The sequence below is a fragment of the Staphylococcus sp. HMSC069D12 genome, assembly GCF_001810405.1.
Taxonomy (GTDB): domain Bacteria; phylum Bacillota; class Bacilli; order Staphylococcales; family Staphylococcaceae; genus Staphylococcus; species Staphylococcus haemolyticus.
On record NZ_KV801105.1, the window covers coordinates 115,343 to 170,511 of the forward strand.

A 55,169-nucleotide genomic window follows, 5' to 3' on the forward strand; every position below is an offset into this window, starting at 1 on the left:
GAAAATATTGGTAATTTAGTAATTGAAATATTTTCAATTTAAAATGATTATAATTATTGATAGAGGAGTGTCGCTCCCATGGAAGAACGATTAAATCGAGTTAAACAACAATTACAACAGTCTTCATATAAATTAACACCACAAAGAGAAGCCACAGTACGAGTTCTAATTGAAAATGAAAAGGATCACCTAAGCGCGGAAGATGTTTATTTAAAAGTGAAAGACAAAGCACCTGAAATTGGACTAGCCACTGTTTATAGAACATTAGAACTTTTAGCTGAAATAAAAGTAGTTGACAAAATTAATTTTGGTGATGGTGTTGCACGCTTTGATTTAAGAAAAGAGGGCGCTAAACACTTCCATCATCATTTAGTGTGTATGGAATGTGGTAAAGTTGATGAAATTCATGAAGACTTATTACCTCAAGTTGAAGAAAGAGTAGAAACAGAATATAACTTTAAAATTCTTGATCACAGATTAACTTTTCACGGCGTTTGCGCTGAATGCCAAGCTAAAGGAAAATAGATTAACTTATAGGCTAGGACAATTTTAAATCATTGTCTTAGTCTTTCTTAATACTATTACATAAAAATGATTTTGAGTTTATTCAAATAGAGGTGTTGTCATGGAAACAATTATCGAGGAATATTTAAAATTTATACAAATTGAAAAAGGTTTAAGTGAAAATACGATTGGCGCTTATCGCAGAGATTTGAAAAAATATCAATTATATATGCAAGAACAAAAAATTGCTCATATTGATTTTATAGATAGACAAACAATACAAGAATGCCTTGGTTCTCTAATAGATCAAGGCGCGTCCGCGAAATCCAATGCAAGATTTATTTCAACAATACGTAGTTTTCATCAATTTGCTTTACGCGAAAAATATGCTGCTAAAGATCCCACCGTTTTAATAGAAACGCCTAAGTACGAAAAAAAACTTCCAGATGTTTTAGAAGTTGAAGAAGTAATTCAGTTACTAGAAACACCGGATTTAACTAAAAATAATGGGTATCGCGATCGTACAATTTTAGAGTTATTATACGCAACAGGCATGCGTGTTACTGAATTAATACAAATCGAGATAGATGATGTCAACCTAATTATGGGATTTGTTAAAGTTTTCGGTAAAGGGAACAAAGAGAGAATCATTCCTTTAGGTGACACTGTCATTGAATACTTAGATACTTATATCAATACTGTTAGACCTCAATTACTTAAAAAAACGGTAACGAATGTACTGTTTTTGAACTTGCATGGTCGACCTTTGACACGTCAAGGTATATGGAAACTAATTAAACAATATGGTTTAAGAGCGGATATTACTAAAACTTTGACCCCACACACATTAAGACACTCGTTTGCTACTCATTTATTAGAAAATGGCGCAGATTTACGAGCAGTTCAAGAGATGTTAGGTCATTCTGATATTTCTACTACTCAGTTATATACACATGTTTCTAAAACTCAAATCAGACAGATGTATAACCAATTTCATCCGAGAGCCTAGACCACAAATAAATACTCCTTAAATTGGGAGTGGATTAAGAATACTTTAATAAAAGTTTCCAAAAATATATTTTATAATTAATGTAAGTCGAGCTACACTACATTTTATTTTAAATCTTTTCCACTCCTGATATTTTGTTTTTCAATCATCGCTTGATGTCTTGCACTGATTACATCACTTCTATCTCGTTTTTTATGATGATTAACTATATATTCATCTTGAGTTAAAAGTGTTGTAAATTTGTAATCTGGATAAGTATTAATAATCTGTTTTTCAAAAATATTATTTACCGGTATGTATACAGGTTTAAAAGATTTTGAATCTTCAATGGATTTAATTTGACTTAAAATTAATGTTTTATAATCTTGCTCATTAAGTTGCAACAACGTTTTATCATTTGCTTTTTCAAAAGTGCTCAATGACTTTTTCAAAGTTACAAGTGCACCTTTTGTATTACCTCTTCTATAATGGTACATAGCAGTTGAAAATAAAATTAAACTCACTATGCCATCCTTTTTAGAAAAATTTATATTTGATTTCCATGCTTCTTCCAAAATATCATGACATAAGAAATAATGTTGGTGTTTGTGAAAATAATAATAAAAATCGATTAAGGCTTTGTCCAATCCATCTCATCCTTAATTTAATGTTTGTATTATTCATGCTATAATATTTTAAGAAATTATGCACGATAGAGATTCAATATGAGGACGATTAATATGTATGAAGTAAAATTAGATGCCTTTAATGGCCCATTAGATTTGCTACTCCACTTAATTCAAAAATATGAAATTGATATTTATGATATACCAATGAAATCATTAACAGAGCAATATATGCAATACGTCCACGCTATGAAGCAACTAGAAATAAATATAGCTAGTGAATATTTAGTTATGGCTTCAGAGCTATTAATGATAAAAAGTAAATTATTACTCCCTCAACATGATGTAGACGATAACCTTGAAGAAGATCCACGTGAAGATTTGGTAGGGCGATTAATTGAATATCAAAATTATAAAGAATACACACAATTGTTAACTGAGAAAAAAGAAGAGCGAGAGCACTATTTTACTAAACACCCAACTGACCTATCCCATCTTGAGAAAAGCGTAACATGGGATGAAAGCCAAACCTTAGATTTAACAGATTTAATTGTTGCTTATCAACGCGTTAAAAGCAGATTAGCTCTTAATAAGCCTAAGACAGTTGAAATAATTAAAGAAAGTTTCACTATTCAACAAGCTACTGAAAAGGTAACTACACAATTAAAGCATCATACATCTTTTAATTTCTTCAGTTTATTTACTTTTAGCGAGCCAATAGAACAGGTGGTTACTCACTTTTTAGCTATATTAGAGATGTCTAAATCAGGAGTAATCAACATAGAACAAGTTAGAAGTTTTGATGATATACGTATCATTAGAGGAGTGAATTTTAATATTGGATAAACACGGAATCATAGAAGCATTACTATACACAGCTGGGGATGAAGGGCTTGACGAAAAGCAATTATTAGAAATTCTCGATATTAATCAAGCTAAATTATCTGAATTAATTTCATCATACACCTCTAGTGGTTTAATAATTCAAAAATTTGGTTCAACATATATTTTAACTTCAAAAAAAGAAGCTTCCCCTTATATCGAACAATTAATTGAACAAAAATCTAATATGAAATTATCTCAAGCTGCAATGGAAACATTATCAATTATTGCATATAATCAGCCATTGAGTCGTAGTGACATAGAATTAATTAGAGGAATTAATTCTGATGGTGCAGTTAGAACATTAATTGCACGAGGATTAATTGAAGCTAAAGATGTAGAAAATTCTCGTAGTCATGCTTTACAAACAACGAATTTGTTTTTAAATGTATTTGGAATAGAAAAAATTGAAGATTTACCAACAACTGAAGAAGATGAAGAAGAAATGGAAGATTTCTTTAGTAATTTAGTAAATCAAAAAGGAGATACAAAATGAGTAAAGAATTAGAAAGGCTTCAAAAACGAATTGCTAATAGTGGATACACATCACGAAGAAAAGCTGAAACTTTAATTACCGAAGGCAAAGTTAAAGTTAACGGTCAAACCGTAACTGAATTAGGTACTAAAGTAAAAAGTTCTGATACAGTTGAGGTTGAAGGAATTAAAATTGAACAAGAAGACAAAATGTATATTTTGTTCTTTAAACCAACTCAAGTTATAACAAGTGTGTCTGACGATAGAGGACGAACTGTGGTTACTGACTACTTTAAAGATTTAGAGACAAGAATTTATCCTGTTGGTAGATTAGATTATGATACATCAGGATTATTGTTACTTACTAATGATGGCGAATTTACAAACTTAATGACCCATCCAAGATATCATATTCAAAAAAAATATGTGGCTAAATTAAAAGGTTACCTCATGAGAGAAGAAGTTAAAGCTTTAGAAAATGGAATTGAACTTGAAGATGGTTTTACCCAACCAGCTCAAGTCAAAGTAAAAAAGCAAGATAAAGATAAAAATATTACACTTGTAGAAATCACTATTAGTGAAGGACGAAATCGACAAGTTCGTCGTATGTTCGAGCATTTTGGACATCAAGTTGATAAATTAACAAGAATTGAGTTCGGCAACTTGAACCTTAAAGGATTAAATGCAGGTGAGGGCAGAGTACTGACACCTCATGAAGTTAAAGTACTAAGACATATGGCAGAAAATGGAAAATAAATGAAGTATATTTTACAATAGCAAGAGAAATTAAATGATATTAATTTCTCTTGCTATTTTTTTCACAAAGTTAATTTTAAAGTAAAGCTTTCAATCATGCTGTATGCTATAATAATGAGTGAATTGAGCATGTGTAGGAGGTATAAACAAAATGACAAATGAAATATTAATTGTAGACGATGAGGATAGAATCAGAAGATTATTAAAACTATACCTAGAGAGAGAATCGTTTACGATTCATGAAGCAAGTAATGGCAAAGAAGCTTATAATCTTGCTATAGAAAATGACTATGCGTGCATACTTTTAGACTTGATGTTACCAGAAATGGAAGGTATTGAAGTAGCATCTAAGTTACGTGAACATAAAGACACACCTATTATTATGCTTACAGCTAAAGGCGAAGAAACAAATAGGGTAGAAGGATTTGAGTCTGGCGCAGATGATTATATCGTCAAACCATTCTCACCAAGAGAGGTTGTTTTAAGAGTAAAAGCATTATTACGTAGAACGCAATCTTCTAAACCTGAACAAAGTGAACCTCATGCAAGAGATGTTATTGAATTTAACCATTTAATTATTGATAATGATGCGCATCGTGTATTAGCAGATAACCAACAAGTTAATTTAACTCCAAAAGAGTACGAATTACTTATTTATTTAGCTAAGACGCCTAATAAAGTGTTTGATCGTGAACAACTTTTAAAAGAAGTATGGCATTATGAATTTTATGGTGATTTAAGAACAGTAGACACTCATGTTAAACGCCTGCGTGAGAAACTTAATCGTGTATCAGAAGATGCTGCACATATGATTCAAACTGTTTGGGGTGTTGGTTACAAATTCGAGGTAAAATCTAATGACGAATCGACTAAATAGTGTGGTAATAAAACTGTGGTTAACTATACTTTTCATAGTAACGACAGTTTTAATTTTATTAAGTGCGGCATTAATTACTTTTATACAATACTACTACACACAACAAACTGAAAATGCTATAAGAGAAGATGCGTCTAGAATCAGCCACTTAGTTGAACAAGCTGATAATAAAACTTTAGCTATAGAACACAGCCAACAATTAATAGATGGATCAGGTGGCGTTATTATAATGGCTAATAAATCTTCAAGTTTTAAAAATTCAAATAGCAATACTAAAGACAAAATGCTTGAAGAGATACACAAGAATTCGCAATTCCAACGCGTCTTCTCTCAAGGAAAGTCTACCACTCAAAATATAACAATAAGTAATAACGGTAATTCCCATTCCTATATTTTGTTAGGCTATCCTATGAAAGCACAAGAAAATGCAAATTCAAAATATAGTGCAGTATTCATTTATCAAGATTTAAAGTCTATTGAAGATACTAATAATGCAATTACCATTATCATTTTAATCACCGCCATTATATTTATCGCTATTTCAACAATATTTGCATTCTTTTTGTCAAATAGAATTACTAAACCTTTACGACAACTTAGAACTCAAGCTATTAATATTTCTAAAGGTGATTATTCAAAACAGACAAGTGTTTCAACTAAAGATGAGATAGGCGAATTATCACATACGTTTAATAATATGAGTTCTGAAATACAAGAGAATATAGAGGCACTTTCAACTCAAAAAAATATAAGAGATAGTTTGATTAATTCTATGATTGAAGGTGTATTGGGTTTAAATGATAAGAGGGAAGTTATTCTTTCAAATAAAATGGCTGACGATATTATTAAATCAATAGACAAAACTGTATATAAAGACATTGAAAAGCAAATTGAAACTACATTTGTTTCAAAAGACACCGAATTCCAAGAATATGAGATTAATAATAAATATTACGTCATAATCATGAGTTATGTAGAGAGAATTCAACAAGATGGCCGTAGTGGAATTGTAGTCATTGTAAGAGATATGACTAATGAACATAATTTAGATCAGATGAAGAAAGATTTCATTGCCAATGTTTCACATGAATTACGTACACCTATTTCGTTATTACAAGGTTACACTGAATCAATTGTAGATGGTATTGTCACTGAACCAGAAGAAATTCGAGATTCTTTATCAATTGTATTAGATGAAACTAAACGTTTAAATCGATTAGTAAATGAATTATTAAATGTAGCTCGCATGGATGCAGAGGGTTTAACTGTTAATAAAGAAAAACAACCCATTAAACCTTTACTATCTAAAATGCAAATGAAATATAAACAACAGGCTGATGATTTAGAATTAAATATGTCATTAGAACCAAACATCGGTGATGAATTGTGGGAATACGATGCCGATCGCATAGACCAAGTTCTAACAAATTTAATTGACAATGCCACACGTTATACTCAACCAGGTGATTCAATATCAATTACAACAACTACGGATGATTCCTATCAAACATTGTACATTAAAGATACTGGTAGTGGCATATCCCCAGAGCATCTTGAACTCGTATTCGACAGATTTTATAAAGTAGAGACTTCAAGAACTAGAGGTAAACAGGGAACTGGTTTAGGACTATTTATCTGTAAAATGATAATCGAAGAACATGGTGGTACTATTAAAGTTGAAAGTGAAGTAAACAAAGGTACAACATTCATAATTAAGTTACCAAAGCCTAAAAATAAATATACCTATTAATATATTTATTTTATCTAAGAGCAAACACCTTCTACTTAAGAATGGTGTATTGCTCTTTTTAAAATAAGTCTAAGCATCATTATTGCGCAATGCTTTCACATAAGGTAATATAAAAATTAAATTAATCAATTATATAATTCATCTTCGGGGTAGGGTGCAATTCCCAACCGGCAGTAAATTAAGCCTGCGACCCGCTTCTTTGAAGTGGCTGATTCAGTGGAAATCTGAAGCCGACAGTATAGTCTGGATGGGAGAAGATGGAGGTTTTTTTGTTGTGCAAAATTATCTCCTATTCTATGTAAGATGAATGGAAGGAGAAAATTAAATATGCAACAAAACAAACATCTTATCACTATTAGCATGTTAAGTGCCATAGCGTTTATTTTAACATTTATTAAATTTCCGCTACCTTTTTTACCACCATACTTAACATTAGACTTTAGTGATGTTCCAACTTTATTAGCAACATTTCTTTTAGGTCCCATTGCTGGTATTTTAGTAGCACTTATCAAAAATATACTTAATTTTTTATTCAATATGGGAGATCCTGTTGGTCCATTTGCCAATTTTTTAGCAGGTGTTAGTTTCCTGTTATCCGCTTATTATGTAACTAAGCGTCAAGGCCGTCATAGTGATACACCACGTTCATTGGTTGTGGGGCTAGCAATAGGTACTATAGTGATGACTATCGTACTTAGTATACTGAATTACTTTGTTTTACTTCCATTATATGGAATGATTTTTAATTTAGGTGATGTCTTTAACAATCTAAAAATTATCATTTTATCAGGAGTTATACCTTTCAATATTATAAAAGGTATCGTGATTTCAATTATATTTACGCTTTTATACAGAAGATTAAAACGCGTATTATCATAGAAAACCTCCTAATGTTGAACTAATTATTCAACATTAGGAGGTTTCATTATTAATTCACTCACAATATGTGACTATTCAAATTTAAGAGCATCACCATCAAATGGTTCTTCTTCAATCTTAATTGAATCAGTCGGACAACCTTCAAGCGCATCTTCCATATCTTCATATAATTCTTCTGGTACTTCTGCAGTACCTTGATTATCATCAAGGATTACGAAAGCAATACCTTCGTCGTCATAATCGTAAATGTCAGGTGCAGCAGCACCACATGCTCCACAAGCAATACATGTATCCATATCAACGATTGTATACTTTGCCAAATTCTTCGCCTCCTTTGATAAAAATGCTACACTAGTATAACAAATGTTAAATAACACTTCGATTAATTTATTTACTATTCTATTAGTTATATAAAGTGAGGATTCATTAATGCACTCAATTATTACCTATGCATCAAATCATTCATTCGATTATAAAACCAATAAAAGTATTTATAATATTTTGAATGGAAAAAAATCACATCAAACATTTTTTGATGCATGTTCCCAACAACTTTTATCATTATATCATAGTTTACCTAAATTAAAATATCCGTCTTTTGAGCGATTTTTAGATACCTATAATAATCAAAATACTGACATTACAATACATCCAAGATATACATACGATAGTATGATTCAAACTTTTAGTTGCATTCAATTACTAATACAAACTATAACTCATTTTAAAAACAACCACTTAAACTTTATACCAATTACACAACAAATAACTGTTCAAAGTAGAGTGAAACAAATCTATTCAAAAATACTGGAACAAAATTTAGTTGATGATTTTGAAAAAGAAATCGAACAGCTCTTTCATTTTATTGATGAAAAATGTATTAACAACTGTTTAATCCATTATTATCTACAAGGTTATGAAGAACCTATGTATACGCGACAGCAAGTTTCTTTAATAGAAGATATACCTGTAACTAAGTTATTTGAACTTGAACTCAATAATTTAGTGCAAATGATGTTTGCATTAGAAAACGATAAACAATTTCCTATATTAACTCAAACAATCATATTACCGACTTTGTTAAATAAAACGACAATTACGTATCATCAATTACTCAAAGGTCTTTCTATGGATGAGGCTGCAGTGACCCAAAATGTTAAAATTAACACAATCGAAGATCACGTTCTTGAATTATTTATAAAAGGATATTTTTCAGAATACCAAACCTTTGTTAATGGCCCACAAACAAGTGAATTTATAGCATTTTATTATCAAAACAGAGGACATAGATTAAAATTATATAAAGAAGAATTTGATCAATTATCTTATTTTCAAATTAAATTGTTAATAGTCGGTATTGAGAGAGGTGAATTGAGTGCTTGAAGAAAAATTGAGAGAATGGTTCGGATTCTCATCATTTAATCCTGGTCAAAAAGAAATAATCGAAAGTGTAGTTAGTAAGAAAGATACCCTAGGTATTCTTCCTACGGGGAGTGGTAAAAGCTTATGTTACCAAATGCCAACCTATATGAAAGGAAAGCCAACATTAATAATATCTCCGTTAATCTCTCTTATGGATGACCAAGTGATGCAATTGAAAGCTCAAGGTGAGAAATTTGTTACTTCTATTCATTCAGGCATGGATGAAAATGAAAAACAACAAAATATAAATTCATTACACAAAAGTCGCTTTGTTTTTTTAAGTCCAGAATTTATTTTACAAACACAAAACTTTAAATTAATTAGGAAAATTGACTTCGGATTAATTGTACTTGATGAGGCACATTGTTTATCTGAATGGGGTTATGATTTCCGACCTCATTATGCATTAATAGGTAAGATAACATCTCATTATAAAAATGCATCAATACTGGCTTTAACAGCTACAGCACCACCTCATTTAGAAAATGACTTGAATCTTATCTTATCTAGAAAATTAAACGTAATTAAGACTTCTATGAATCGGGAGAATATATCTTTTTCTCATCTTAACTTTGAAAATGATGGTGCTAAAATTAAGTGGCTATTAAACTTTTTAGAACAATCCGGTCCAACTATTATTTATGTTTCATCTAAAAAGGTCTGTTTAGAATTAGCCAATATGATATACGACCATGGTTATTTAACCGGTATTTATCATGGTGATTTATCTTATCAAGAACGACATACTGTACAAAATCAATTTATGGAGAACTTTATACCCGTTATCGTGGCTACTAGTGCTTTTGGCATGGGCGTTAATAAAAAAGACATTAGAACAGTCATCCATTTTCATTTATCAACAAGTCCTTCAAATTACTTACAAGAAATTGGTAGAGCCGGGAGAGATAATTTACAAAGCCAAGCGATTAGTCTATATCAGCCAGACGATAGCTATATATTAGAGACATTATTGTTTAGTGATGCGATAACTACTGAAGACATCGATGCTTTTGATATAGGTGCTTTTTTACCTCCTCAAAAGCAAGAAATACTAACCATATTGAGTCAAAGATATTCATCCAACGTACTCAAAAAAATTTTTGACAATTCATTAATTCGAAAAAAATTAGGTTATCAAAGAATGATCGGTTATACATCCCTAGATCAATGTAGACGTCGTTATTTATTAGAATTTTTTGGTGATAATCCAACTCAACCTCAGCAATGTTGTGATACAGATTCTAATTTGATGCCTATAAAAGTTAACAATAGAAAAAAAGTTAAAAGAAAATTAAGTTATACTGAAAAGTTAAAATATTTATTTAAAGTATAGTTGCTTTTCTTTACTAAATTTATTTTAAGAGGATATAATTATAATACTTAAAGTTTTTCAAGAAATATTTAAATACTATACATATTTCACGCTTTGTGGGGTATATGGTATGTGATATTTAAATAATTATTTAAGAGAGGATGATGACCGTGTCTAAAAATAATTTTAGAGATGATTTCGAAAAAAATCGTCAGTCTATTAATTCTGATGATCAATTCGAAGATAATACAAACGAGTTTGATGAAAATTCAAATGAGTCCAATGACTTTGATAATCAATCAGACCAACAATTCCCACCTAGAAACGCACAAAGACGTCAAAGAAGACGTAACCAAGCTACTAATAAAAACAGAAAATTTGATAATCAAAGTTCTGATTCAAACGCTAATGGTTCACTTGATGATCGACACGATGAAGACTCTTTCAATGAGTTACAACACAATCAGCAAGAAGAGCATCTAGATAACGAGCCAATACATAAGGATGACAAACGTTCTTTTGATAGAGACTTTAATGATGATGCTTCACGTAGAAATAATCGTCATGAAGCATCAAATAGAAAACATGATAAAGACTATGATAATGATAGTTTGAATGATGATCGTAATCATGAAGAAAATATCGATGAGCGTCAAGATAATCGAAATCACAAAGATCAACAAAACAAAAAGTCTCGACATGGCAAAGACGCTGAAATAGCTGGAGGTTCCGCAGTCGCTGGAGCTGCTGGTGCTAAAGCTGCAAAAGACAAACGTAAAAAAGATGCACATCATGACTCAAAATATAACGAACATAAAGATGATCGTGGTTTAAATAACGATAATCAATATGATCAAAACAGAAAACATGATAAAGACCTTCAAGACGACCATCTTGACGCCAAAGATAACCATTCTAAAGAAGAACCCAAAAAAGGTAATAAAGGTAAAAAAGCAGCAGTTGGTGCCGGTGCAGCTGGTGCGGCTGGTGCGGCTGGCGCAGCTGGAGTAGCAGCTGCAAAACATAAAAAAGACCATAAAAATAATAATCATAACCATAAAGATAATCATAGCCATAACAGAGATCATCAAGACGATCATAGAAATCATAAACATGACGATGGTAATGATGGATTCCAAGCTCACAATGGTAAAAAGAAACGTGGTCTAGCAGGTATTTTACTTCCACTTATCGCTTTATTACTTATTCTAGCTGCACTTGCTATCTTTATTGGAATGTATTTAAACAACGATAAAAAAGATAGCAACCAAGCAGATAACAAAACAGAACAAACTGCTAACAAAGATAACAACAAAGATAATAAAGACAAAGCTAGTAATGATAGCGACAAAGACAAAGCTAGCAGTGACAAAGATAAAGACAAAGCAACTAATGATGACGACTCAAATGACAAAGCTACAACAGACAATGAATCATCTAGTAATTCAAGTGATGATAATAGTAGCACTTCAGATAATAGTACTTCATCAAATTCATCTGATAACGTTTCATCATCAGATAATAATGGTAGTAACTCAAATAGTGACAATAACAATGGTAACTCTCAAGCTACATCAAACAGTAGCAGTCAAAGTAACAGCAATAATAATCAATCAAATAGTTCTAATTCAGGACAACAAACTCACGTAGTATCAGGTAATGAAAACTTATACCGTATCGCTATTCAATACTACGGAGAAGGTACTGTTGAAAATGTAAATAAACTTAAACAAGCTAATGGCTTATCAAGTAATAATATTTCTAACGGTCAAAAATTAATAATCCCACAATAACTTAATCATCATTCTAAAGAGACTGAAACAAAATTGTTTCAGTCTTTTTTTGTTTCAATGCACATATAATTTTAATTTTATATAAATATTGTGAGTGCTATTCTATTTAGAAATAGCGAAACAACTGCTATAATATATGGGTGATTAAAGGAGGCCAATGACATGCAAAGCATAGAAAGTATTATTATCGGCGGAGGCCCATGCGGTTTAAGTGCTGCTATTGAACAAAAAAGAAAGGGTATTGATACATTAGTCATCGAAAAAGGGAATGTTGTAGATGCTATATATAAATATCCAACACACCAAACATTTTTCTCATCTAGTGATAAATTAAGTATCGGTGATATTCCTTTTATAGTCGAAGAAAGTAAACCCCGACGCAATCAAGCACTAGTATATTATAGAGAAGTTGTTAAACATCATCAGTTAAATGTTCATGCATTTGAAGAAGTACTCACTGTTAAAAAAATTGACAATAAGTTCACTATAACAACTACTAAAGATGTTTATGAGTGTAAATTTTTAACTGTTGCAACCGGTTATTATGGTCAACATAATAAGTTAGAGGTTAAAGGGGCAGAACTTCCTAAAGTACAACATTATTTTAAAGAAGCACACCCGTTTTTTAATTTAGATGTTACTGTCATAGGTGGTAAAAATTCTGCTGTTGACGCTGCATTAGAATTAGAAAAAGCAGGTGCAAATGTAACTGTACTATACAGAGGTGATCGATATTCAGCTGCCATTAAACCATGGATATTGCCAAATTTTGAATCATTAGTTAATCATGAAAAAATCACTATGGAGTTCAATGCGAACGTTACTGAAATAACAGAGAATAGCGTGATTTATGAAAAGAACGGTAAAGTTACAGAGATACCTAATGATCATGTATTTGCAATGATAGGGTATCACCCTGATTACGATTTCTTAGAATCTATTGGAATTGAAATTAATACAAATGAATATGGAACTGCTCCAGTTCATAATAAAGAAACTTTTGAGACAAATGTTGAGAATTGCTATATTGCTGGCGTAATTGCTGCAGGTAATGATAATAATGCAATCTTTATTGAAAATGGTAAATATCATGGCGGGATTATTACTCAGAGTATTTTAAGTAAAAAGCAAACACCACTTGAAAGTTAAGGACAGAAGTATAAAACAGCAGTATAGTTAATAAGAGCTGAGAACGACGCAACATTAGTGTCTTCTCAGCTCTTATCATCCTTATGAAGATAAATTAATATGATACCAAAAGATTATTAAGTAGTAACTTCTCAAGCAAATCAAATTAAATCACATTATTTTTCTAAAATCTTGTAATTAATTTTGCTTTTCAAAATAATTTTTTAGTTCTACAATATTGAGTTGATTACTTAGGCCAATTAGTAACTTAAGTCTTGCTTTAGGACCATTTAATCCATTTGAAAATATTAAACCTTTATTCGCTAATTGAAAGCCACCACCTTCATAGGCATAAACTGGACTTACAATCCCATTAAAAGATCTAGAAACTAACACAATAGGTATATTATTATTTAAACAAGATTGGACACCTTTCAAGCAACTTGGAGGTAAATTTCCTTGGCCTAATGCTTCAATGACGATACCATCTACGTTTTGTTGCGCATAAAAATTAAATATGTCACTTTCCATACCCATATAAGCTTTTATCAATGGTACTTTCAACTGATAATTTATTATTTTAAATGACTGTTGTTTATAAGGTTGATTATAGAATTGAACATTATCTTTAGTTAATATTCCTAATGGTCCTTGATTTGGACTTTGGAAGGTATTGATGTTAGAAGTATGCGTCTTCGTTACATTTCTAGCAGTATGTATTTCATCATTGAATACGACCATAACGCCTTTGTCATTTGCATCACTAGAAGAGGCTACACGAATTGATGAAATGAAATTATATAATCCATCGGAACCAATTTCATTAGAAGATCTCATTGCACCAGTTATAACAACAGGACATCTAATGTCTAATAATAAATCTAAAAGGTATGCAGTCTCTTCAAGAGTATCAGTACCATGTGTAATTACAAAACCATCATATTTATCTGTCTCATTAGCTTCAATAATTATATTTCTCAACTTCTCGACATTTTGAATTGTTATATGAGGAGACGGAAGGTTAAATGGATGAATTTCATCAACATCAGCGTATTGGCCAATAATGTCTCTATGAAGAGATATTGGATTCACATCATTTGTTACTACCTGACTAAATTGGTTTTGGGACATACTAATTGTGCCACCAGTATGTATAACTAATAATCTTTTCATTTCGTTCCTCCTATTTTTAATTTACATATTTATGATAAAATAATACAAATAAAACAACAAGGAAGGATAAATAAAATGGACTTAATTAATATTGCCTTGGATGGTCCTGCAGCTGCAGGTAAAAGTACTATTGCACGACAAGTAGCTAGTAAATTGTCTATGATTTACGTTGATACAGGTGCAATGTACCGTGCGATTACTTATAAATATCTTCAAAATGATAAACCAGAGGATTTTAAAACACTCGTTAATCAAACAACGTTAGAATTAACCTATGACAAAAGTAAAGGACAACGAATTTTATTAGATAATCAAGACGTCACTGATTTTTTAAGAGAAAATGATGTAACTCAAAATGTATCTTATGTTGCTTCTAAAGAACCTGTTAGAACATTTGCAGTTGAAAAGCAGAAAGATCTAGCAGCTAAAAAAGGAATTGTTATGGATGGCCGAGATATTGGCACAGTAGTATTACCAGATGCAGAATTAAAAGTGTTCATGATCGCTTCAGTTGAAGAAAGAGCTGAAAGACGTCAAAAAGAAAATGAACAAAGAGGTATCCCATCAACACTATCGCAATTAAAAAAAGAAATAGAAGAAAGAGATCATTACGATATGAATCGGGACATTTCACCTTTAAAAAAAGCTGATGACGCCGTCACAGTGGATACAACTGGTAAAACGATTGAAGAAGTAACTGAAGAAATAATGACTTTGGTTAACAATATTTAGATAAATAATGACAGCTATTTAGAGTGATTCGTACTTAACTATGTTTAAAGTGCGAATTATTTTAAATAGCTATTTTTATTCTATATAATTAAAAGTGTTAACTATTAAGCACTTTTTAATCGTATAACATATATTTAGTTCGTATAAAAATTTTAAATTTTCAAAAGTTATAAATCAGTTGAATTTTCATTTTATAATTTTAATAATTGATATTTTTTAAGAACTTATGAAACTAAAGGGGAATTTCTTGACAATCATACTGGTTTATAAGATGTTATATGTATGTAGTGTATAAGGAGGCAAACAAGATGACTGAAGAATTCAATGAATCAATGATTAATGATATTAAAGAAGGTGACAAAGTCACTGGTGAGGTTCAACAAGTTGAAGACAAACAAGTCGTAGTTCATATTAATGGTGGCAAATTCAATGGAATCATTCCAATTAGCCAGCTTTCAACTCATCATATTGAGAACCCAAGTGAGGTAGTTAAACAAGGTGATGAAATTGAAGCATATGTTACTAAAATCGAAGTTGATGAAGAAAATGACTCAGGTGCATATATTCTTTCAAAACGTCAACTTGAAACTGAAAAATCATATGAGTATTTACAAGAAAAAATTGATAATGACGAAATAATTGAGGCTAAAGTTACAGAAGTAGTTAAAGGTGGCCTGGTCGTAGATGTAGGTCAACGCGGTTTTGTACCTGCTTCACTAATTTCAACTGATTTCATTGAAGATTTCTCTGTATTCGATGGACAAACTATTCGCATTAAAGTAGAAGAATTAGATCCTGAAAATAATAGAGTCATTTTAAGCCGTAAAGCAGTAGAGCAAGCTGAAAATGATGTAAAAAAAGCTACTTTATTAGAATCACTTAATGCTGGTGATGTTATTAAAGGTAAAGTCGCTCGTCTAACTAACTTTGGTGCTTTTGTTGATATTGGTGGCGTAGATGGTTTAGTCCATGTTTCTGAATTATCTCATGAACATGTTGATTCTCCAGAAGATGTGGTTTCTGTAGGTCAAGAGGTAGATGTAAAAGTTAAGTCTGTAGAAAAAGATGCTGAACGTATTTCACTTTCTATCAAAGATACTTTACCTACACCATTTGAAAGCATTAAAGGACAATTTCATGAAGATGATGATATTGAAGGTAAAGTTGTGCGTTTAGCTAACTTCGGTGCTTTCGTTGAAATTGCTCCAGGTGTTCAAGGTTTAGTGCATATTTCAGAAATTGCTCATGAACATATTGGCACACCAGGTGAAAAACTTGAGCCAGGACAACAAGTTAATGTTAAAGTTTTAGGTATAGATGAAGAAAATGAACGTATCTCACTTTCAATTAAAGCTACATTACCTAAAGAGGACGTTGTTGAGAGCGATGATGCTACAACTCAATCTTATTTAAGTAATGATTCAAATGAAGACAATCCAACATTAGGTGATGTCTTTGGCGATAAATTTAAAGACTTAAAATTTTAATTTCAAGTTATCATACAAACTCATTCCCAATTAAAGTTTAAGACTTTAATTGGGAATTTTCATTTTCTCACAATTTAATGGATTATAATGATAATTAAATTATGAAATGTAGCGAGATTTATTGTTTTAAAAACCATATTTTTGCTTAACTTACATACTTTGTTTGAAATAAGTAGGTCATATGATAAAATTATAGAGATTTTAGAAAGAGAGGAAGTTAGCTTATGACGAAACCTATTGTAGCTATTGTAGGTAGGCCTAATGTAGGGAAATCTACAATATTTAATAGAGTAGTAGGTGAACGTGTTTCAATTGTCGAAGACACACCTGGTGTTACACGTGATAGAATTTATTCATCAGGCGAATGGTTAACACATGAATTTAATATTATTGATACTGGTGGAATAGAAATTGGAGATGCTCCATTTCAAACCCAAATAAGAGCACAAGCTGAAATCGCAATTGATGAAGCAGATGTCATTATCTTTATGGTGAACGTTCGAGAAGGTTTAACCCAAAGTGATGAAATGGTTGCACAGATGCTATATAAATCTAAAAAGCCTGTTGTATTGGCCGTTAATAAAGTAGATAACCTTGAAATGAGAAATGACATTTTTGACTTTTACCCATTAGGTTTTGGAGATCCATATCCAATATCAGGATCACACGGCTTAGGTTTAGGGGATTTATTAGATGAGGTAGTTAAGCACTTTAATGAAGAAACTGAAGATCCATATGATGAAGATACTATAAGACTCTCAATAATTGGTCGTCCTAATGTAGGGAAATCTAGTTTAGTAAATGCAATTCTTGGTGAAGAACGCGTTATTGTATCAAATGTTGCAGGAACTACTAGAGATGCTGTTGATACTGAATACAGTTTTGATGGACAAGATTATGTTTTAATAGATACAGCAGGTATGCGTAAAAAAGGGAAAGTGTATGAATCAACTGAAAAATATTCAGTACTACGTGCACTTAAAGCAATTGAACGATCTAATGTAGTCTTGATTGTAATCGATGCTGAGGAAGGTATAATCGAGCAAGATAAACGTGTTGCAGGATATGCTCACGAAGAAGGTAAAGCAGTTGTCATTGTAGTGAATAAATGGGACACAGTTGACAAAGATAGTAACACAATGAAGAAATTTGCTGATGATGTCAGAAATCAGTTCCAATTTTTAGATTATGCTCAAATTGCTTTTGTTTCTGCTAAGGAAGGCACTCGTTTACGCACGTTATTCCCATATATTAATGAAGCAAGCGAAAACCATAAAAAACGTGTTCAAAGTTCTACTTTAAATGAAGTTGTCACTGACGCTATATCTATGAATCCTACGCCAACAGATAAAGGCCGTCGTTTAAATGTATTCTATACTACACAAGTAGCTATCGAGCCTCCAACATTTGTTGTATTCGTTAATGATGTCGAACTAATGCATTTTTCTTACAAACGTTACCTTGAAAATCAAATCCGTCATGCATTTGGTTTTGAAGGAACACCTATTCACATCATTCCAAGAAGAAGAAACTAAGAAGGAGATAAAACTATGACTAAAATTACTGTTTTTGGTATGGGAAGTTTTGGTACTGCATTAGCTAATGTATTAGCTGAAAATGGCCATACTGTTTTAATGTGGGGAAAAAATGAAGATAGTGTGAAAGAATTAAATGATCACCATCAAAATAAACGCTATCTAAAAGATGTCGTTTTAAACAGTAGTATTAAAGCAACTAGTGATATTAAAGAAGCCGTGAATTTTACTGATATATATTTAATGGCTCTACCAACTAAAGCAATGCGCGAAGTTACAAGTGAAATTGATAGTTTAATTAATACTAAGAAAACTTTTATACATGTTGCAAAAGGAATAGAAAATGATACATTCAAACGTGTTTCAGAAATGATTGAAGATTCAATTTCAGAAGAACACAATGGTGGTATCGGTGTTTTATCAGGTCCTAGTCACGCAGAAGAAGTAGTGATTAAACAACCAACTACAGTCGCCGCATCATCAAAAGATGAAAAAGTTAGCAAACTGATTCAAGATTTATTTATGAATGATTATCTACGTGTATACACTAATAATGATTTAGTCGGTGTTGAACTAGGAGGAGCATTAAAAAATATCATTGCAGTTGCAAGTGGTATTGTAGCCGGCATGGGCTATGGTGATAATGCTAAAGCTGCTTTAATGACACGAGGTTTAGCTGAAATAAGCAGATTAGGTGAAAAATTAGGTGCTGATCCAATGACATTTTTAGGTCTTGGTGGTATTGGAGATTTAATTGTTACTTGTACATCAACGCATTCACGTAATTACACTTTAGGATTTAAATTAGGACAAGGCCAAACGATGGATGAAGCTTTAAATGAAATGAATATGGTAGTAGAAGGTATTTATACTACTAATTCTGTATACCATTTAGCTAAACAACAAAATGTTGATATGCCTATAACTAATGCACTTTACAATGTTTTATTCGAAGATAATCCGGTTAAAGACAGTGTTAAAGATTTAATGGGAAGAGATAAAAAATCTGAATAAAGTGTAATATTACTCATTATCAAAAAATTTTCGTAGATTTGTACATAAAATACTGATATTTCAGTGTTTTAAGTGCATAAATTATTGCGGTAACATTAATTGTTGTGTTAAAGTCATAGCATAATGATATAAAGATATCATTATCATTCATCTGGAGGTGAACTCGTAATGAATAAAACTGATTTAATTAATGCAGTTGCAGAACAAGCTGATTTAACTAAAAAAGAAGCTGGTTCAGCTGTAGATGCTGTTTTCGAATCAATACAACAATCACTTTCTAAAGGTGAAAAAGTTCAATTAATTGGTTTCGGAAACTTTGAGGTTCGTGAACGTGCTGCACGTAAAGGACGTAACCCTCAAACAGGTAAAGAAATTGAAATTCCTGCAAGTAAAGTTCCAGCATTTAAAGCTGGTAAAGCATTAAAAGATGCTGTTAAATAATTTACTTAAAAGCCCTTTAAAGGGCTTTTTTTATACATAAATCATTATAGAGAATTAATGCATATAATTTATTACTATATTATATATGTTGTTATTCCGTAATAGCTTTTCAATTCAATAAATAAAGTAATTGTAACGTTAAGTCCCTATATTTTATTTTTATTCATATAATGTTAAGATGTATAGTGATAATAACGTGAGGTGTGAACATGGAAAGAACTATAAGCAAATTAAATAGACAAATTAATCAAAAGCTTAAGGGAATTCATGACTATGAAGCTATTAACATAAACTCTAGATTGGGTGAATTATTAGATTGTTATGATATTCCTGAGAATGCTAAACTTGCTTGCCTCACTATCGATACTTCAATGAAACACCTTGATGAAATTACTCAAAATCAAAAGTCAAAAAAATCTATTTTGATTGGTGATTTGCTAAGTGCTCATTTTTATACGTTGTTAGCTGAAATAAATGATCCAACTTTTCAATTAGCAATGAGTAAAGCAATCGTTAAATCTAATGAATTAAAATCATCTATACATCATCAAGTAATAGAAACTGAAGATATCTATGATGCAATTATTGAAATAGAAACAATCTTCCCATATATAACTTTGTCTCATTTCAGTAAAGAACAAGTAGCCCCTTTAAATTTGTATCAAAAATTAATTCCTGAGGTTGATGATTACTATCCATCTTACCTTAAAATGTATCAAGCCGCTGATGTACATCAGTTTTTAAAAGATATCAATCAAAGTTATATAGAGAAAAGTAGAGGTAATATTAATGACTGAAAATAATGCAAAAAAAGAACAAGTTCATACAGTCTTTCAAAATATTTCAAGTAAATATGATCGTTTAAATAACATAATTAGTTTCGAACAACACAAAGTATGGCGCAAACATGTAATGAAAGATATGCACGTTAAAGTTGGTAGTAAAGCACTTGATGTTTGTTGTGGTACTGCTGATTGGACAATAGCCTTAAGTAAAGCAGTTGGTGCTTATGGTGAGGTGACGGGTTTAGACTTTAGTGAAAACATGTTAGAAGTTGGTAAAGAAAAAACTAAACATATGAACAATATTCATTTAGTACATGGCGATGCAATGAATTTACCGTTTGAAGATAATTCATTTGATTATGTAACTATTGGTTTCGGTCTACGTAACGTACCTGATTATTTAGTTGCATTAAAAGAAATGAACAGAGTCTTAAAGCCAGGTGGAATGATTGTTTGTCTTGAAACAAGTCAACCAACAATGCCTGTGTTTAAACAAATTTATAAATTGTACTTTAAATTTGTAATGCCAGTATTTGGTAAATTATTTGCCAAATCAAAAGAAGAATATGAATGGTTACAACAATCTACGTTCGATTTTCCAGATAAGGATAAGTTAAAACAATTGTTTGAACAAGCTGGCTTTAATAAAATTAAAATTCGTAGCTTTACAGGTGGCGTTGCTGCAATGCATCTAGGCTATAAACAAAAAAGTTCGACTAAATAAAAGGTGATTAACGTGGCAAAGTTAAACATGAATAGCGAGATAAAAAATGTAGAAAAACGCCTTCAAAAAGCTATTGAAAGCAATGATCCAATATTACGTGAAACCTCATCACATTTGCTTTCTTCAGGAGGTAAAAGAGTTAGACCTGCATTTGTTATATTAAGTAGTCAATTCGGTCCACAAAAGAAAACAGAAGACACGTATCGCGTCGCAGTTGCATTAGAGTTAATTCATATGGCAACGCTCGTTCATGATGATGTTATAGATAAGAGTGACAAACGACGTGGACGATTAACCATAGTAAAAAAATGGGATGTTACTACTGCAATACTAACTGGAAACTTTCTACTAGCATTAGGACTGGAACATTTATCTGAAATTCGTGACAATCGAATTCATCACATAATTTCAAATTCAATTGTAAATGTAGGACTTGGTGAGTTATTCCAATTTCAAGATCAATTTAATAGCGAACAAAGTATTACTAACTATCTGAGACGTATCAATAGAAAAACAGCTTTATTAATTCAGCTAGCAACTGAAGTAGGAGCAATTACTTCAGAAGCTAATGATGAAACCATTCGAAAACTTAAAATGATAGGTCATTATATCGGTATGAGTTTCCAAATAGTAGATGATATTTTGGATTTCACGAGCACTGAAAAGAAACTTGGCAAACCAGTTGGTAGCGATTTAATGAATGGACATATAACGTTACCAGTATTACTTGAAATGAAAAAAGATACGTCATTTAAGAAAAAAATTTCTACTCTAAATCATCAATCTGAATCTCAAGAGTTTAAACCTCTAATTGAACAGATTAGAAATTCTTATAGTATAAAAGAATCAAAAGCAATTAGTGATAAATATTTAGCTAAGGCGCTTAAGTTAATTGATGAACTTGATGAACCCAATGCTCAAAGTCTTTTTATTAAATTAATAAAGAAAATGGGATCACGTAGTGTTTAGAACGAAAAAATATTGAAAGCGCTTTAACAACCTGTTACTATTGAATAGTAGCAGGTTGTTTGTTACACAATATTACTATACATAAATAAACATTTATATTTTAAGTCTTAAATTAATCAGACTTAATTCACAGGGGGGATCAATTACGATGGAAAGAACTTTCTTAATGATTAAACCAGATGCAGTACAACGTAATTTAGTGGGAGAAATTATTTCACGTATTGAAAGAAAAGGGTTAAAACTTGTCGGTGCTAAATTAATGACAGTTCCTCAATCTCTAGCTGAAGAACACTATTCCGAACATACTGACAAGCCATTCTATGATAAATTAATTTCATTTATTACTTCAGCACCTGTTTTTGCAATGGTTGTCGAAGGTGAAGACGCTGTAGATGTATCAAGACATATTATAGGTAAAACAAATCCTTCTGAAGCTACGCCAGGTTCTATAAGAGGAGATTTAGGTTTAACAGTAGGAAGAAACGTAATTCATGGTTCTGATTCAGTTGAATCAGCACAAAGAGAGATTAATTTATGGTTCAAAGAAGAGGAATTAAGTAGCTACGAAGCACCTAGAGATACTTGGTTATATGAATAGTAAATTGAAATATTTTATTAAGCGTTTACAATTCAAATTGGCTTTAGTTGATTGAAATAAGTAATTTCTTAAATTAAGCATATATTCAACATTTTAAAGGTAGGACAATGAATTCTGTCCTACCTTCTTTTTTTAATTTGAATATTAAATCACTAATCTATCATTTGATAATTATTAAAATATTCTAATAAATTAAAAAATACTGTAGCACACTAGTTATGTTATAAGGTTGAATGTGATATGATAACACATATCACAATTTAACGTAGTAAAGGGAAAGGAGCGTATTCTCATGAGATATTTAACATCTGGAGAATCACATGGTCCTCAATTAACAGTAATTATTGAAGGTGTGCCTGCTAATTTAGAAATTAAAGCGGAAGATATAAATAAAGAAATGTTTAAACGTCAAGGTGGCTACGGTAGAGGACGTCGTATGCAAATTGAAAAAGATGCAGTAGAGATTGTATCAGGAGTCAGAAATGGATATACACTTGGTAGTCCAATTACGATTGTTGTCACAAATGATGATTTCACTCATTGGAGAAATATTATGGGTATTGAGCCTATTTCTGATGAAGAAAGAGATAATATGAAACGTACGATTACAAAACCCCGTCCTGGACACGCAGATTTAATCGGTGGTATGAAATATAATCATAGAGATTTAAGAAATGTTTTAGAACGTTCATCGGCTCGAGAGACAGCAGCACGTGTTGCAGTAGGTGCAGTATCTAAAATTCTTCTAGAACAATTAGACATTCACATGTATAGTCGTGTTGTTGAAATTGGTGGTATTAAAGATGAAGGTTTATATGATACTGAAACATTCAAACAAAATATTGATAAGAATGACGTACGTGTAATTGATGAAACTATCGCTCAAAAAATGAGAGATAAAATTGATGCTGCTAAAAAAGATGGCGATTCCATTGGTGGTGTTGTTCAAGTTATGGTTGAAAATATGCCTGTTGCAGTCGGTAGTTATGTGCAATATGATCGTAAATTAGATGGTCGTATAGCACAAGGTGTTGTAAGTATTAACGCATTTAAAGGAGTAAGCTTCGGTGAAGGATTCAAAGCTGCTGAAAAACCAGGTAGCGAAATTCAAGACGAAATTTTATATGATAATGAAAGTGGATTCTATAGAGGCTCCAATCATTTAGGTGGCTTTGAAGGTGGTATGACAAATGGTATGCCAATTATTGTTAATGGTGTTATGAAGCCAATTCCTACTTTATATAAACCACTTAATTCCGTTGATATTAATACTAAAGAAGACTTCAAAGCCACGATTGAACGATCTGACAGTTGTGCAGTACCTGCAGCAAGTGTTGTTTGTGAACATGTTGTTGCTTTTGAGGTTGCTAAAGCCATTACAGAAGAGTTTCAATCCAATCATATCGATCAGCTAAAAGCCCAAATTGATGAACGAAGACGCCTTAATATTGAATTCTAATAAATTGTTAGGTAAGGAACGAGGTATTTCATATGCAATTACAAACAACCTATCCAAATAATAATTATCCAATTATAGTTGAACATAATGCTTTCGAGGAGTTATCTGAATATATACAAGACTATGATAAAGTGTTTCTTATCATTGATGAGTACGTCGATTTTAACTTTAAAACTAAGTTTACACCGTTACTTGAATCAACACATATATATAAGATAATAGTTCCAGCTGGTGAGAAGATGAAGACGTTTGAACATTATCAACAAACGCTAGAACACCTTCTTGAATACAATTTAACACGTAATACTTGTTTAGTTGCGATAGGTGGCGGTGCTACTGGAGATTTCACTGGATTTCTTGCTTCATCTTTATTAAGAGGTGTTGATTTCATACAAGTACCTACAACAATACTTGCCCATGACTCTAGCGTGGGAGGTAAAGTAGGGATTAATTCCATTCACGGTAAAAATTTAATTGGCGCATTTTATAGACCAAAAGCTGTGATATATGATTTAAATTTCTTAGCAACATTGCCTTATGACGAAATACTAAGTGGGTATGCTGAAGTTTATAAGCATGCACTATTAACAGGTCAAGTTGCAGTAGATGATATTGAAAAACACTTCTCCACAAAAGAAAAACTAGAATCTTTGAATGATATAGATCAGTTTATCTTCAAAGGAATTAAAGCTAAACTAAACGTCATCATTAAAGATGAAAAAGAGCACAATATGCGAAAGTATTTAAATTTAGGACATACATTCGGTCATGCCGTTGAGTACAAGACTAAAATACCACATGGTCATGCTATTATGATTGGAATCATTTACCAATTTATAGTTGCTAATACTTTACTTGATACACAATTCGACATCTCATATTATGCTAACTATTTAAAGAAACTTCATTATCCAGTTCAAATTGTTCAGCAATTAAACTTTGATGATATGTATCACTATATGCTAACTGATAAGAAAAATAATGGTGAAGGTATTCAAATGGTATTACTTGAAGAACTTGGTAAACCACGAGTATGTCATGTTGAAAAAACTATATTAATAAAAGCATTTAACGATTTACAACTAGTATTAAAGTAGGTGGATTACAGTATGTCAAATGAGCAAATAATAGATATAAAAGGGCCTTTAATTGGAGAAATTGAAGTACCCGGAGACAAGTCAATGACCCATCGAGCGATTATGTTGGCGTCTTTAGCAACTGGTCAATCGACTATATATAAGCCTCTTTTGGGTGAAGATTGTTTACGCACAATAGAAATATTTAAATTATTAGGTGTTAACTTACAGCTTGCTGATGAAAAGATTATAGTTGATTCACCTGGTTATAATAAATTTAAAACACCACATCAAACACTATATACTGGAAATTCTGGTACTACAACCCGATTATTAGCTGGTTTACTAAGTGGACTCAATCTAAATTGCGTTTTGTCCGGTGATGCTTCAATAGGTAAGCGACCTATGGATAGAATAATGAAGCCACTCAGATTAATGGGGGCAAATATTACTGGCATTGATGATAATTTTACACCATTAATTATTAAACCCGCTTCAATTAATGGTATTACCTATAAAATGGAAGTAGCCAGTGCACAAGTCAAAAGTGCATTATTATTTGCAAGTCTATTTTCTAATGACAGTTCTAAAATTACTGAGTTAGATGTAAGTCGAAATCATACTGAAACAATGTTTGAACATTTTAATATTCCGATTAGCATTTCTGGTAAAGAAATTACTACTCAACCAAATGCTATCGAACATATAAAAGCTAAAGATTTTTATGTGCCTGGTGATATCTCTTCAGCAGCATTCTTTATAGTGGCAGCACTTATTACTCCTGGTAGTGATATTACAATTCATAATGTTGGCATCAATCCAACTCGTTCAGGTATTATAGATATCGTTAAACAAATGGAAGGAAATATTGAATGTTTAAATATCACAGATACATCAGAACCTACTGCATCAATCCGTGTTAAATACACACCAAACTTAAAACCTGTTCTTATTGAAGGTGATATAGTTCCAAAAGCTATTGACGAGTTACCAATTATTGCACTATTGTGTACACAAGCAAGTGGTACTAGTATTATTAAAGATGCAGAAGAATTAAAAGTGAAAGAAACTAATCGAATTGATACGACTGCAGACATGCTCGGTTTATTAGGGTTTGAATTGCAACCCACTGATGACGGACTTATTATTCATCCTTCAGAATTTAAAAAGTCAGCAACCGTAGATAGTTTAACAGATCACCGAATAGGGATGATGTTAGCTATTGCATCATTATTAAGTGATGAACCACTGAATATCCGTCAGTTTGATGCAGTAAATGTATCGTTCCCAGGTTTCCTTCCTAAATTAATGCTTTTAGAAAATGAGGGATAAAACAGTATGGAAGATATCTATAAATTAATAGACGATATCAATCTTCAAAAATTAGATAATTTAGATTCTCGTGTAAATGATGCTTTAACTTCTAATAATGACGATGCATTATTTATTCTTGGTGAAACCCTATATAATTTTGGTTTAACACCTCAAGGTCTAGAGGTATTTAGAACTTTATATCATAAATATCCAGATGAAAGTGAATTACTTATATATTTTATTGAAGGTCTAATGTCAGAGAATCAAACTGATGAAGCATTAGAATATTTAAGTCAAGTTGCAATATCAACAGAAAAATTAATGTTAGAGGCTGATTTATATCAGCAAATTAATATGACAGAAGTTGCCATTGATAAATTAATTGAAGCTAGGGAATTAGAGCCAAATGATCCAATCATCCATTTCGCATTAGCTGAGATGCTATATTTTGATGGTCAATATTTGCGCGCTACACGTGAATATGAAGTCGTATTAGATACGGGTGAATACGAAGTAAATGGTATTAATTTATTTGCTCGTATGGCAGATTGTGCATTACAAAGTGGAAACTATAGTGATGCGATTAATCTATATGATGAAATTAATGAAGATGAAATGACTTCTGAAGATTTCTTCAAAAAAGCAATCGCGTATGAAAAAAATGATATCACTCATGAAGCCATTAAAATTACTAAGAACCTTCTATCGAAAGATCCCGATTTTATTCAAGGATATTTCTATTTACAATCACTTTATGAAAATGAAAAAAATTATCCTGATGCCATTGAGACCGGCAAAGAGGGGTTACGTTTAAATCAATTTTATAAAGAATTGATGGTTTCAACAGGAAGTTTAGAAATTGAACATGGTGATGCAAATGAAGGTGTTGAATTACTAAAACAAGCACTTGAAGTGGACAATGCTTATCATGAACCTTTATTAATTTTGAGTGATTTGTTCCGAAATGAAGAAGATTATGAAGCAATCATCGCATTGCTATCATATGTGGATGAAGATGATTTGGACCCTGTATTCATGTGGCATTTAGCTCATGCATTTGGCCAAGAAGAACGTGATAAAGAAGCACAACATTTCTTTGAACTAGCTTATCCTACAATGAAAACTCAAAGCGCTTTCTTAAATGACTATTACTATTATTTAATCGAAATCGGTTATAAAGAAAAAGCGAAAACAATATTACAACAATTAATAGAAATGGATCCTAGTAATGAGACATGGCAAGAAGAAGCCAATCGTCTTGATTATTAATGTAGGTGATTCTTTTGACTCAAACACTTACACAAATGAAACAAAGTTATATTGAATATGCTTTGTTTCATTATCATTTTAAATCACGAATTAGCGTGTGGATTTTAAATTATATTAAATCTCATACCGAGTTACTAGAACATGTACATTTTGTAAACCAAAGAATATTTGACCATAAAACGTTAGAACTTGCTTTAACAAATACAGATGCACCAGCAATTAGATTAGTTAAAAATAATCACTTACTCATTAATACAAATGAGATATTCGAATACGTAACAACTCATCATAACGACTTCGATATTCTTATTCATTTTTCAGACCAACACTCGATAGATTTTAGATTCAATGATTTAATTATTCATCAATTAATGTACTCTCCTCAGTACATGGCTTATCTAAACACAATTTATAATTTACCTCTCGATTCTACAAAAGTGCATTCGCTAGTAGAACACTTACGACATAATATAGATTTAAGCTTACAACTTAATGATCGAGAACAATTTTACCAATTAACACAGATTTTAGAAGTCCTTGAAAACCGATAAAGCCACAAAGGAATTTAATCACATGCTTACATTAAAACAGATGTGGGAGTTAACCTTATATCGCCACTCTTGCTTAATCTTTTTACTTATTTTCAACATACTCGGTACCTTATATGGATTTATTTGGTATGGTGATCAATTAGTTAAAACACCTTGGTATTTCTTGCCATTTATACCAGATAGCCCAATCGCTTCACTTTTTTTGTGTATTGTTATTATTTGTCTCATTTTTAATAAGCATATCCCATTTGTAGAGGCGCTTGCATTCGTAACTTTAGTTAAATATGGACTTTGGGCAATAATAATGAATATTCTCATGATTAATCTAGATCAAAACTTAACCATAATGAATGTTTTTTTGATTATAAGTCATGGTATTATGGCGATTCAAGCTATTTATTTCTATCCTCGTTTAAAAATTAGGATTAGTGGGCTATTAGTGGCAATGATCTGGGTACTTAACAATGACTATATGGATTATGTTTTAAATAAGTACCCGTCGTACTATGATTTTATTGAACAGCACAAAGAGATGGTAGGCTATATTGCTTTCTGGCTAAGTGTTTTTGCACTAAGTTTATATTATAATTTAAAAAAATCTTATCGGTTAAATTATTTGATTAAATACAAGATAGTCAGTAGAATATGATTAAAGGAGAGTGGAATTATTGTCTATAATGTCTTATATAATATATATTGTCATTATTATGCTCATTCCTATGTGGGCACAACACAAAGTAAAATCTAACTATGAAAAATATGCACAAGTAAGATCAACAAGTGGTAAAACTGGTCGCGAGGTAGCAGAAGAAATACTTCATGCAAATGGTATTTATGATGTTGACGTAGTAAAGGGTGAAGGTTTCTTAACAGACCACTATGATCCTAAAAAGAAAGTTGTTTGTTTATCTCCTGCAAACTTCGATAGACCTTCAGTAGCTGGTACAGCTATTGCTGCACACGAAGTTGGACATGCGATTCAACATCAACAAGGGTATGCATTTTTAAGATTTAGAAGTGCATTAGTACCACTAGCTAATTTAGGTAGTTCATTAAGTTACATGATTATCATGTTAGGTATCATCTTAACAGCTATGGGTAGTGCATTTGGCTCAACAGCTTTATGGATTGGTGCTGGGTTAATGTCACTTGCAGTCTTATTCTCAATCGTAACTTTACCTGTTGAATTTGACGCAAGTTCAAGAGCAATGAAACAAATAACTGCATTAAACATTGTAAATGAAAAAGAATATAAACATGCTAAAAAGGTTCTTTCAGCCGCTGCAATGACTTATGTTGCTGCTACTGCGACAGCTGTTGCAGAACTAGTTAGAATTATTCTAATCGCTAAAGCAAGTGATAATTAATGAAATTAGGGTTATAGGTATAAAAAACAATGATGTAAAAACTACTATAAATTTTTAGTAGTTATTTAAAACTTTGAATGTTCAAATACCAAAATTTTTAACTTTAGATATCCTTATAAGAGAGTAGAACAATGAATTCAAGATGAATTCTGTTCTGCTCCTTTTTTATTTTTTAAATATAGCAGTATGATTTAAAATATAGTCTGTTCTTTTCATATTCATAAAATGCATGATTTTTTAATATGATATATACTTAATAAGAGTCAATAATAAAGGAGAAAGTGATCGTAATGAAATCTATGAAAGAAATGCAAAATGAAGTTGATGCGTACATTGGACAATTCAAAGCTGGTTATTTTTCTCCACTGGCAAATTTAGCACGTTTAACAGAAGAAGTTGGAGAACTTGCTAGAGAGATAAACCACTATCATGGTGAAAAGAAAAAGAAAGAAACTGAAGAAGATAATACAATTAAAGCTGAATTAGGAGACAATTTATTTGTTTTACTTTGTATAGCTAATTCATTAGATATTGATATGACTGAAAGTTTTAATGAAACAATGGAAAAGTTCAACACTAGAGATAAAAATCGTTTTGAACGCAAATAAATATAAACAAGAGGAGGATAGTTTTTCATGAAAATAGGTATCACATGTTATCCATCTATGGGCGGTTCTGGTATTATTGCTACTGAGCTAGGAATAAAAATGGCAGAAAGAGGCCATGAAGTACATTTTATAACTTCCAATATTCCTTTTAGAATACGTAAACCTTTACCTAATATTACTTTTCATCAAGTTGAAGTAAATCAATATGCAGTCTTTCAATATCCTCCATATGATATTACTTTGAGTACTAAAATTTCAGAAGTTATAAAGGAATACGATTTAGATGTATTACACATGCACTATGCAGTACCTCATGCAGTTTGTGGAATTTTAGCACGTCAAATGTCTGGAAAAGATATTAAAATAATGACCACGTTACACGGTACTGATATCACAGTGCTAGGTTACGACCATTCACTCAAAGGCGCCATTAAATTTGGGATTGAGCAAAGTGATATTGTTACAAGTGTGAGTCACTCTTTAGCACATCAAACTAAATCAATCATTGAAACCGAGAAAGAAATTGTTCCTATTTATAATTTTGTGCGTGAAAATGAATTTCCAACGCGTCATGATGAAACGCTTAAAGAAGTATATGGTATTAAACCTGATGAAAAGGTACTTATACATGTATCTAATTTTAGAAAAGTGAAACGCATAGATACTATATTAGAGACATTTGCTAAAGTTCATAAAAACATACCAAGTAAATTAATCTTGTTAGGAGACGGTCCTGAATTATTAGACATGAGAAAGTTAGCGCGTCACTTAGGTATCGATAGTGATGTACTATTCTTAGGCAAGCAAGACCAAGTAAGTGAATTTTACCAAATGTCTGATTTAGTACTTCTATTAAGTGAAAAAGAAAGCTTTGGATTAACTTTGCTTGAGGCAATGAAAACAGGAGTAGTGCCGATAGGTTCTAATGCTGGTGGGATTAAAGAGGTTATTAAACATGATGAGACTGGTTTCATTGTGGATATAGGAGATAGCACTAGTGCAAGTGAATATGCGTTACAACTGCTTTCAAATAAAGAATTATATAATAAAATGCAAACTGCTATGTTAAAGGATATTGATGTACGATTTGGTTCAGAATTAATAACTGATCAATATGAACACTACTATAGAAAAATGTTAAATCAAAAAGAGGATTAGTATGGGAACAGAACTATTTAATCAAGCAAAACCCATTTTAGAAAAAATAGAACAACATGGATTTGAAGCATATTTCGTTGGTGGATCGGTGAGAGATTACTTAATGAACAGACCCATTCACGACATCGATATTACTACTAGTGCTACACCAGATGAAATAGAAAAAATATTTGACAAGACTATCTCAATCGGGAGAGAGCATGGCACTATAAATGTCGTGTATCAAGGAACAAATTATGAAGTAACAACCTTCAGAGCTGAAGCAGAGTATGTTGATCATCGTAGGCCTAGTGAAGTCTATTTCGTGCGTGATTTAAAAGAAGATTTACAACGTCGTGACTTTACAATTAATGCAATTGCCATGGATAAAAATTTTAATATTTATGACTATTTTGACGGTAATGCAGCATTGAATCAACATATTATTAAAACTGTTGGTGATGCTAAAGAACGGTTTAAAGAGGATGCATTACGCATTTTAAGAGGCTTACGCTTTCAATCCCAATTGAATTTTACTATAGAAGGTGATACTTTTGAGGCGATGAAACATCAAATCGCAGATGTAGAACATTTATCTATAGAACGCATTGTCGTGGAATTAAAAAAATTAATTAAAGGTCAAAATGTAAGCCAAAGCTACCTAAACCTAATAGGTTTGAATTTCTTTAATTATGTACCTTTCTTTAGCAGTCTTGATATGAAGCAAACTAAAGTTAATTCACCAATAAGCTTTGAATTATGGTTAGCAATATTAATGACTGTTGAACAAACAAATACTTCACTTTCTGACTTAAATATAAGCAACAATGAGAAAATTAAAATCAATCAATATCATAAAATAATGCTAGAGATGCCTCATGTTTCATCTAAAGATCAATTAAAATTATTCGTTTATGACTATGGTATGAATAATATTTTAGATATCATTGCTATTAATTCAATACTTGAAGACAATAACATTAAAGTAGCCTCTCCGTTAATATTTAATCTTCAATCAATAAAAAAAATTGATCAACATTTACCTATTAGAAGTCGTAGAGATCTAAATATTAATGGTGGAGATATACTTAGAATTACGTCTAAAAAAAGTGGCCCTTGGCTGAAAGAAGTTCTTAGACAAATAGAAAATGATGTGTTAACAAATAAAGTTCCAAATTTAAAAGATGAATTATTGAAGTGGGTGAAAGAGAATGTCAAAATATAGTCAAGATGTTATACGTATGCTATATATGCATCAATCTGAATATATTTCGGGACAATATATTGCTGATCAGCTAAATATTTCTAGAGCAGCTGTTAAAAAAGTCATTGATCAATTAAAAAAAGATGGTTGCAAAATCGAATCTATCAATCATAAAGGCCACCAACTAAATGAACTCCCAGATAGTTGGTATAATGGTATCGTATCTTATATTTTAAAAAATTCACAACTAGCTTCGGAGATAAAAGTATTTGAAAGTGTTGAATCAACTCAGATTATTGCTAAGCAAGAATTGGTAGATAATAATAAGTCTATGATTATATTAAGTGACGAACAAACAAAAGGAAGAGGTCGATTTAATCGTAATTGGGCTTCTTCAAAAGGAAAAGGTTTATGGATGTCTCTAGTATTGCGTCCAAATGTACCTTTTTCAATGATCCCAAAATTTAACTTGTTTATTGCTTTAGGAATTAGGGATGCAATACAATCTTTCACGAATGATAAAGTAGAAATTAAATGGCCGAACGATATCTATATTGCTGATAAAAAAGTATGTGGCTTTTTAACTGAAATGATAGCAAATTACGATTCAATTGACGCTATTATTTGTGGTATAGGTATTAATTTAAATCACAGTGACAGTGATTTCTCTGATGATATTAAACAGAGAGCAACAAGCATTCGTTTACATAGTAATAATAAAATTAATCGATACTCATTTTTAGAAAAGCTCATTTCATCAATCGAAAAACGATATTCACAATTTTTAACAAAGTTTTTTTCAGAAATTCGAAATGAGTATATTGAAGCCTCAAATATATGGCAACGACAATTGCGTTTCACTGAAAACGACAAACAATTTATAGGTGAAGCAATCGATATTGATGACGATGGTTTCTTAATAGTTAGAGACGAAAATAATGAAGTTAGACGCCTTATTAGTGCGGATATAGATATATAATGCGAATGACATGAAGATAAGGAGAGTTAGTTATGGGACACACAAGTTATGCAGTTGTAGATTTAGAGACAACTGGCAATCAACTTGATTATGATGAAATTATACAAATTGGTATTACTTTTGTAAGTAACAATAAAATATCTGGGACTTATCATTCTATGATTCGTACTGATTTGGAAATTCCTCCATTCATCCAAGCGTTGACTTCTATTGAAGATACCATGTTAGAGCAAGCCCCTTATTTTCATGAAATTGCACAAGAAATTTACAAACAATTGAAAGATAGTGTGTTCGTTGCTCATAATGTTGATTTTGACTTAAATTTTATAAAAAAAGCCTTTCAAAACTGTAATATAGATTTTGAACCTAAAAAGGTTCTGGATACGTTAGAAGTATTTAAAATTGCTTATCCTACTGATAAGAGTTATCAACTTAGTGAATTAGCAGAGGCACACGACATACCCTTAGACAACGCACATAGAGCTGATGAAGACGCTACTACTACTGCATTACTAATGATTAAAGCCTTTCAAAAATTCGAACAACTACCAATAGATACATTAAAACAACTCTATTATTTAAGTAAAAATTTAAAATATGACTTATTTAATGTCTTGTTTGAAATGGTACGTCAACATGAAAATTCATCTTTAGATAATCAATACGGTCAATTCGAACAAATAATTTATAAAAAGCAAATTGATTTAAAAGCACCTAAAACAACATTTAATGGATCACTTAAAGAATTGTATAGTGAAGTAGTTAAGTCACTTAATCTAACATATCGTCCACAACAACTATATTTATCTGAAATCATCCTAGAGCAACTCATGCACAATGATAAAGCGATGATTGAAGCACCTTTAGGTAGTGGAAAGTCATTGGCATATCTTTTGGCAGCTTTGATGTATAACATTGAAACTGGACGTCATGTCATGATTTCGACTAATACTAAACTGTTGCAAAATCAACTTTTGCTAAAAGATATTCCGAGTATCAATCAAGCACTAAACTTTAAAATTAATGCCACACTTATAAAAAGTAAATCTGAATACATTTCACTTGGATTAATTAGTCAGATTTTGAAAGATGAAACTACCAACTATGAAGTTAATATTTTAAAAATGCAATTATTGACCTGGATTATCGAAACGGAAACTGGAGATATTCAAGATTTAAATCTTAAAGGTGGCCAGAAAATGTATTTTGACCAAAAGATTGAAACTTATGTACCAGTTAGACATGATATACATTATTACAATTACATCAAACGAAATGCACATCATATTCAAATCGGAATCACTAATCATGCACATCTCATACACTCAGACCAAGAGAATTCAATTTATCAACTTTTCGATGATTGTATAATTGATGAGGCACATCGTTTACCTGACTATGCATTAAACCAAGTCACTAATGAACTCGATTATTCAGATTTAAAATATCAACTTGGTTTAATAGGAAAAAATGAAAATGAAAAATTATTAAAAGCGATTGATAAACTAGAACAACAACGAATTTTAGAACGTTTAGATATCGCACCGATAGATGTATTCGGTTTAAAAATGAATATATCAGAAATACATGATTTAAATGAACGTCTATTTAATCATATATTCGAAATCATTCAAAACTCTGACGTTTATGATGATGATATACATCGACACCATTATGTATTTGAATTTGATTCAACTCAGATACTTAAAGATTTGCATTTGATTGTTGATAAGATAAATAAGACATTAGAAATTTTTAATGGTATGACGCACAAAACAATTAAGACTTTACGCAAACAACTTATATATATTAATGATACTTATCGAAATATAGAGCAGAGTTTAAAAGATAAACATACTGCGTACTTATCCATTAGGAATCTAACTCAAAAGTCAACTATTAAATTGATTGTTAAAGATTATGCAGTTCGTGATATTTTAACGACTCGCGTTTTAGATAAATTTAATTCATTAACATTTATTTCTGGAACATTGACGTTTAATCATAAATTTGATGCCTTTAAAAATTGGTTTAAAGAAGATGTGCATTTTAACACGTATCAAGTTCCATCGACACTATCTAATCACACGAATACGAACGTGTTTATTCCTAATGATGTTAGTTCTTATAACTTCAAAAATATCGATGATTACGTAGCATCTATAGTGGATTATATTCAAGAGTATGTAACAATCACTGATTCGAAATGTTTAGTGTTATTTACAAGCTACCGTATGATGCACATGGTACAAGAGTTATTAAATGAATTACCCACTTTTGAAGACTATGTAGTACTTACACAACAACAAAATCAAAACTATAAAATTGTTCAACAATTTAATAATTTTGATAAGACAATTTTACTTGGCACATCAACGTTTTTCGAAGGTTTTGATTATCAAGCTAAAGGTATTAAATGTGTTATGATAGCTAAACTTCCATTTATGAATAAATACAATACGAAACATTGGCTTATGGATTCTGAATTTGATTCTACCTTTAAGGACTATGTTTTACCCGACGCAGTTACTCGTTTTAGACAAGGTTTAGGTCGTTTAATTCGCAATGAAGATGATCAAGGGTTGATTGTCTCTTTTGATGATCGTCTTGTAAGCAGTAACTATAAAAACTTTTTTGCTCAAACTTTAGAAAATTATAAGCAAAAAAAGGGCGATATTAAACAATTTAGCAAACTTGTTAACAAAATCCAACATAATATTGATGCTAATAAATGATTCAAACTGTTATACATTGAGATAGTGTGTTTACATGCTAGAACTTCACAATTTATTTTGTTAAAATAAATAAGTATTGATTACAAAGAATGACAATTAGGAGATTGGTTATGAAAACAACGATTAAACAAGCTAAACAACATCTTAACCAAGAAGTGACTATTGGTGCTTGGTTAACAAATAAACGTTCAAGTGGCAAGATTGCCTTTTTACAATTACGTGATGGTAGTGGCTTTATGCAAGGTGTAGTGGTTAAATCAGAGGTTTCTGAAGAAACATTCCAACTAGCTAAAGAAATTACACAAGAATCATCACTTTATGTGACTGGTGTTATCACAGAAGATAACCGTTCAGATTTAGGCTACGAAATGCAAGTGAAATCAATTGAAGTTATTCACGAAGCACATGATTATCCAATTACACCTAAAAATCACGGTACTGAATTTTTAATGGATCATAGACATTTATGGTTGCGTTCAAAAAAACAACATGCTGTTATGAAAATCAGAAATGAAATTATTAGAGCGACATACGAATTCTTTAATGAAAATGGATTCACTAAAATTGATCCTCCAATCTTAACAGCAAGTGCTCCAGAAGGAACAAGTGAATTATTCCATACTAAGTACTTTGATGAAGATGCTTTCCTTTCTCAAAGTGGTCAATTATATATGGAAGCAGCTGCAATGGCTCATGGTCGTGTGTTCTCATTTGGACCAACTTTCAGAGCTGAAAAATCTAAAACTCGACGCCATTTGATTGAATTCTGGATGATTGAACCAGAAATGGCATTTACAAATCATGTGGAAAGTTTAGAAGTCCAAGAACAGTATGTATCAGATGTCGTTAAATCTGTACTTAATAATTGTCAATTAGAACTTAAAGCACTAGATAGAGATACGAGTAAACTTGAAAAGGTTTCAGCACCTTTCCCAAGAATTTCTTATGATGATGCAATTAAGTTCTTAAAAGAAGAAGGTTTCGATGATATTGAGTGGGGCGAGGACTTCGGTGCACCACATGAAACTGCTATTGCAAATCATTATGATTTACCTGTATTTATTACAAATTATCCAACTAAAATTAAACCATTCTATATGCAACCAAATCCAGAGAATGAAGAAACAGTTTTATGTGCAGATTTAATTGCACCAGAGGGTTATGGTGAAATCATTGGTGGTTCTGAACGTATTAATGATTTAGAATTATTAGAACAACGTATAGATGAACATCAATTAGACACTGAAAGTTATAACTATTATTTAGACTTACGTCGTTATGGTAGTGTGCCACATAGCGGATTTGGATTAGGGTTAGAGAGAACTGTTGCTTGGATTTCTGGTGTGGAACACGTAAGAGAAACTGCTCCATTCCCACGATTATTAAATCGTTTATATCCATAAGTTCTAATCCCACATACCATATTAATTTTCTCGTCCAGTCAGCATGTTGACTGGACGCTTTTTCAACTTTAAAGAGGAGGAATATCAATTTGAATAAAATTCAACTCAAAACACGTCCTGTCGTCGTTAGAAGAGAATTATTTGACCATTATAGTGAATTAGGACTGACAGAAAAAGATTTAATTATTTTAATTAAATTGATTTATGCCTCTGAAACAACAAATAAACAACCATCCATCGATGAGTTGAAATTAGGCTCAGATATGGAACCACGTGAAATAACTAGCATCATTCAGCATTTAATTCAAAGGGATTTATTACAACTTCATGTAAAAAAGGACGAAGAAGGTAAATTTACGGAATATATGAATTTAGATGGTTTCTATGAAAAATTAAGCAATATTTTATCTCAAGATCATTCAAAACAACTAACAAATCAATCTCAACAAAATTTTAAAGACCTTTTCCAATATATAGAATCCTTGTTTGCTAGACCTATTTCACCATATGAAATTGAAACACTTAATCAATGGATTGACACAGACAAGCATGACTTTACTTTAATTAGAGCAGCGTTAGATGAAGCATATAGTCATGACAAACTTAGTTTCAAGTACGTAGATCGTATATTGTTAAATTGGAAAAAGAATAATGTCACAACTACTGAAGAATCTAAGAAAATAAGAGAACAATTTAACAAGCCATCTATGACACATACGGTTAATCATATACCAAAATTTGATTGGTTAAATGGGGAGAAGTTAGATGATAAGTAAAAAGAAAGCACTAGAAATGATAGATGTCATAGCTGATATGTTTCCAAATGCTGAATGCGAGCTCAAACATGATAATGCTTTCGAATTAACAATTGCAGTCCTTTTATCAGCTCAATGTACCGATAATTTAGTAAATAAAGTTACACGTACGCTTTTTCAAAAGTATAAAACGCCTCAAGACTACTTGAATGTGGATATCGAAGAACTGCAAAATGATATACGTTCGATTGGCTTATATCGTAACAAAGCGAAAAATATACAAAAGCTTTGTCAGTCACTACTCGAACAATTCAATGGTCAAATTCCTAGTACTCATAAAGAATTAGAAAGTTTAGCTGGAGTCGGTCGTAAAACAGCAAATGTTGTTATGAGTGTAGCTTTCGATGAGCCATCATTAGCAGTTGATACGCATGTTGAACGTGTTTCTAAGCGACTAGGAATTAATAGATGGAAAGATAATGTGACACAAGTAGAGGATAGATTATGTAGTATTATTCCAAAGGAAAGATGGAGTAGAAGTCATCATCAACTTATCTTCTTTGGTCGCTACCATTGTTTAGCTAGAAAGCCTAAGTGTGACATATGTCCCTTACTAAATGATTGTAGAGAAGGGCAAAAACGTATGAAAGGACAATTAAAGGAAGCTTGATTAAATGATTAATAAACAAGAATTTGATGAAATTGAAGAGTTACTTGATGAATACACTAAACAAAGAGCATTAAATTCATCAAACGCTAAGCCAGTAATCGATAAGTACTTTGATTTAATAATTCAATTTTTTAAAGAAATTAATGAAATTAAAACTATTGATTTCAAATTATTAGATCAATACCCAGTAGTTCCAATGAACTTTGAAGAACGCTATCGATATATGTTAGCTAGAAAATATCACTTTATGGGTTATAGTCAAATGAAGACTTTAAAAAATGAGTTAATTAAAATGAATGCGTCATACCAAATTAGAAGAAAGCGACAAAGTTAATACTATAACAGTAATTAGCCAGTAAAATGAGTTATTTAATTCATCTACTGGCTTATATTTATACTCAAATATTTAAGTTTGTATCAATGATTATAAAGAAAGGCAATTTCTATTTGATGTAATAGAAATTGCCTTCTTTTAATTATTTAACATTTCAAAAACACTATGAGGACTTTTTAAAATCGAAAATATTATTTAAATTAAAGATGTTTGAAAGTGTACTTCCGACAGTATTAGTACCTTGTGTTGTTGAATTATTGTTTGTAGTTCCTGAATTAGTATTGCCACTATTATTAGTGTTACTACTATTAGAATTACTTGAGTTATTTGAACTATTTGAGCTATTTGATGAACTTGAGCCACTGCTACCATTTACTTCACGATTAGTCGTGTTGTTATCTGGGTGACCACTTACTGATAAATTATCAGCGCTTGAGCCATTAACTGAATCTGGTTTCTTGAAGTCACCATCATCACTTGAAGTAATATCAGACATAACATCCTCATATAAATATTGTGGATATTCTTGTTCTGAGTGACCTAAGAATGAGTTAACGCCACCTTCTTTAATTTCACTGAAGCCCATCCAGATAGACATTGTGTATTTAGGTGTGAAACCATTTATCCAAACGTCTTTTGCAGCGTTATCAGGTAGGTTATATTGTTGGTTAATTTCAGTACCATAAGTACTTGTACCAGTTTTAGCACCCATAGTAACGCCTGATACGCCATGTCCATAGGCTGAACCATAGGCTTTGAATGTACCTGTAAGCATTTCAGCTAACATATAAGAAGTGTAGTCTTTCATAGCTTTATGACTTGTATGGTCAAACTCAATTGTGTCATCATCAGCTGTTACAACTTTTTGGATAGAATGTGCGTTATTGTAAGTACCGCCGTTAGCAATTGCTGCGAAAGCAGATGCTAATTGAGTAGGTGAGAACTCAGAAGCGCCACCACCAAGTACATCAGAAGGGCCAATGCCACTTTGATAATCTAATCCAACTTTTGATGCGAATTTCTTAGCTGCATTATCCCCAGCTTGTGAATTAACTTGTTGCCAAGTTTTAAGCGCTGGAATGTTGAAACTTTGTCTTAACGCATCATACGCAGTTACAGTACCATGTCCATTTCCATCATAGTTACGGAATGTACCACCATCAATTGAATAGCTTGATTCGTCTTGAATTGCATGATTCGTAGCCCATTGCATGTTTTCAATAGCTGGACCATAAGCTAAGAACGGTTTCAATGATGAACCAGTTAAATGCGCATCAGTTGCAGCGTTATTGTCAACAACGTCCTTGAAGTTACGACCTCCAGAAATTGCAACTAAGCCACCAGTCTTACTATCAAGAATTGTAGAACCAACACGTTGGTCTTCATTTTTATAGTAATTACCGTTGTCTATACGATCTTGTAATGTTTTTTGAACATCTTTGTCCATATTTGTATAAATCTTAATTCCACTTTGAAGAACATCACTCAAGTTTTTATTCTTGAATTCTTTATTGTTCATCAATTCAGATTTAACAAAGTTCACATATGAATCGTATTCTGAATCAGAGTTATCAGTGCCAATTTGACGTTCCTTAGCTGTACGATCTACTAAATTAGCTTTTAAATTAATTTTCTTAGCGGCATTATACTCTTTATCAGAAATTCTGTTGTGATAATGCATTAAGTAGAGTACAGTGTTTTTACGATTTTCCGCTTGTTTAGGGTTGTCGTAAATATTATAAAGGTTAGGCACCTGTGGTAAACCTGCTAAATATGCTTCTTCCGCAAGATTTAAATCTTTCAAATCTTTATTGAAGTAATATTTAGCTGCAGCTTTAACGCCATAAACACCATCTGAATAATAAATTTTATTTAAGTACATTTGGAAGATTTCATCTTTACTGTACTCTTGTTCTAGACGGTAGGATAGGTAAGCTTCTTGTGCTTTACGTCCGATAGATTTCTCTTCACTTAAGAATGCTCGTTTAACTACTTGTTGTGTTAAAGTAGATGCACCTTGTGAACCAAATCCACCAGTCAAGTTTTTACCAATGGCACCAAATAAACGTTTATAGTCAATTGCACCGTGGTCATAGAATCGGTTATCTTCAGTTGCTAACACAGCATTTCTCATATTTTTAGGAACATCTTTTAACTCAACATGTTCTCTTCTTGCGCCGTTATCTAATTTTTTTACTAAATCACCATTTTTGTCGTAAATTTCTGCCGGTTTAGGATCTTGTAATTTAGATTCGGTAAATGCAGGAGCTTTCCATGCATAATACGCAAATAATAAAATGCCTAATAGAACTAAAACGATAAAGGCAATTAATAAAAAGCCAATAATCTTGATAATCGTTCTTTTCACATTCTTATTCTTTTTTGCTTTGGACTTCCCATTTTTACCATTTTTAGGTTGAGAAGATCCTTTATTTTCCGTCATACGCGGTCCTCACTTTCATCTAATATCAACTTATCAACTGCATTGAGGTAATTTAATCTTGGTTGATACTGATAAGGAATATAGTAACTATTTTTTCTTATTTCTTCAACTGTTATTGATTTTTTTATTTCATTTTTATATCTATCCCAATATTTTTGGAATTTGGAAAATGGCAATAAATATACTTCATCAAGTAATTTAAATCTTATAATTAAAAATACAATTCCTTTTTGAAGAAATGTATTTTTCATATGTTCTACTTGATGATCATGAATATTATTCAAAGGAAAAGATGTTTTATTTTTAGTTTCCTTTGCTTCAAAATCAATATAATGACCATTATAAACGCCATTATAATCTGTAGTTGAAGGTGTACGAAAGTAAGCCTCATTTATAACTGCTTTACTTCGCTTGGGATAATGAACATTAACGATTTGAACAGGTGTTGGTTTTTTATGGATAACCGCTTTACCATGTTTTAAATAATAATCATTTGAAAGTTCAATATCCTTTTCAAGAGTCATACCACGGCCACCATATTCTATATTACTAAAACTCGATTTACCATTTCTTCCGACCATAGTCGTATTTCCCTTAAAAGGTTTTCCATTAGGGTAATTCATTTAATTCACCACACAAGTTTGAATTCATATAATAGAGGTTATGTAAAACTTACACTAACTAATACTATTAATAATCATTTATGAAAAATGATTATATGTTCAAACTATGATAGATAATAATAAAAATAGACAAATAAGTATTTAATCTTATCTATGAATTTCATTATTAATCTACTTTATTTTAACGTTAATTAACTAGTAAAACAATATTTCAATGTATTTATCCTGTTTATATAGCTAGCAATTTAAATGACGGTTAGTTTAAATTATGATAAATTAAATTGAATATAAGGGGGGGCGTCTTCATGGATACTATATTGATAAATGATTTAATCAATGAATTACATACAATAGAAGATCGCTATAATATTGTTAAAAATTCCGAGACGAACTTTGATTTTTATGAAGTAGTTTACCCTTATTCGCAAGCGATAGACACTAAGTTAGAAAATCTCATTAAATTAAAACCCCAGATTATTCAATTGAGTTATATGAATGCTAATAAGTTTGATTTACTAATTAAGTCATATAAAGAATTATCAGTAGATTGTCACTTTTATAGAACAAGCAAAAAGCTTTTTAATGAGAAGTTAAAAGCTGTTAACTACGATTTAAATTATATTTATCAAACTATTGAAGGGTGATGTTGAGCATTTGAAAACTGTGTATGTAACAGGGTATAAATCTTTTGAACTAAATATTTTCAAAGATGACGCACCTGAAGTATATTATTTAAAAGCTTTTATCAGACATAAATTATTACAATATATTGATGAGGGGCTTGAGTGGGTACTTATTCAAGGACAACTTGGTATTGAATTATGGACTGCTGAAGTAGTTATTGATTTGCGAGTTGAGTATCCGGATTTAAAATTAGGAATTATAACGCCTTTTTATGGGCATACTTCTAAGTGGAATGAACAGAATCAAATGAAGTATAATAAAATTGCTCAAGAAGCTGATTTTATGGAAAGTGTACATCATACCGAATATGAAGGACCATATCAATTTAAACAAACAGATCAGTTTATGTTAGATCATACAGATATGACTATACTTATATATGATGAAGAGCAAGAAGGAAGCCCAAAATTCTTTAAAAGGATGTTAGTTGATTTTATAAATAAAACAAACTATACTTGTGATATTGTGGCATTTGATGAACTCACTGATTTTATAAATGATATGCAGTGGGAGCAAGTTCAAAGTTTCGAATGAGGTGAAAAAAATGGCAGATGTTTCTTTAAAGCTTTCAGCAAAAGATATCTATGAAAAAGATTTCGAAAAAACTATGGCCCGTGGTTATCGTCGTGAGGAAGTAGATGCTTTTTTAGATGATATCATTACAGATTATCAAAAAATGGCTGATATGAATAATGAAGTTGTAAAATTGTCTGAAGAAAATAACAAATTAAAAAAAGAAGTTGAAGAATTAAGACTAAGAGTGGCAACAACAAGACCTTCTGACAATAAATCGTTTTCTTCAAACAACTCAAGTTCATCAAACAATAATGTTGATATTTTAAAAAGAATTTCAAATCTAGAAAAAGCTGTTTTTGGAAAGTAATCTAACTTAGCTTAATTAATGAATGTTATCAATTGGATATTTTTTGTCTAATAATAAGTATTCAATTAACAACAGATATTCTTTAAAAATATCTGTTATAGTATAAAAAATTATGATATAATCGCAAAAGTGATATTTTGGGTGATCGCTATAGAAATATAGAGGAAAGTCCATGCTCACACAGTCTGAGATGATTGTAGTGTTCGTGCTTGATGAAACAATAAATCAAGGCATTAATTTGACGGCAACGAAATAACCTAAGTCTTATGATATGGTTAAATTAGTTTGAAAGTGCCACAGTGACGTAGCTTTCATAGAAATATGAAGGGTGGAACGCGGTAAACCCCTCGAGTGAGCAATCCAAATTTGGTAGGAGCACTTGTTTAGCGGAATTCAACGTATAAACGAGACATCTTTATTCGGAATATAAAGATTTGTAGACAGATGGTTACCACCGACGTACCAGTACAACTAGTGTACGTTATGAGTACAACGGTACAGAACATGGCTTACAGAAATATCATGAACTAGTTTAGCTCTCCCATTGATTGGAGAGCTTTTTATTTTTTTACTCATACATAATAAATTTTGTTAACATATAAATATATCTATAAAAAAGGAGAAAACGTAATGTTCCAATTATTAGCAGTTTGTCCAATGGGATTAGAAGCTGTTGTAGCCAAAGAAATCCAAGAACTCGGTTATGAAACACAGGTTGAAAATGGACGTATCTTTTTTGAAGGTGATGCTAAAGCTATTGTGCAATGCAATTTATGGTTACGCACAGCTGATCGTATTAAAATTGTTGTAGGCCGTTTCAACGCTACAACATTTGATGAACTTTTTGAAAAAACAAAATCGCTACCTTGGGAAAACATTATTGATAAAGAAGGGCAATTCCCAGTTCAAGGTAGAAGTGTTAAATCAACATTATATAGTGTACCAGACTGTCAAGCTATTACTAAAAAAGCGATTGTTGAACGTTTAAAAAAAGCTTATGATGAAAAAGGCTGGTTAAATGAATGTGGTGCTAAATACCCTGTTGAGGTAGCTATTTTAAAAGATAATGTATTATTGACTATCGATACCTCAGGTTCAGGTTTGAACCGTCGTGGATATCGTATTGCTCAGGGGGAAGCTCCTATTAAAGAAACGTTGGCAGCGAGTCTGGTACGACTTGCCAATTGGAAGGGAGATACGCCTTTTATAGATCCTTTCTGTGGTTCAGGTACTATTGCCATAGAAGCATGTTTAATCGCTCAAAATATTGCACCAGGCTTCAATCGAGATTTTGTTTCTGAAGAATGGAATATTATGCCTCCCAATATTTATGATGATATGCGAGATGATGCTGATCAACAAGCTAATTACGATAAAGACATTCAAGTATTTGCATCAGATATAGATCCTGAAATGGTTGAAATTGCTAAACGTAATGCTAAAGAAGTCGGTTTGGCAGATATAATCCAATTTAGTGTTAAAGATGTGAATACATTAACAATTGATACCGATGAATCAGTAGCTTTAGTTGGAAACCCTCCATATGGTGAACGAATTGGAGATAGGGAAGAAGTCGAAGAAATGTATCGTTATATTGGTAAATTAATGAATCAACATTCACATTTATCAACTTACATCTTGACTAGTAACAAGGAATTTGAATTTTTAGTTAATCGAAAAGCTACTAAAAGAAGAAAATTATTTAACGGCTATATTGAATGTACTTATTATCAATATTGGGGTAAAAAGCCAACTACTATATAATTTTTATTAAATTTGTAAATTTTTCTTAATGTAGCTAATAATATTTAATTAATTTAATCAATTCATTAGCACTCTTATTATTACTGATGTAAAGTGATAGTAAGAGTGTTAAATATAGATACAAATACATAAATTTATATACATCTTAGTTAGGAGAGAAATAATATGCAAACAGTATTAATAATAGGCGCAAATGGTAAGGTCTCTATCGAGGCTACTAAAATATTTTTAGAGGATTCTAATTTTAATGTAGATTTATTTTTAAGAAATGCGCATCGAATTCCTGATTACGCATCAAATCGAGTAACAGTTTATGAAGGCGATGCAAAAAACTCAAAAGATTTAGAGCAAGCACTTGATAAAGTTGATGTTGTATTTGCTAGTCTATCTGGTTCATTAGATATCGAAGCACAAGCTATTGTAGATGCTATGTCTAAAAAAGATGTTAAACGATTAATCTTTGTAGCTGCCCCTGGTATTTACGATGAATTACCAGCTAAATTTAATGAATTTAATAAATCTCAATTTGGGGAGAAATTGACAAAATATCGTAAAGCTGCAGATATTATTGAAGCATCAACATTAGATTATACAATTATTCGTCCAGCATGGCTTACATTTAAAAATGAGACAGATTACGAAGTTACATCGAAGGATACTCAATTTAGAGGAACAGAAGTTTCAAGACGCAGTATTGCAAGTTTAGCTGTACGTATAGCGAAAAACCCAGAATTATATTCTAAAGAAAACATAGGTGTTAATAAACCAAACACTGATGGAGATAAACCAGCTTGGTTCAATTAACTATTCTTTATATTTGTTTCAAACTATTGTTGTGATAAAATTTAATAAATAGGTAGCCAGTCAGAAATAAAAATTAAAGTTTTTACTTTAGTAAGTATAATTTTTGTTGAATAAACTTAAACAGTATATTTAATTTTAAATCTGCCTACCCGATTAAGAATAGCCTGTTACATTAAGTATGTCTCAGGCTGTTACTTTTTTATTTGAATGTTTGAAACAAAGGGGACTTAGCATGGCTAATAATGAACAATTAGATATTTTATATAAATTAAAAAAAGAAGTTGAAAAATCAAAAAATGCAACTTTAATACATACTATTAATCAAGTAATAAAAAAGGTATATTTAAATCAATATACCGCTTCTTTTGTTGGTCACTTTTCAGCGGGGAAATCTACATTAATTAACTTATTATTAGAACAAGATATTCTTCCAAGTTCACCAGTACCTACCACAAGTAATACTGCAATCGTATCAGTTGCAGACAAACAAGAAATTATAGCTAATTTAGAAAATCAACAATATACAAAATTAAAAACATATGACGAAGTCAAAAAAATGAATCGTTTAAATGTAGATGTAGAGTCTGTTGAAATTAATTTTCCTTCTTCAAAATTCAAAAATGGTTTTACGCTTCAAGATACACCTGGGGTAGACTCAAACGTAATTACACATCAGTCTACAACTGAACAATTCATGTATACAAGCAACATTTTGTTCTATACAGTAGATTACAATCATGTACAATCTGCATTAAATTTTCAATTTATTAAAAGAATGAATGATGTAGGTATACCAGTCATTTTTATCATTAATCAAATCGATAAACATAATGAAGATGAAATTACTTTTGAAACTTTCAAACAAAGAGTCAATAAATCAATAGAAGATTGGGATATTAAACTTACAGATATTTTCTATGTAACAAAATTCGATCATCCCGAAAATGAACTTTCACGTCTTTCTCAATATTTAATACAGAATGATAATTATAGAGAACCTATTGAGAATTATGTAAATCGTACAGTTAAGTTTATTACAGAGGCTCAATTAGGATATATTCAAAATGAACTACAAGATATTCTAGAACAGCTTAATATAAATGAAGATGAATTTGAACAAGCCTATGCTAAATTTCAACAAAATCAAGCCGTTAGTGAAGAAGCTCGACTCTTAAATAATCCTGATCAATTATTAAGTTTTTTAAAACAAAAGCGAAAAGATATATTAGATAATGCATACATTATGACACATGACATGCGTGAAGATATTAGACATTATCTTGAAAGTATGAGTGATGATTTTAAAGTTGGCGGCTTTTTAAACAAAAAGAAGAAAAAGCAAGAGGAACAAGAAGCACGCTTACAGAATGTTGTTTCTAAACTTCAAGACAAAGTTAATCAACAAATTCGACAACCCTTACGAGAGGACATGTCATTTTTAACGCGTTTTATTAATAACTCTGAAGTTAATCATGATGTATTAAATCAACATTACGAAATAGATTCAAGTTTAATTTCCAATTTATATCAACCTCAAACGAGTATAAGTAATACTTATGTACTTACTTTTAGTGATGAAGTGCTTAAAGCTATTACTAATTTTGTAGAAAAACAATCCAATCCGTTATTTAATCAAGCGATTAATCATACACAAGCGCAAGGTTTAACTGAAGAAACTAATGATGATCTACAGATATATGAGCATTATATTGAATTACAAAATTTAAAAGAATCTCTAACAACTAAAAATTATCAACATTATTATATCCATATGGATGACTCTTTAGATAAATTAATAGGAAGAACTGAAGCAAACTATATTTTAGAAAACAATGATCAAGTTTTAGAAAAAGATGAGAGCGCGTCTGATGAAAATTTAAATGAGCGTAATACTAAAAAGGTTAACATTCAAGAAGCATTAAACATTATTGAACCTGTACCATTATTTGATAGAACAAAAAATGATATTAAAGATACATTAGAACGATTAGAAAATAAACTTGTCAAAATTGGTGTATTTGGTACATTCAGTGCAGGAAAAAGTAGTTTAATTAATGCCTTATTAGGTGGGCAATACTTAGTAAGTTCACCAAATCCTACAACTGCAGCTACGACTGAATTATCTTACGGTGAGGATAGTCAAATCACACTTAAAACTGAAGAACAACTATTAAATGAACTTAATCAACTCATTGAATACCATAATGTTTCTTTCGAATCACTCGAAGCATTTGTCCAATCTGATGTACCACAATTAAAAAACAAATTAGAAAAGAACCAACTTGCTTTTGTAAGTGCAGTTCACAAACATTTTTCTATGTATAAAGATATGTTGGATGAAGGTGTGAAACATACGATTTCTCAAGAGGAAATAAAAAAATGGAGTGCTGAAGATGAGTTTGCTACTTTTGTTAAAACCGTGCACATCAATTTACCATTAGAATGGTTGAAAGGAAAAATAATCGTTGATTCACTAGGCTTACATTCAAACAATCAACGTCATACAAACGAAACTGAACAAATTTTAACCTCATCCGATTTAATTTTATATGTGAGTTATTTTAATCATTCATTTACAGATAATGATAAAAACTTCATCGAACATATGAAAGAGATGAATCAACTTAATGAAAATCAAGCATTCAAAATGGTTATCAACGCTGTAGACCTTGCAGAAAACAGTGATGATTTAGCTGCGGTAAAACATTACGTTAAAGATGCTTTAACTCAAGTAAACTTGAAGTCAGATATCTTTGGTGTTTCAAGTAGACAAGCATTGAGAGGGAACGATGAAGGTATTAATCAGCTACGTCATAGCATTGACCAATTTGTAGAAGTTGATTCAAATATAATTTTAGAGCAACAAATGGTTAAACAACTTGAGCAAATCAATATTTCTTTCGAAGAGATGATTCATGATTATAAAACTAACCAATCTCATATTGAACAACGTCAGCAACAATTGAAGAAATATCAAAATGAACAAAGGTTACCAAATCAATTGCTATTTACTACAGAACAACGTACTAATAATGAAGTTGAAGATCAGATTTATCATTTAAATGGCAGATTAAAATTACAATTATTGGATGATGTTAAAAGTATATTTAATAGTCAGATGACTCAAAATAGTGATTTTAATGATGAAAAGAAAATTTCTTCTAAAGCATTTTTAGATCAAATACATCAACGACTATATTTAGAACAAAGTTTATTAGTTGAACGAATCAAGAAATATTATAACCGTCAACTTAGCGAACAAGTCGCACCGACAATCCAAAAATTAAATCAATTGCATGTATTTATTAATTCAGATTTTTCAATTATGCCTAATTTTACCGAAAAGGCATTCTTGCGTGTTGATTTAAATGACATGATTAATGCTTTACCTAAACAATTAACGAAACGTCGAATTTTGAATCCAAATACTCAACGAGAGTTACAAGAACAAATCAGTTCAAATACGTTAGAGTTATTACAAAATCAAATTAGTGAATTTAGACAGGCATTGATTCAGTATGTTGCTTGGATGAATAAAGAAGCTGAAGAGAAATTTGCGCAAATTGAGGATGCAATTCAAGATCAAATCGATGAATTATTATCATTTAATTTAGACAATACATTAATCGAGCAATTACGTATTGCGAATCAAAAATTAAACGCACTATTAAAATAGAAGGAAGGCACAAAATATGAAAAATCGTGTCCTATTAGTAGATGGAATGGCTTTATTATTTAGACATTTCTATGCTACAAGTTTACACAATCAATTTATGTATAATTCAAAAGGTATACCAACTAACGGAATTCAAGGTTTCGTTAGACATATCTTCACAGCAATAAATGAAATCAATCCTAGTCATGTAGCTGTATGTTGGGATATGGGACAATCCACTTTTAGAAATGATATGTATACTGACTATAAGCAAAATCGTCCGGCACCACCAGAAGAGCTTATTCCACAGTTTGACTATGTCAAAGAAATTTCAGACCAATTTGGATTTATAAATGTTGGAATGACTAATTATGAAGCTGATGATGTGATAGGAACTTTGGCAAAAACATTTTCTGATAATAACGAGGTCCACATCATCACTGGAGATAAAGACTTATTACAATGCATTAATAATAATGTAGAAGTTTGGTTAATAAAGAAAGGATTTAATATTTATAATCGTTATACTTTAACTCGTTTTAATGAAGAATATCAGTTAAATCCACAACAATTAATTGATATTAAAGCGTTTATGGGTGATTCTGCAGACGGATATCCTGGTGTTAAAGGTATAGGTGAAAAAACAGCTCTTAAATTGATTCAATCCTATGGAAGTGTTGAGAACGTATTATCCAATATTGAACAATTGACTCCTGGACAACGTAAGAAAATTGAAGCAGATAAGTATAATTTAACTTTGTCAAAAAAGTTAGCCAAAATATTTACTGATGTGCCACTAAATAGCATGGAAATTTATAGAGATATGGCTTATGCACATTCACTTAACCACATACTTTCAATTTGCAACGAACATGAACTTTATGTTTCTGGAAAATATATATCAACAAAATTATAATTTAGTACAAAGACTCAAGACCTATAATGTGTTTTGAGTCTCTTTTTCGACTAATTTATAACGTTTCTCAATATTTATTTTTTATTTTATTAAAATAAAATCTATTTCACACTCAATTAAATTAATGATACAATTAAATAGAACAACTATTGAATTGTTCATTTCATAATGATAATTGAAATTAACACCCGAGAGGAGTTGTGAAACTTTTGTCGAGCAATTTTTTATGTTCTAATGACTGAAAAAATTAAGACAATAAATATGGTAACTTAATTATCAATCCATTTGATATTGAGCTATGTGTTATCGGAATTACTTTTTCAAAACTACTCATAACATCAACATCAAGAATATACAACATAGAATAGGAGAGAAGCACATCAATGAATCATCGAGATAAACTGCAAAAGTTCAGTATTCGAAAGTATGCAGTGGGAACTTTCTCAACATTAATCGCTACGTTAGTATTTTTAGGAATGCATACTGATCAAGCCCATGCGAATGAATATACCAACACGACAGTTGAAAAAGCACAGCAAAATACTGAACCACAATCATCCCGAGACAATAATAGTAATCCAAATGATGCAATAACAATTCAAAATGATCAAACTCCTGATCAAGCTGCAGAAATCAATAAGCAATCAAAAGAAAATGACAAGATAACTACAGAAAAAAATGCAATAGAAACTCAAACAAGCGAAAAAGAAATTACTAATTCGACATCAACATCTATTAAAGAAAAGATGGAAGAAAGATCGCCAGTCACTAAAGATGAAAAAACAGATAAACAAATTGATGATAAGCTAGACACACCTAAAGAATCTAAGTCGGATAACAAACAGAAAATTGATGACAAAAACATTTCTAAACTGACTAATCTTACTCAAGAAATTCAAAGTAAATTATTAGAAGTTGAAACTATAGAACCTTCAAATCCTCATATTGAAGAAGCGAAAAAATTAATTGTAGAAAGTAGTCGTTTCACTCAATCTAGTAATGTTTCGCAACAATCACTTCTAGAATTAGTTACAAGATTAGAGCGAACGCGTAATTCATTAGCAAATGTGATTACTCGTTCTCATTCAGGTAAACGCGATCCAAGAAACGGTCAACAAATTGAAAAGGGTACTAATTTTAGATTTACAACTTTAAATGGTCGTTGGAATGCCGGTAGAAACGTCATTGTGTACCAACGTAACTATGCCTCATTACCTGATGGTAGGGCGTTAGGTACTGGTCAACAAGTTAATGGTGTGGAAAATATTACATCTAGAAAGACCGTAATGCGTGCTTATTATAAACGTGATGGAAATTCAAAATACTTAGTTTATGATGTTTTCTTCAACAATGATGGATTTAATTTCATTCCACGTGGTTCTCAACATCGTCTAGGTATGACATTGCTATTACCATATAAAGTAATGAAATTAAATTCAGATGGCTCATTTTCGAGTGATTCAGTTAGAAATCTATCTTATACTGCTTATGAAAGAAGAAGTGGTAGTAACAGTCTATTGAGTGAGTCACCGAACGATTTTATCATCGATCCAGATAACAGTACTCAAATAATTGATATGCTAAATAGCAATCAACATGACTTTGGTCACACAACATTTTATCTCAGTTATGGTGTTCGTCCTGGCAGAAGTTATAATTCTGATGCGAACGAATATTTCCACTCAAATAGAAATAATCCTGATTTGAGAAAAGCAGTCGAAGACCAAAGAGGCATTTACAGTGGTTGGAACTATGGAATTGGTATTCAAGTAGATCCCAACCATCCAGAAGGTGCAAATCGCGCTTATCACATGCATCTTGAAGTTAAATTAAGAGATAATGTGACGAATGCAGAATTGGAAAACGCTTGGTCATATGCCAACACAGCAGCAATGGGTGGTACAAGTAAATCTGCCTATACCGTTTTATCAGGTCGTTTATTACCTGAAGATAGTGCATTAACTTCTATCGAAAATCAGCCGCCATTAAAACCAACTATTAACTCTAATTTAGTAGGTAAAGCAACAACAACTTCTGTCATCGACGTTTCTACTGATCCGAATACTAAAGTAGAAATTTTCGATAAAAATGGCAATAAAATTGGTACAGGTACTACAGGTTCTAATGGACATGCTTTCATTACGCCAACTCGTCCTATACCTGAAGGTAATGTCACTGCAAAAGCTTATAATCAAAGTGATGAATCAAAAGTTTCAACATCCAATCCTAAATTTGCAACTGACACGATTCCACCTACAACACCAGTCATTAACACTCGATTAGTATATAAAGCTGGTACATTAACACCGATTGATGTTTCTACTGATCCAAATACACATGTTGCATTAATTGATAAAAATGGACGTATTTTTGGAGCGGGTACAACGGATTCTAGTGGTCATGTGATTATTACGCCAGATCGAGTTATTCCTGAGGGAAATGTGACTGCGAAAGCTACAGATAATGCTTTACATCCGAATAGTTCTGTTTCGATTCCTGTTCAAGCGACAACACTTATACCTGTAATGAAACCAGTCATTAACACAGATGTTGCAGGTAAAGCTTTCTCTACACCAGTTATCGACATTACATCTACACCAAATACGCGAGTAGAACTATTAGATAAAAATAATAATGTCATCGGTCGTGGAATTACTGGTTCTAATGGACATGTGAATATCACTCCAGATCATTATCTTTTCGAAGGTAATATCACTGCGAAAGCATATGATCAAACTGATGCAACTAATAATGCAACATCTGATCCAAGACACGTTACTGACACAACACCACCTAGAAAACCAGTAATTAATACTAATTTAGTAAATAAAGTAGGTACGAGAACACCAATTGATGTTTCTACAGATGTTATGGCTAGAGTGGAAATTTTTGATGAAAATGGAAAAAGTTATGGTTTAGTTCTTACTGGAATGGACGGCCACGGTATTGTTACGCCAACAGCACCACTACCTTTAGGTAAAATCTACGCACGCGCTACGGATGGTGCAGAGACACCAAACTCAATAGATTCTGATCACGTATCAGTAACAGATACTATTCCACCAACAATTCCAACTGTCGATACAGATTTAACTGGTAAAGCAACAACTTTAACACCGATTACTGTTACTACTGATCCAAATACACGAGTGGATTTAACTGATAAAAATGGGCACATTATAGGTACAGGTACGACTGACGGAAATGGTCATATAATAATCACTCCTACAACACCTATTGTAGAAGGTAATGTGATTGCCAAAGCGTATGACCCTGCTAACAACGTTTCAACGTCTGCACCTAGAAAAGCGACGGATACTACACCTCCAACTAAACCTAGAGTTTCAACACCACTAGGTGGAAAGGCGACAACTTTAACACCAATTGAAGTTATTACGGACCCTAATACGAATGTTCAATTATTAGACAAGGATAACAATGTTATTGGTTCTGGGACTACGGGAGCTAATGGACATGTTACTATAACGCCAACTCGTCCTATTCCAGAAGGTAATGTGATTGCCAAAGCAACGGATAACGCGGAACATCCTAATAGCTCTATATCTGATCCAGTCAAAGCAACGGATTCGACGCCTCCAACTAAACCTAGAGTTTCAACACCACTAGGTGGAAAGGCGACTACTAAAACACCGATTACGGTGACAACGGATCCAAATACTCATGTTG

Annotated in this window: 50 protein-coding genes, 1 other RNA gene and 1 riboswitch; of the genes, 46 read left to right on the forward strand and 5 right to left on the reverse strand. The window is 31.5% G+C overall.

Features of this window, described 5'->3' with window-relative positions; translation table 11 throughout:
* The first annotated feature begins 78 nt into the window (after positions 1-78).
* Together HMPREF2737_RS05370 and xerD are read left to right on the forward strand one after the other, a co-directional pair.
* Positions 79-525 (forward strand): ferric iron uptake transcriptional regulator, encoded by a 447-nt coding sequence (locus HMPREF2737_RS05370; protein WP_011275714.1) that lies wholly within the window; start codon positions 79-81, stop codon positions 523-525.
* Between the two features lie 100 nt (positions 526-625).
* On the forward strand, positions 626-1,513 hold the full coding sequence (gene xerD, locus HMPREF2737_RS05375; protein WP_037550517.1) for a site-specific tyrosine recombinase XerD: 888 nt from the start codon (positions 626-628) through the stop codon (positions 1,511-1,513).
* 104 nt (positions 1,514-1,617) lie between these two features.
* Here the strand turns inward: xerD and HMPREF2737_RS05380 are convergent, their stop codons facing one another.
* Positions 1,618-2,139, reverse strand: coding sequence for a DUF309 domain-containing protein (locus tag HMPREF2737_RS05380; RefSeq protein ID WP_037550515.1), 522 nt, complete (start codon positions 2,137-2,139; stop codon positions 1,618-1,620).
* A 93-nt stretch (positions 2,140-2,232) separates the two neighbouring features.
* Between HMPREF2737_RS05380 and HMPREF2737_RS05385 the strand changes: the two genes are divergently transcribed.
* From HMPREF2737_RS05385 to HMPREF2737_RS05410, 6 genes are all read left to right on the forward strand, one after another.
* On the forward strand, positions 2,233-2,964 hold the full coding sequence (locus HMPREF2737_RS05385; RefSeq protein ID WP_037550512.1) for a segregation and condensation protein A: 732 nt from the start codon (positions 2,233-2,235) through the stop codon (positions 2,962-2,964).
* Entirely contained in the window at positions 2,957-3,496 is a 540-nt protein-coding gene (scpB, locus tag HMPREF2737_RS05390) for an SMC-Scp complex subunit ScpB (RefSeq protein WP_037550509.1), read from the forward strand. Before HMPREF2737_RS05385 ends, scpB begins: the two co-directional genes overlap by 8 nt.
* Positions 3,493-4,230: a pseudouridine synthase gene (locus tag HMPREF2737_RS05395; RefSeq protein WP_037550506.1), complete on the forward strand. Its 738-nt coding sequence runs from the start codon at positions 3,493-3,495 to the stop codon at positions 4,228-4,230. The genes scpB and HMPREF2737_RS05395 overlap by 4 nt, the downstream gene beginning before the upstream one ends.
* Before the next feature lie 151 nt (positions 4,231-4,381).
* Complete coding sequence (locus HMPREF2737_RS05400; RefSeq protein ID WP_037550503.1) at positions 4,382-5,107, forward strand: response regulator; 726 nt, start codon at positions 4,382-4,384, stop codon at positions 5,105-5,107.
* A complete protein-coding gene (locus tag HMPREF2737_RS05405) occupies positions 5,088-6,857 on the forward strand; it encodes an ATP-binding protein (protein ID WP_037550500.1) in 1,770 nt (589 codons plus the stop codon). The genes HMPREF2737_RS05400 and HMPREF2737_RS05405 overlap by 20 nt, the downstream gene beginning before the upstream one ends.
* 136 nt (positions 6,858-6,993) lie before the next feature.
* Positions 6,994-7,120: riboswitch (FMN riboswitch) on the forward strand.
* A 64-nt stretch (positions 7,121-7,184) separates the two neighbouring features.
* Positions 7,185-7,736: an ECF transporter S component gene (locus HMPREF2737_RS05410; RefSeq protein WP_037550497.1), complete on the forward strand. Its 552-nt coding sequence runs from the start codon at positions 7,185-7,187 to the stop codon at positions 7,734-7,736.
* 71 nt (positions 7,737-7,807) lie between these two features.
* Here the strand turns inward: HMPREF2737_RS05410 and HMPREF2737_RS05415 are convergent, their stop codons facing one another.
* A complete protein-coding gene (locus HMPREF2737_RS05415) occupies positions 7,808-8,056 on the reverse strand; it encodes a ferredoxin (protein ID WP_002449743.1) in 249 nt (82 codons plus the stop codon).
* Positions 8,057-8,165: 109 nt separating this feature from the next.
* Between HMPREF2737_RS05415 and HMPREF2737_RS05420 the strand changes: the two genes are divergently transcribed.
* The 4 genes from HMPREF2737_RS05420 to ypdA all read left to right on the forward strand — a co-directional run bounded on the left by HMPREF2737_RS05420 (position 8,166) and on the right by ypdA (position 13,412).
* Entirely contained in the window at positions 8,166-9,119 is a 954-nt protein-coding gene (locus HMPREF2737_RS05420) for a YpbB family protein (protein WP_037550494.1), read from the forward strand.
* The gene (locus HMPREF2737_RS05425; RefSeq protein WP_037550492.1) at positions 9,112-10,491 is read left to right on the forward strand and encodes a RecQ family ATP-dependent DNA helicase; all 1,380 of its coding nucleotides are present in this window, start codon (positions 9,112-9,114) and stop codon (positions 10,489-10,491) included. Before HMPREF2737_RS05420 ends, HMPREF2737_RS05425 begins: the two co-directional genes overlap by 8 nt.
* Positions 10,492-10,634: 143 nt before the next feature.
* Positions 10,635-12,263, forward strand: coding sequence for an elastin-binding protein EbpS (ebpS, locus tag HMPREF2737_RS05430; RefSeq protein ID WP_229664797.1), 1,629 nt, complete (start codon positions 10,635-10,637; stop codon positions 12,261-12,263).
* A 162-nt stretch (positions 12,264-12,425) separates the two neighbouring features.
* Entirely contained in the window at positions 12,426-13,412 is a 987-nt protein-coding gene (gene ypdA / locus HMPREF2737_RS05435; RefSeq protein ID WP_037537045.1) for a bacillithiol disulfide reductase YpdA, read from the forward strand.
* Between the two features lie 177 nt (positions 13,413-13,589).
* On the opposite strand, the gene HMPREF2737_RS05440 is transcribed toward ypdA, so the two are convergent.
* On the reverse strand, positions 13,590-14,564 hold the full coding sequence (locus tag HMPREF2737_RS05440) for an asparaginase (RefSeq protein ID WP_037550487.1): 975 nt from the start codon (positions 14,562-14,564) through the stop codon (positions 13,590-13,592).
* Positions 14,565-14,639: 75 nt separating this feature from the next.
* Between HMPREF2737_RS05440 and cmk the strand changes: the two genes are divergently transcribed.
* The 25 genes from cmk to HMPREF2737_RS05565 all read left to right on the forward strand — a co-directional run bounded on the left by cmk (position 14,640) and on the right by HMPREF2737_RS05565 (position 39,710).
* Positions 14,640-15,296, forward strand: coding sequence for a (d)CMP kinase (cmk, locus tag HMPREF2737_RS05445; protein ID WP_011275729.1), 657 nt, complete (start codon positions 14,640-14,642; stop codon positions 15,294-15,296).
* 308 nt (positions 15,297-15,604) lie between these two features.
* Positions 15,605-16,783 (forward strand): 30S ribosomal protein S1, encoded by a 1,179-nt coding sequence (gene rpsA / locus HMPREF2737_RS05450; protein ID WP_070650048.1) that lies wholly within the window; start codon positions 15,605-15,607, stop codon positions 16,781-16,783.
* Positions 16,784-17,007: 224 nt separating this feature from the next.
* Positions 17,008-18,318, forward strand: coding sequence for a ribosome biogenesis GTPase Der (der, locus tag HMPREF2737_RS05455; RefSeq protein ID WP_037550481.1), 1,311 nt, complete (start codon positions 17,008-17,010; stop codon positions 18,316-18,318).
* Between the two features lie 15 nt (positions 18,319-18,333).
* Positions 18,334-19,332: an NAD(P)H-dependent glycerol-3-phosphate dehydrogenase gene (locus tag HMPREF2737_RS05460; RefSeq protein ID WP_037550479.1), complete on the forward strand. Its 999-nt coding sequence runs from the start codon at positions 18,334-18,336 to the stop codon at positions 19,330-19,332.
* Between the two features lie 168 nt (positions 19,333-19,500).
* Positions 19,501-19,773 (forward strand): HU family DNA-binding protein, encoded by a 273-nt coding sequence (locus HMPREF2737_RS05465; RefSeq protein WP_011275733.1) that lies wholly within the window; start codon positions 19,501-19,503, stop codon positions 19,771-19,773.
* Positions 19,774-19,982: 209 nt separating this feature from the next.
* Positions 19,983-20,570 carry a heptaprenyl pyrophosphate synthase subunit A gene (locus HMPREF2737_RS05470; protein ID WP_037550477.1) on the forward strand — a complete coding sequence of 196 codons (588 nt, stop codon included), beginning with the start codon at positions 19,983-19,985 and terminating at the stop codon, positions 20,568-20,570.
* On the forward strand, positions 20,563-21,282 hold the full coding sequence (locus tag HMPREF2737_RS05475; protein ID WP_037550475.1) for a demethylmenaquinone methyltransferase: 720 nt from the start codon (positions 20,563-20,565) through the stop codon (positions 21,280-21,282). Before HMPREF2737_RS05470 ends, HMPREF2737_RS05475 begins: the two co-directional genes overlap by 8 nt.
* Before the next feature lie 12 nt (positions 21,283-21,294).
* A complete protein-coding gene (locus HMPREF2737_RS05480) occupies positions 21,295-22,251 on the forward strand; it encodes a polyprenyl synthetase family protein (protein ID WP_037550473.1) in 957 nt (318 codons plus the stop codon).
* A 148-nt stretch (positions 22,252-22,399) separates the two neighbouring features.
* Positions 22,400-22,849, forward strand: a complete 450-nt coding sequence (gene ndk / locus HMPREF2737_RS05485) for a nucleoside-diphosphate kinase (RefSeq protein WP_037550471.1) — start codon at positions 22,400-22,402, stop codon at positions 22,847-22,849.
* A 292-nt stretch (positions 22,850-23,141) separates the two neighbouring features.
* Entirely contained in the window at positions 23,142-24,308 is a 1,167-nt protein-coding gene (gene aroC, locus HMPREF2737_RS05490; protein WP_037550469.1) for a chorismate synthase, read from the forward strand.
* Between the two features lie 32 nt (positions 24,309-24,340).
* Complete coding sequence (aroB, locus tag HMPREF2737_RS05495) at positions 24,341-25,405, forward strand: 3-dehydroquinate synthase (protein WP_037550467.1); 1,065 nt, start codon at positions 24,341-24,343, stop codon at positions 25,403-25,405.
* 12 nt (positions 25,406-25,417) lie between these two features.
* Positions 25,418-26,716 carry a 3-phosphoshikimate 1-carboxyvinyltransferase gene (aroA, locus tag HMPREF2737_RS05500; protein ID WP_037550464.1) on the forward strand — a complete coding sequence of 433 codons (1,299 nt, stop codon included), beginning with the start codon at positions 25,418-25,420 and terminating at the stop codon, positions 26,714-26,716.
* Between the two features lie 6 nt (positions 26,717-26,722).
* A complete protein-coding gene (locus HMPREF2737_RS05505; RefSeq protein WP_037550462.1) occupies positions 26,723-27,967 on the forward strand; it encodes a tetratricopeptide repeat protein in 1,245 nt (414 codons plus the stop codon).
* A gap of 14 nt (positions 27,968-27,981) precedes the next feature.
* Positions 27,982-28,518: a YpiB family protein gene (locus tag HMPREF2737_RS05510; protein ID WP_037550459.1), complete on the forward strand. Its 537-nt coding sequence runs from the start codon at positions 27,982-27,984 to the stop codon at positions 28,516-28,518.
* Positions 28,519-28,540: 22 nt separating this feature from the next.
* Positions 28,541-29,167 carry a DUF1405 domain-containing protein gene (locus HMPREF2737_RS05515; protein WP_037550456.1) on the forward strand — a complete coding sequence of 209 codons (627 nt, stop codon included), beginning with the start codon at positions 28,541-28,543 and terminating at the stop codon, positions 29,165-29,167.
* Between the two features lie 19 nt (positions 29,168-29,186).
* Positions 29,187-29,885, forward strand: coding sequence for a zinc metallopeptidase (locus HMPREF2737_RS05520; RefSeq protein WP_037550453.1), 699 nt, complete (start codon positions 29,187-29,189; stop codon positions 29,883-29,885).
* Positions 29,886-30,175: 290 nt separating this feature from the next.
* A complete protein-coding gene (locus HMPREF2737_RS05525; RefSeq protein ID WP_011275748.1) occupies positions 30,176-30,493 on the forward strand; it encodes a nucleotide pyrophosphohydrolase in 318 nt (105 codons plus the stop codon).
* Between the two features lie 27 nt (positions 30,494-30,520).
* On the forward strand, positions 30,521-31,651 hold the full coding sequence (bshA, locus tag HMPREF2737_RS05530) for an N-acetyl-alpha-D-glucosaminyl L-malate synthase BshA (protein WP_037550450.1): 1,131 nt from the start codon (positions 30,521-30,523) through the stop codon (positions 31,649-31,651).
* A 1-nt stretch (position 31,652) separates the two neighbouring features.
* Positions 31,653-32,855: a CCA tRNA nucleotidyltransferase gene (locus HMPREF2737_RS05535; RefSeq protein ID WP_037550447.1), complete on the forward strand. Its 1,203-nt coding sequence runs from the start codon at positions 31,653-31,655 to the stop codon at positions 32,853-32,855.
* Positions 32,842-33,813: a biotin--[acetyl-CoA-carboxylase] ligase gene (locus HMPREF2737_RS05540; RefSeq protein ID WP_037550444.1), complete on the forward strand. Its 972-nt coding sequence runs from the start codon at positions 32,842-32,844 to the stop codon at positions 33,811-33,813. Before HMPREF2737_RS05535 ends, HMPREF2737_RS05540 begins: the two co-directional genes overlap by 14 nt.
* Before the next feature lie 32 nt (positions 33,814-33,845).
* Positions 33,846-36,548 (forward strand): helicase C-terminal domain-containing protein, encoded by a 2,703-nt coding sequence (locus tag HMPREF2737_RS05545; protein WP_037550440.1) that lies wholly within the window; start codon positions 33,846-33,848, stop codon positions 36,546-36,548.
* Between the two features lie 110 nt (positions 36,549-36,658).
* Positions 36,659-37,951 (forward strand): asparagine--tRNA ligase, encoded by a 1,293-nt coding sequence (gene asnS, locus HMPREF2737_RS05550; RefSeq protein ID WP_037550438.1) that lies wholly within the window; start codon positions 36,659-36,661, stop codon positions 37,949-37,951.
* An 89-nt stretch (positions 37,952-38,040) separates the two neighbouring features.
* Positions 38,041-38,727 carry a DnaD domain-containing protein gene (locus HMPREF2737_RS05555; RefSeq protein WP_037550435.1) on the forward strand — a complete coding sequence of 229 codons (687 nt, stop codon included), beginning with the start codon at positions 38,041-38,043 and terminating at the stop codon, positions 38,725-38,727.
* A complete protein-coding gene (gene nth, locus HMPREF2737_RS05560) occupies positions 38,717-39,376 on the forward strand; it encodes an endonuclease III (RefSeq protein ID WP_037550432.1) in 660 nt (219 codons plus the stop codon). Before HMPREF2737_RS05555 ends, nth begins: the two co-directional genes overlap by 11 nt.
* Positions 39,377-39,380: 4 nt before the next feature.
* Entirely contained in the window at positions 39,381-39,710 is a 330-nt protein-coding gene (locus HMPREF2737_RS05565; RefSeq protein WP_037550426.1) for a YpoC family protein, read from the forward strand.
* Between the two features lie 163 nt (positions 39,711-39,873).
* Here HMPREF2737_RS05565 and HMPREF2737_RS05570 read toward each other — a convergent pair whose 3' ends face one another.
* Positions 39,874-42,153 carry a transglycosylase domain-containing protein gene (locus tag HMPREF2737_RS05570; protein ID WP_037550423.1) on the reverse strand — a complete coding sequence of 760 codons (2,280 nt, stop codon included), beginning with the start codon at positions 42,151-42,153 and terminating at the stop codon, positions 39,874-39,876.
* On the reverse strand, positions 42,150-42,776 hold the full coding sequence (gene recU, locus HMPREF2737_RS05575) for a Holliday junction resolvase RecU (protein WP_037550420.1): 627 nt from the start codon (positions 42,774-42,776) through the stop codon (positions 42,150-42,152). Before recU ends, HMPREF2737_RS05570 begins: the two co-directional genes overlap by 4 nt.
* A 305-nt stretch (positions 42,777-43,081) precedes the next feature.
* On the opposite strand from recU, the gene HMPREF2737_RS05580 reads away from it, so the two are divergent.
* The 9 genes from HMPREF2737_RS05580 to HMPREF2737_RS05620 form a co-directional block, all read left to right on the forward strand.
* Positions 43,082-43,420: a DUF1798 family protein gene (locus tag HMPREF2737_RS05580; protein WP_037550417.1), complete on the forward strand. Its 339-nt coding sequence runs from the start codon at positions 43,082-43,084 to the stop codon at positions 43,418-43,420.
* Between the two features lie 10 nt (positions 43,421-43,430).
* The gene (locus HMPREF2737_RS05585) at positions 43,431-43,994 is read left to right on the forward strand and encodes an SLOG family protein (protein ID WP_037550414.1); all 564 of its coding nucleotides are present in this window, start codon (positions 43,431-43,433) and stop codon (positions 43,992-43,994) included.
* 10 nt (positions 43,995-44,004) lie between these two features.
* Positions 44,005-44,343, forward strand: coding sequence for a cell division regulator GpsB (gpsB, locus tag HMPREF2737_RS05590; protein ID WP_037550412.1), 339 nt, complete (start codon positions 44,005-44,007; stop codon positions 44,341-44,343).
* 133 nt (positions 44,344-44,476) lie between these two features.
* Positions 44,477-44,860: RNase P RNA component class B (gene rnpB / locus HMPREF2737_RS05595), an RNA gene on the forward strand.
* Between the two features lie 113 nt (positions 44,861-44,973).
* Complete coding sequence (locus tag HMPREF2737_RS05600; protein ID WP_037550409.1) at positions 44,974-46,107, forward strand: THUMP domain-containing class I SAM-dependent RNA methyltransferase; 1,134 nt, start codon at positions 44,974-44,976, stop codon at positions 46,105-46,107.
* Positions 46,108-46,272: 165 nt separating this feature from the next.
* Positions 46,273-46,911: an SDR family oxidoreductase gene (locus HMPREF2737_RS05605; protein WP_037537074.1), complete on the forward strand. Its 639-nt coding sequence runs from the start codon at positions 46,273-46,275 to the stop codon at positions 46,909-46,911.
* A 232-nt stretch (positions 46,912-47,143) separates the two neighbouring features.
* Positions 47,144-50,587: a dynamin family protein gene (locus HMPREF2737_RS05610; protein ID WP_053026653.1), complete on the forward strand. Its 3,444-nt coding sequence runs from the start codon at positions 47,144-47,146 to the stop codon at positions 50,585-50,587.
* A gap of 16 nt (positions 50,588-50,603) precedes the next feature.
* Positions 50,604-51,482 carry a 5'-3' exonuclease gene (locus tag HMPREF2737_RS05615; protein ID WP_037550404.1) on the forward strand — a complete coding sequence of 293 codons (879 nt, stop codon included), beginning with the start codon at positions 50,604-50,606 and terminating at the stop codon, positions 51,480-51,482.
* Between the two features lie 383 nt (positions 51,483-51,865).
* A partial coding sequence (locus HMPREF2737_RS05620; RefSeq protein ID WP_141745579.1) for a YSIRK-type signal peptide-containing protein occupies positions 51,866-55,169 on the forward strand: 3,304 nt, incomplete at its 3' end.

What these genes read in the sequence shown, in the direction of transcription:
- HMPREF2737_RS05475 (WP_037550475.1), top strand. Translation starts at nt 20,563, where the DNA reads ATGACTGAAAATAATGCAAAAAAAGAACAAGTTCATACAGTCTTTCAA.
- gpsB (WP_037550412.1), top strand. Translation starts at nt 44,005, where the DNA reads ATGGCAGATGTTTCTTTAAAGCTTTCAGCAAAAGATATCTATGAAAAA.
- cmk (WP_011275729.1), top strand. Translation starts at nt 14,640, where the DNA reads ATGGACTTAATTAATATTGCCTTGGATGGTCCTGCAGCTGCAGGTAAA.
- HMPREF2737_RS05545 (WP_037550440.1), top strand. Translation starts at nt 33,846, where the DNA reads ATGGGACACACAAGTTATGCAGTTGTAGATTTAGAGACAACTGGCAAT.
- asnS (WP_037550438.1), top strand. Translation starts at nt 36,659, where the DNA reads ATGAAAACAACGATTAAACAAGCTAAACAACATCTTAACCAAGAAGTG.
- aroA (WP_037550464.1), top strand. Translation starts at nt 25,418, where the DNA reads ATGTCAAATGAGCAAATAATAGATATAAAAGGGCCTTTAATTGGAGAA.
- HMPREF2737_RS05505 (WP_037550462.1), top strand. Translation starts at nt 26,723, where the DNA reads ATGGAAGATATCTATAAATTAATAGACGATATCAATCTTCAAAAATTA.
- HMPREF2737_RS05610 (WP_053026653.1), top strand. Translation starts at nt 47,144, where the DNA reads ATGGCTAATAATGAACAATTAGATATTTTATATAAATTAAAAAAAGAA.
- HMPREF2737_RS05420 (WP_037550494.1), top strand. Translation starts at nt 8,166, where the DNA reads ATGCACTCAATTATTACCTATGCATCAAATCATTCATTCGATTATAAA.
- HMPREF2737_RS05405 (WP_037550500.1), top strand. Translation starts at nt 5,088, where the DNA reads ATGACGAATCGACTAAATAGTGTGGTAATAAAACTGTGGTTAACTATA.
- HMPREF2737_RS05540 (WP_037550444.1), top strand. Translation starts at nt 32,842, where the DNA reads ATGTCAAAATATAGTCAAGATGTTATACGTATGCTATATATGCATCAA.
- HMPREF2737_RS05395 (WP_037550506.1), top strand. Translation starts at nt 3,493, where the DNA reads ATGAGTAAAGAATTAGAAAGGCTTCAAAAACGAATTGCTAATAGTGGA.
- HMPREF2737_RS05470 (WP_037550477.1), top strand. Translation starts at nt 19,983, where the DNA reads ATGGAAAGAACTATAAGCAAATTAAATAGACAAATTAATCAAAAGCTT.
- HMPREF2737_RS05580 (WP_037550417.1), top strand. Translation starts at nt 43,082, where the DNA reads ATGGATACTATATTGATAAATGATTTAATCAATGAATTACATACAATA.
- HMPREF2737_RS05605 (WP_037537074.1), top strand. Translation starts at nt 46,273, where the DNA reads ATGCAAACAGTATTAATAATAGGCGCAAATGGTAAGGTCTCTATCGAG.
- HMPREF2737_RS05565 (WP_037550426.1), top strand. Translation starts at nt 39,381, where the DNA reads ATGATTAATAAACAAGAATTTGATGAAATTGAAGAGTTACTTGATGAA.
- HMPREF2737_RS05465 (WP_011275733.1), top strand. Translation starts at nt 19,501, where the DNA reads ATGAATAAAACTGATTTAATTAATGCAGTTGCAGAACAAGCTGATTTA.
- recU (WP_037550420.1), bottom strand. Translation starts at nt 42,776, where the DNA reads ATGAATTACCCTAATGGAAAACCTTTTAAGGGAAATACGACTATGGTC.
- der (WP_037550481.1), top strand. Translation starts at nt 17,008, where the DNA reads ATGACGAAACCTATTGTAGCTATTGTAGGTAGGCCTAATGTAGGGAAA.
- aroC (WP_037550469.1), top strand. Translation starts at nt 23,142, where the DNA reads ATGAGATATTTAACATCTGGAGAATCACATGGTCCTCAATTAACAGTA.
- HMPREF2737_RS05570 (WP_037550423.1), bottom strand. Translation starts at nt 42,153, where the DNA reads ATGACGGAAAATAAAGGATCTTCTCAACCTAAAAATGGTAAAAATGGG.
- HMPREF2737_RS05600 (WP_037550409.1), top strand. Translation starts at nt 44,974, where the DNA reads ATGTTCCAATTATTAGCAGTTTGTCCAATGGGATTAGAAGCTGTTGTA.
- HMPREF2737_RS05440 (WP_037550487.1), bottom strand. Translation starts at nt 14,564, where the DNA reads ATGAAAAGATTATTAGTTATACATACTGGTGGCACAATTAGTATGTCC.
- HMPREF2737_RS05370 (WP_011275714.1), top strand. Translation starts at nt 79, where the DNA reads ATGGAAGAACGATTAAATCGAGTTAAACAACAATTACAACAGTCTTCA.
- HMPREF2737_RS05615 (WP_037550404.1), top strand. Translation starts at nt 50,604, where the DNA reads ATGAAAAATCGTGTCCTATTAGTAGATGGAATGGCTTTATTATTTAGA.
- bshA (WP_037550450.1), top strand. Translation starts at nt 30,521, where the DNA reads ATGAAAATAGGTATCACATGTTATCCATCTATGGGCGGTTCTGGTATT.
- HMPREF2737_RS05535 (WP_037550447.1), top strand. Translation starts at nt 31,653, where the DNA reads ATGGGAACAGAACTATTTAATCAAGCAAAACCCATTTTAGAAAAAATA.
- nth (WP_037550432.1), top strand. Translation starts at nt 38,717, where the DNA reads ATGATAAGTAAAAAGAAAGCACTAGAAATGATAGATGTCATAGCTGAT.
- HMPREF2737_RS05385 (WP_037550512.1), top strand. Translation starts at nt 2,233, where the DNA reads ATGTATGAAGTAAAATTAGATGCCTTTAATGGCCCATTAGATTTGCTA.
- xerD (WP_037550517.1), top strand. Translation starts at nt 626, where the DNA reads ATGGAAACAATTATCGAGGAATATTTAAAATTTATACAAATTGAAAAA.
- rpsA (WP_070650048.1), top strand. Translation starts at nt 15,605, where the DNA reads ATGACTGAAGAATTCAATGAATCAATGATTAATGATATTAAAGAAGGT.
- aroB (WP_037550467.1), top strand. Translation starts at nt 24,341, where the DNA reads ATGCAATTACAAACAACCTATCCAAATAATAATTATCCAATTATAGTT.
- HMPREF2737_RS05525 (WP_011275748.1), top strand. Translation starts at nt 30,176, where the DNA reads ATGAAATCTATGAAAGAAATGCAAAATGAAGTTGATGCGTACATTGGA.
- HMPREF2737_RS05400 (WP_037550503.1), top strand. Translation starts at nt 4,382, where the DNA reads ATGACAAATGAAATATTAATTGTAGACGATGAGGATAGAATCAGAAGA.
- HMPREF2737_RS05410 (WP_037550497.1), top strand. Translation starts at nt 7,185, where the DNA reads ATGCAACAAAACAAACATCTTATCACTATTAGCATGTTAAGTGCCATA.
- ndk (WP_037550471.1), top strand. Translation starts at nt 22,400, where the DNA reads ATGGAAAGAACTTTCTTAATGATTAAACCAGATGCAGTACAACGTAAT.
- ebpS (WP_229664797.1), top strand. Translation starts at nt 10,635, where the DNA reads ATGACCGTGTCTAAAAATAATTTTAGAGATGATTTCGAAAAAAATCGT.
- HMPREF2737_RS05515 (WP_037550456.1), top strand. Translation starts at nt 28,541, where the DNA reads ATGCTTACATTAAAACAGATGTGGGAGTTAACCTTATATCGCCACTCT.
- ypdA (WP_037537045.1), top strand. Translation starts at nt 12,426, where the DNA reads ATGCAAAGCATAGAAAGTATTATTATCGGCGGAGGCCCATGCGGTTTA.
- HMPREF2737_RS05460 (WP_037550479.1), top strand. Translation starts at nt 18,334, where the DNA reads ATGACTAAAATTACTGTTTTTGGTATGGGAAGTTTTGGTACTGCATTA.